This is a genomic window from Diplocloster agilis (assembly GCF_019042275.1).
In the GTDB taxonomy this organism is placed as follows: domain Bacteria; phylum Bacillota; class Clostridia; order Lachnospirales; family Lachnospiraceae; genus Diplocloster; species Diplocloster agilis.
In genome coordinates this window covers 115,343-173,013 of record NZ_JAHQCW010000006.1, presented here as the reverse complement: position 1 = coordinate 173,013, position 57,671 = coordinate 115,343, and the positions used below count along the sequence as shown (strand labels likewise).

General features: G+C 50.3%; 54 protein-coding genes (1 of these 54 cut by a window edge). 36 read left to right on the top strand and 18 right to left on the bottom strand.

Annotated elements, in window-relative coordinates:
- Nucleotides 1–314 carry the 3' end of a M56 family metallopeptidase gene (locus KTH89_RS05860; RefSeq protein WP_238721020.1) on the top strand. 1,402 nt of this gene lie to the left of the window's left edge, so the window shows 314 of its 1,716 coding nt (coding positions 1,403–1,716); the start codon falls outside the window, past its left edge; the stop codon is at nt 312–314.
- An 81-nt stretch (nt 315–395) separates the two neighbouring features.
- On the opposite strand, the gene KTH89_RS05855 is transcribed toward KTH89_RS05860, so the two are convergent.
- Nucleotides 396–1,262, bottom strand: a complete 867-nt coding sequence (locus KTH89_RS05855; protein WP_158348015.1) for a MerR family transcriptional regulator — start codon at nt 1,260–1,262, stop codon at nt 396–398.
- Nucleotides 1,263–1,440: 178 nt separating this feature from the next.
- Complete coding sequence (locus KTH89_RS05850) at nt 1,441–2,391, bottom strand: carbohydrate kinase family protein (protein WP_238721019.1); 951 nt, start codon at nt 2,389–2,391, stop codon at nt 1,441–1,443.
- A 179-nt stretch (nt 2,392–2,570) separates the two neighbouring features.
- Between KTH89_RS05850 and KTH89_RS05845 the strand changes: the two genes are divergently transcribed.
- The 3 genes from KTH89_RS05845 to KTH89_RS05835 all read left to right on the top strand — a co-directional run bounded on the left by KTH89_RS05845 (nt 2,571) and on the right by KTH89_RS05835 (nt 6,464).
- Nucleotides 2,571–3,602 carry a zinc-dependent alcohol dehydrogenase gene (locus KTH89_RS05845; protein WP_238721018.1) on the top strand — a complete coding sequence of 344 codons (1,032 nt, stop codon included), beginning with the start codon at nt 2,571–2,573 and terminating at the stop codon, nt 3,600–3,602.
- A gap of 25 nt (nt 3,603–3,627) precedes the next feature.
- Entirely contained in the window at nt 3,628–5,028 is a 1,401-nt protein-coding gene (locus tag KTH89_RS05840; protein ID WP_238721017.1) for an ArnT family glycosyltransferase, read from the top strand.
- A 65-nt stretch (nt 5,029–5,093) separates the two neighbouring features.
- Entirely contained in the window at nt 5,094–6,464 is a 1,371-nt protein-coding gene (locus KTH89_RS05835) for a sodium/glutamate symporter (RefSeq protein WP_238721016.1), read from the top strand.
- 65 nt (nt 6,465–6,529) lie between these two features.
- On the opposite strand, the gene KTH89_RS05830 is transcribed toward KTH89_RS05835, so the two are convergent.
- Genes KTH89_RS05830 through KTH89_RS05810 form a run of 5 tightly spaced genes read right to left on the bottom strand, consistent with a single transcriptional unit; the run spans nt 6,530 to nt 11,348 of the window.
- Nucleotides 6,530–7,864 (bottom strand): HAMP domain-containing sensor histidine kinase, encoded by a 1,335-nt coding sequence (locus KTH89_RS05830; protein WP_238721015.1) that lies wholly within the window; start codon nt 7,862–7,864, stop codon nt 6,530–6,532.
- Nucleotides 7,836–8,555 (bottom strand): response regulator transcription factor, encoded by a 720-nt coding sequence (locus KTH89_RS05825; protein ID WP_238721014.1) that lies wholly within the window; start codon nt 8,553–8,555, stop codon nt 7,836–7,838. The genes KTH89_RS05830 and KTH89_RS05825 overlap by 29 nt, the downstream gene beginning before the upstream one ends.
- The gene (locus KTH89_RS05820) at nt 8,548–9,603 is read right to left on the bottom strand and encodes a lysylphosphatidylglycerol synthase transmembrane domain-containing protein (RefSeq protein WP_238721013.1); all 1,056 of its coding nucleotides are present in this window, start codon (nt 9,601–9,603) and stop codon (nt 8,548–8,550) included. Before KTH89_RS05820 ends, KTH89_RS05825 begins: the two co-directional genes overlap by 8 nt.
- The gene (locus KTH89_RS05815; RefSeq protein ID WP_238721012.1) at nt 9,596–10,189 is read right to left on the bottom strand and encodes a polysaccharide deacetylase family protein; all 594 of its coding nucleotides are present in this window, start codon (nt 10,187–10,189) and stop codon (nt 9,596–9,598) included. Before KTH89_RS05815 ends, KTH89_RS05820 begins: the two co-directional genes overlap by 8 nt.
- Nucleotides 10,164–11,348 carry an MGDG synthase family glycosyltransferase gene (locus KTH89_RS05810; protein WP_238721011.1) on the bottom strand — a complete coding sequence of 395 codons (1,185 nt, stop codon included), beginning with the start codon at nt 11,346–11,348 and terminating at the stop codon, nt 10,164–10,166. Before KTH89_RS05810 ends, KTH89_RS05815 begins: the two co-directional genes overlap by 26 nt.
- Before the next feature lie 276 nt (nt 11,349–11,624).
- Between KTH89_RS05810 and KTH89_RS05805 the strand changes: the two genes are divergently transcribed.
- Nucleotides 11,625–12,707 (top strand): endonuclease/exonuclease/phosphatase family protein, encoded by a 1,083-nt coding sequence (locus KTH89_RS05805; protein ID WP_158348001.1) that lies wholly within the window; start codon nt 11,625–11,627, stop codon nt 12,705–12,707.
- A 62-nt stretch (nt 12,708–12,769) separates the two neighbouring features.
- Here KTH89_RS05805 and KTH89_RS05800 read toward each other — a convergent pair whose 3' ends face one another.
- The 5 genes from KTH89_RS05800 to KTH89_RS05780 all read right to left on the bottom strand — a co-directional run bounded on the left by KTH89_RS05800 (nt 12,770) and on the right by KTH89_RS05780 (nt 17,439).
- The gene (locus KTH89_RS05800; RefSeq protein WP_238721010.1) at nt 12,770–13,792 is read right to left on the bottom strand and encodes an ABC transporter substrate-binding protein; all 1,023 of its coding nucleotides are present in this window, start codon (nt 13,790–13,792) and stop codon (nt 12,770–12,772) included.
- Nucleotides 13,793–13,795: 3 nt separating this feature from the next.
- A complete protein-coding gene (locus tag KTH89_RS05795) occupies nt 13,796–15,382 on the bottom strand; it encodes a spermidine synthase (RefSeq protein WP_238721009.1) in 1,587 nt (528 codons plus the stop codon).
- Nucleotides 15,383–15,476: 94 nt separating this feature from the next.
- Nucleotides 15,477–16,139, bottom strand: a complete 663-nt coding sequence (locus tag KTH89_RS05790; RefSeq protein ID WP_238721008.1) for a hypothetical protein — start codon at nt 16,137–16,139, stop codon at nt 15,477–15,479.
- 190 nt (nt 16,140–16,329) lie between these two features.
- A complete protein-coding gene (locus KTH89_RS05785; RefSeq protein WP_158347993.1) occupies nt 16,330–16,893 on the bottom strand; it encodes a TetR/AcrR family transcriptional regulator in 564 nt (187 codons plus the stop codon).
- 126 nt (nt 16,894–17,019) lie between these two features.
- Nucleotides 17,020–17,439, bottom strand: coding sequence for a metal-dependent transcriptional regulator (locus KTH89_RS05780; protein WP_238721007.1), 420 nt, complete (start codon nt 17,437–17,439; stop codon nt 17,020–17,022).
- A 280-nt stretch (nt 17,440–17,719) separates the two neighbouring features.
- Between KTH89_RS05780 and KTH89_RS05775 the strand changes: the two genes are divergently transcribed.
- The 5 genes from KTH89_RS05775 to KTH89_RS05755 all read left to right on the top strand — a co-directional run bounded on the left by KTH89_RS05775 (nt 17,720) and on the right by KTH89_RS05755 (nt 22,219).
- Entirely contained in the window at nt 17,720–17,965 is a 246-nt protein-coding gene (locus tag KTH89_RS05775) for a FeoA family protein (protein WP_158347989.1), read from the top strand.
- Between the two features lie 3 nt (nt 17,966–17,968).
- Entirely contained in the window at nt 17,969–19,855 is a 1,887-nt protein-coding gene (feoB, locus tag KTH89_RS05770; RefSeq protein WP_238721006.1) for a ferrous iron transport protein B, read from the top strand.
- A 157-nt stretch (nt 19,856–20,012) separates the two neighbouring features.
- Nucleotides 20,013–20,786 carry an SDR family oxidoreductase gene (locus tag KTH89_RS05765; RefSeq protein WP_158347985.1) on the top strand — a complete coding sequence of 258 codons (774 nt, stop codon included), beginning with the start codon at nt 20,013–20,015 and terminating at the stop codon, nt 20,784–20,786.
- A gap of 15 nt (nt 20,787–20,801) precedes the next feature.
- A complete protein-coding gene (locus KTH89_RS05760) occupies nt 20,802–21,140 on the top strand; it encodes a hypothetical protein (RefSeq protein WP_158347983.1) in 339 nt (112 codons plus the stop codon).
- A 200-nt stretch (nt 21,141–21,340) separates the two neighbouring features.
- Nucleotides 21,341–22,219 carry an MBL fold metallo-hydrolase gene (locus KTH89_RS05755; protein WP_238721005.1) on the top strand — a complete coding sequence of 293 codons (879 nt, stop codon included), beginning with the start codon at nt 21,341–21,343 and terminating at the stop codon, nt 22,217–22,219.
- A 29-nt stretch (nt 22,220–22,248) separates the two neighbouring features.
- Here KTH89_RS05755 and KTH89_RS05750 read toward each other — a convergent pair whose 3' ends face one another.
- On the bottom strand, nt 22,249–22,785 hold the full coding sequence (locus KTH89_RS05750) for a CarD family transcriptional regulator (RefSeq protein ID WP_238721004.1): 537 nt from the start codon (nt 22,783–22,785) through the stop codon (nt 22,249–22,251).
- 387 nt (nt 22,786–23,172) lie between these two features.
- On the opposite strand from KTH89_RS05750, the gene KTH89_RS05745 reads away from it, so the two are divergent.
- The 3 genes from KTH89_RS05745 (at nt 23,173) to KTH89_RS05735 (ending at nt 26,196) form a co-directional block, all read left to right on the top strand.
- Entirely contained in the window at nt 23,173–23,625 is a 453-nt protein-coding gene (locus tag KTH89_RS05745; RefSeq protein ID WP_238721003.1) for a GNAT family N-acetyltransferase, read from the top strand.
- A gap of 160 nt (nt 23,626–23,785) precedes the next feature.
- Nucleotides 23,786–25,171 carry a glutamate synthase-related protein gene (locus KTH89_RS05740; protein ID WP_238721002.1) on the top strand — a complete coding sequence of 462 codons (1,386 nt, stop codon included), beginning with the start codon at nt 23,786–23,788 and terminating at the stop codon, nt 25,169–25,171.
- A gap of 23 nt (nt 25,172–25,194) precedes the next feature.
- Complete coding sequence (locus KTH89_RS05735) at nt 25,195–26,196, top strand: NYN domain-containing protein (protein WP_238721001.1); 1,002 nt, start codon at nt 25,195–25,197, stop codon at nt 26,194–26,196.
- 617 nt (nt 26,197–26,813) lie between these two features.
- Here the strand turns inward: KTH89_RS05735 and KTH89_RS05730 are convergent.
- Nucleotides 26,814–29,381, bottom strand: a complete 2,568-nt coding sequence (locus KTH89_RS05730) for a YfhO family protein (protein WP_238721000.1) — start codon at nt 29,379–29,381, stop codon at nt 26,814–26,816.
- A 279-nt stretch (nt 29,382–29,660) separates the two neighbouring features.
- Between KTH89_RS05730 and KTH89_RS05725 the strand changes: the two genes are divergently transcribed.
- Nucleotides 29,661–31,064: a uracil-xanthine permease family protein gene (locus tag KTH89_RS05725; protein ID WP_158342826.1), complete on the top strand. Its 1,404-nt coding sequence runs from the start codon at nt 29,661–29,663 to the stop codon at nt 31,062–31,064.
- A 141-nt stretch (nt 31,065–31,205) separates the two neighbouring features.
- On the opposite strand, the gene KTH89_RS05720 is transcribed toward KTH89_RS05725, so the two are convergent.
- Together KTH89_RS05720 and KTH89_RS05715 are read right to left on the bottom strand one after the other, a co-directional pair.
- Nucleotides 31,206–31,652 carry a hypothetical protein gene (locus KTH89_RS05720; RefSeq protein WP_158342825.1) on the bottom strand — a complete coding sequence of 149 codons (447 nt, stop codon included), beginning with the start codon at nt 31,650–31,652 and terminating at the stop codon, nt 31,206–31,208.
- 41 nt (nt 31,653–31,693) lie between these two features.
- Nucleotides 31,694–31,891 (bottom strand): helix-turn-helix transcriptional regulator, encoded by a 198-nt coding sequence (locus KTH89_RS05715; RefSeq protein WP_238720999.1) that lies wholly within the window; start codon nt 31,889–31,891, stop codon nt 31,694–31,696.
- A gap of 782 nt (nt 31,892–32,673) precedes the next feature.
- Between KTH89_RS05715 and KTH89_RS05710 the strand changes: the two genes are divergently transcribed.
- The 7 genes from KTH89_RS05710 (at nt 32,674) to KTH89_RS05680 (ending at nt 38,459) form a co-directional block, all read left to right on the top strand.
- Nucleotides 32,674–33,582 (top strand): helix-turn-helix transcriptional regulator, encoded by a 909-nt coding sequence (locus KTH89_RS05710; RefSeq protein WP_238720998.1) that lies wholly within the window; start codon nt 32,674–32,676, stop codon nt 33,580–33,582.
- 62 nt (nt 33,583–33,644) lie between these two features.
- Nucleotides 33,645–34,106, top strand: coding sequence for a GyrI-like domain-containing protein (locus KTH89_RS05705; RefSeq protein WP_158342822.1), 462 nt, complete (start codon nt 33,645–33,647; stop codon nt 34,104–34,106).
- Nucleotides 34,107–34,145: 39 nt separating this feature from the next.
- Nucleotides 34,146–35,051 carry an SPL family radical SAM protein gene (locus KTH89_RS05700; protein WP_238720997.1) on the top strand — a complete coding sequence of 302 codons (906 nt, stop codon included), beginning with the start codon at nt 34,146–34,148 and terminating at the stop codon, nt 35,049–35,051.
- Nucleotides 35,052–35,142: 91 nt separating this feature from the next.
- Entirely contained in the window at nt 35,143–35,541 is a 399-nt protein-coding gene (locus KTH89_RS05695) for a putative signal transducing protein (RefSeq protein WP_158342820.1), read from the top strand.
- A 42-nt stretch (nt 35,542–35,583) separates the two neighbouring features.
- Nucleotides 35,584–36,615, top strand: coding sequence for a LacI family DNA-binding transcriptional regulator (locus KTH89_RS05690; protein WP_158342819.1), 1,032 nt, complete (start codon nt 35,584–35,586; stop codon nt 36,613–36,615).
- Nucleotide 36,616: 1 nt separating this feature from the next.
- The gene (locus KTH89_RS05685; protein ID WP_238720996.1) at nt 36,617–37,657 is read left to right on the top strand and encodes an alcohol dehydrogenase; all 1,041 of its coding nucleotides are present in this window, start codon (nt 36,617–36,619) and stop codon (nt 37,655–37,657) included.
- Between the two features lie 46 nt (nt 37,658–37,703).
- Nucleotides 37,704–38,459 carry a DUF1266 domain-containing protein gene (locus KTH89_RS05680; RefSeq protein WP_238720995.1) on the top strand — a complete coding sequence of 252 codons (756 nt, stop codon included), beginning with the start codon at nt 37,704–37,706 and terminating at the stop codon, nt 38,457–38,459.
- Nucleotides 38,460–38,585: 126 nt separating this feature from the next.
- On the opposite strand, the gene KTH89_RS05675 is transcribed toward KTH89_RS05680, so the two are convergent.
- Nucleotides 38,586–39,005, bottom strand: a complete 420-nt coding sequence (locus KTH89_RS05675) for a DUF3788 domain-containing protein (protein WP_238720994.1) — start codon at nt 39,003–39,005, stop codon at nt 38,586–38,588.
- A gap of 622 nt (nt 39,006–39,627) precedes the next feature.
- On the opposite strand from KTH89_RS05675, the gene KTH89_RS05670 reads away from it, so the two are divergent.
- From KTH89_RS05670 to KTH89_RS05645, 6 genes are all read left to right on the top strand, one after another.
- Nucleotides 39,628–39,972 carry a PadR family transcriptional regulator gene (locus KTH89_RS05670; protein WP_158342815.1) on the top strand — a complete coding sequence of 115 codons (345 nt, stop codon included), beginning with the start codon at nt 39,628–39,630 and terminating at the stop codon, nt 39,970–39,972.
- The gene (locus tag KTH89_RS05665; protein WP_238720993.1) at nt 39,973–41,016 is read left to right on the top strand and encodes a hypothetical protein; all 1,044 of its coding nucleotides are present in this window, start codon (nt 39,973–39,975) and stop codon (nt 41,014–41,016) included. It abuts the gene before it with no gap.
- A 16-nt stretch (nt 41,017–41,032) separates the two neighbouring features.
- Nucleotides 41,033–42,757, top strand: a complete 1,725-nt coding sequence (locus KTH89_RS05660; protein ID WP_275061753.1) for an ABC-ATPase domain-containing protein — start codon at nt 41,033–41,035, stop codon at nt 42,755–42,757.
- 148 nt (nt 42,758–42,905) lie between these two features.
- The gene (locus KTH89_RS05655) at nt 42,906–43,865 is read left to right on the top strand and encodes an N-acetylmuramoyl-L-alanine amidase (RefSeq protein WP_238720992.1); all 960 of its coding nucleotides are present in this window, start codon (nt 42,906–42,908) and stop codon (nt 43,863–43,865) included.
- Nucleotides 43,866–43,896: 31 nt separating this feature from the next.
- Nucleotides 43,897–45,063: an MFS transporter gene (locus KTH89_RS05650; protein WP_238720991.1), complete on the top strand. Its 1,167-nt coding sequence runs from the start codon at nt 43,897–43,899 to the stop codon at nt 45,061–45,063.
- Nucleotides 45,064–45,094: 31 nt separating this feature from the next.
- Nucleotides 45,095–46,198, top strand: coding sequence for a YkvI family membrane protein (locus tag KTH89_RS05645; RefSeq protein ID WP_238720990.1), 1,104 nt, complete (start codon nt 45,095–45,097; stop codon nt 46,196–46,198).
- Here the strand turns inward: KTH89_RS05645 and lysA are convergent.
- Complete coding sequence (lysA, locus tag KTH89_RS05640; protein ID WP_238720989.1) at nt 46,166–47,431, bottom strand: diaminopimelate decarboxylase; 1,266 nt, start codon at nt 47,429–47,431, stop codon at nt 46,166–46,168. The genes KTH89_RS05645 and lysA overlap by 33 nt on opposite strands.
- Before the next feature lie 454 nt (nt 47,432–47,885).
- Here lysA and KTH89_RS05635 point away from each other — a divergent pair, with 454 nt between their 5' ends.
- The 9 genes from KTH89_RS05635 (at nt 47,886) to KTH89_RS05595 (ending at nt 57,655) form a co-directional block, all read left to right on the top strand.
- Nucleotides 47,886–48,626, top strand: coding sequence for an acyltransferase (locus KTH89_RS05635; RefSeq protein WP_238720988.1), 741 nt, complete (start codon nt 47,886–47,888; stop codon nt 48,624–48,626).
- A 208-nt stretch (nt 48,627–48,834) separates the two neighbouring features.
- A complete protein-coding gene (gene bilS / locus KTH89_RS05630; RefSeq protein ID WP_238720987.1) occupies nt 48,835–49,368 on the top strand; it encodes a flavodoxin family protein BilS in 534 nt (177 codons plus the stop codon).
- A 29-nt stretch (nt 49,369–49,397) separates the two neighbouring features.
- A complete protein-coding gene (locus KTH89_RS05625) occupies nt 49,398–49,814 on the top strand; it encodes a pyridoxamine 5'-phosphate oxidase family protein (RefSeq protein ID WP_158342843.1) in 417 nt (138 codons plus the stop codon).
- A 224-nt stretch (nt 49,815–50,038) separates the two neighbouring features.
- Nucleotides 50,039–50,527 carry a hypothetical protein gene (locus tag KTH89_RS05620; RefSeq protein WP_238720986.1) on the top strand — a complete coding sequence of 163 codons (489 nt, stop codon included), beginning with the start codon at nt 50,039–50,041 and terminating at the stop codon, nt 50,525–50,527.
- A 352-nt stretch (nt 50,528–50,879) separates the two neighbouring features.
- Nucleotides 50,880–51,881: a LacI family DNA-binding transcriptional regulator gene (locus KTH89_RS05615; protein ID WP_238720985.1), complete on the top strand. Its 1,002-nt coding sequence runs from the start codon at nt 50,880–50,882 to the stop codon at nt 51,879–51,881.
- Between the two features lie 142 nt (nt 51,882–52,023).
- Complete coding sequence (locus tag KTH89_RS05610) at nt 52,024–53,412, top strand: extracellular solute-binding protein (RefSeq protein WP_238720984.1); 1,389 nt, start codon at nt 52,024–52,026, stop codon at nt 53,410–53,412.
- Nucleotides 53,413–53,504: 92 nt separating this feature from the next.
- Complete coding sequence (locus tag KTH89_RS05605; RefSeq protein WP_238720983.1) at nt 53,505–54,389, top strand: carbohydrate ABC transporter permease; 885 nt, start codon at nt 53,505–53,507, stop codon at nt 54,387–54,389.
- Nucleotides 54,390–54,440: 51 nt separating this feature from the next.
- A complete protein-coding gene (locus KTH89_RS05600) occupies nt 54,441–55,283 on the top strand; it encodes a carbohydrate ABC transporter permease (RefSeq protein WP_158342804.1) in 843 nt (280 codons plus the stop codon).
- Between the two features lie 47 nt (nt 55,284–55,330).
- The gene (locus KTH89_RS05595) at nt 55,331–57,655 is read left to right on the top strand and encodes a DUF5703 domain-containing protein (RefSeq protein WP_238720982.1); all 2,325 of its coding nucleotides are present in this window, start codon (nt 55,331–55,333) and stop codon (nt 57,653–57,655) included.
- Nucleotides 57,656–57,671: the final 16 nt, after the last annotated feature.

The window sequence follows — 57,671 nt, the reverse complement described above, 5'->3', positions numbered from 1 at the left end:
TCGACGAAGCTTATTTCAGGCAGGGAGAATATGTTGTTCCGGATTATAAGGCAAAAGGGCTTACCGGGCCGTTACAGGAACAGTATGATACGGATACGAATGCCGAGTATTATAGCCCGCTGACAAAACCGGATTACGCAGCCCAGTGGCAGTTAAACCTGGCGGACGGGACCGCGGATATCGTAAGCCAGGGTGACAAAGAAGCGGTGGTGAGCTATCGCTGGACGGATGGAACCGTTATGATTCAGATGTATCAGCCCGAGAAGCAGGGGGAGGATGGAATCTGGATTGTACGGAGCGTGGATAAAGAGTAATCGCGGAAGCTTTGAAAACACAAGGCACCGGGATATTCCGTAACAGGGATTCCCGGTGTGTTTTTCCATTGAATACGATAGTTACTGATGAAAATAGTACCGGAAAGCCTTAACGATAAAATCAGCTGCGCCTTTCCCATATTTGGTGTCAGTGACTGCTTTGGAAATATCATTGCGGTAGCTTTGTATAATGATATTCCAGTACTCTTCCCCAACTTCGGACGTCAACAGCGATTCCTGGGTAAAAGTTACGATTTCACGGACGATATTCTGAATTTCTTCGGAAGCAGCGTCCTTATCCAGATCCATGGTCAGGGCAGCGTACAGGTCCTGATTCTTCTGCAACAGTTCTTCTTTCATTCCGGCCTGAGCCAGCTCCTGTTCCATGACTTGGGAGAAATGTTCCATGTTGTATTTCATGGCCTCCGTGTATTTTTCAACACTGCCGTACTGTTGAATGGCGAGTTGGGCTATATTGGATTCATCCTCCTTTGCTTTTTGAATAAACAGATTAAAATTATCGATGCTTCCCCAATGCTTGATGATTTCTTCCTCATTACTATTTTTAAAGCTTTCCAGCGCTTCGATATATCCTGACAGGTCGAATTCTTTGAAGCTCATACATTTTTCTCCTTTCTCCAACCGGCTGAGGAGCTCAACGAGACGGTCGATCCGATTGCGTTTTAATAAAAGCAGTTCCTTTTGCTTTTTAAAAGACTGAATTCTGTCATATTCGGGTTTTTGCAGTATTTCTTTTATTTCCTTCAGTTTGAACCCCAGTTCTTTGAAAAACAGAATCTGCTGCAGCTCCTGCAGGGTCTCGTCGTTATATAAGCGGTACCCCGATGGAGTCAACGCGCTGGGTTTCAGCAGATTGATTTCATCATAGTATTGTAGAGTACGTGTACTGATACCTGTTATATCTGCAACCTGACTTGTCGTTAACATACGTTCCTCCTTGTAGGTCTTTCCTGTAATCAGGAAAACGGATCAGAATTTGCCGGCGTATATTCTGGTCTGCCTTCCATAAGAAAAGAATACGTTATCACGTAACGTGTAAGTCAACAATTTTTATAAATTTTACCTTATAAATTATAAATTTTACCCTAAATTTAACCTTATAAATTTACCTTACTAATTTTTCATATCGTTCATACACCTGCGCCAAGTCCCGTACCCCAACAACCGCCCCAAATTCCTCAATGGCGGCGGAAGCAGCTGCATTACCAAAACGGGCGCATTCCACCGGCGGCATCCCCTCCGACAGTCCATAGAGAAAGCCTGCCGCAAACGCATCCCCGGCCCCGGTGGTATCCACGCAAACCGCATCGGAATAAGCCGGAACCAGCGCCCTTATATCTTTGCTTTTTATCAGGCAGCCTTTTTGTCCCAGTTTGATGACTACGGTTTTAACCCCGCATTCCAGGAATGCGTCCGCCGCTTCATCGGGATCGGTCTTCCCGGTTACCATCTGTGCTTCCTCCAGATTCGGAAAGAGGTAATCCAGATATAATAAAGCTTCTCTTAAGTCTTGTACCGTTTCCCTGTTTTTACATTTTGTCATATCCGCGCATAAGATCAGGCCGCCGGCCTTCGCATCTTTGAAGATGGAGGCCAATTCTTTTTTGCCGATCCACGGAAATACAAAGATGCTGGCAAAACAAAAGATGCGGGCGCCTTTTAGTACCTCACCTCTTAAATCCTCCCGATAGATCCGGCGGAGCGCGCCATTTCGATTCGTAAGAAAACTGCGCTCTCCGTCAGGGTGGACGAGCACCACATTGACCCCGGTATCCAGCCCTGGTTCTACGAGGATATGCTCCGTATCGATACCATATTGCCTGCAGTGATCCAGAATGACCCGGCCGGCCATATCATCCCCGACTTTGCTGACCAGCCGGACCGGTTTACCAAGCTTTGCCAATACAGTGGCCTCGTTCAGCGCGTCACCGCCCGTGTTCATGGTGATCCTGTCCGCAGGGACCGAACCTGCCCGCAGGAGCGAGATGTCAACCGGTCCCGCCGGGATGTCCAGGATAGCTGCGCCAAAGATGACTATATCAGATCCGTTTTCCATGATCGCACCTCCGATTTTTTCTAATAAAAACGTGATTTTATTATGGTTTGATTTCAGTATGAATTCTACTTAACAACAGTCTACTTTGGATAGGCTTTCCCGTCAATGTCAACCTCGGATCTGGTAAATGCGCACAACGAATGTTATAATAGCAATATAAAAAATAAAAGGAGATTCCTATGAAAACAGCATACGTAAAAGTACCTTTTCAGTTTAAATTTGAGGATGTTCCGGTACCCAAGTGCGGCAGCAATGAGGCATTGATCAAGGTGATGGCCTGCGGGGTCTGCGGTTCCGACATGAATGCGGCCAGAGTCGAGGCGCAAGACTGGCAGAGCTTTGGCCATGAGATCACGGGCGTGGTCATGGAAACAGGAGAGAATGTGAGTAATGTAAAAGTGGGGGACAGCGTGCTGGTGGAAAGCGGTTCCTACTGCGGGACCTGCGCCCAGTGCAGAAATGGCCGGCCGGATCTGTGCGCGTCCGGGACAGGTTTGTTTCAGTGGAAGATCTGTGGTTTTTCGGAATATATGACACTGGATAAACAGTGCCTGATTCCTTTTGATCCGGAAAAGATAGGCTACGCGCAGGGAACGGTGATCGAGCCTATGGGGGTGGCCCTGGATCTGTTCTATACGACGGATATCAAGTTCCAGGATGATGTGGCGGTGGTGGGCCTTGGACCGATCGGCCTGATGGCTTTACGTTTGGCAAAAGCCGCGGGAGCCAGAAACGTATACGGCGTTGTCCGCAATCGGAAAAACACGGCCAGAATAAAGCTTGCCAAAGAATTCGGGGCAACGGATATCATCTATACGGATGAAACTCCGCTGGAAGCATATCCCTTCCCGGCGGGAGGGGTGGATAAGATCATGGTGACCGCGCCTCCGAGCGTCATCGCATCCACGTTCCGGGCGGCCAATCTGGGAGCCGTGATCGCTTATATCGGGATCGATTACGGAGATAGGGGGACCATTAGCTTTGACGCCAATTATTTTCACTACAAAAAACTCCAGCTGCGGGCTTCCTACGCGGTTCCTGCCTTATATTTCCCGCGCTGCATGGAACTGATCGCGGATGGTGTGATCGATGTGGATAAACTGGTGACCAGCACGTTCCCGCTGGAAGATCTGGAGAAAGCGATGTGTACGCTGCGGGATGATAAGGAGAAAGAGATTAAAATGGTGATGGTTCGCCCGGAACTTCTGTAAAATTAGAACAAAAGGAAAAAGAGCGATGAAACTGGTGGATGAAAGTGTAAGGAAGGATCAGAAAAGACAAAAATATAAGCACAGGGCCGATCTGCTGTTTATCGCCGGCGCCGCGCTGTTTTTTATGATCTGGGCCTGGCAGTGGAACCGTTTCGATCTGGGCCTGGACGGCCCGGATGAGTGGATGCGCTTCGATATCATCCGCTACCTGACGGAACATTGGGATCTGCCCAGGGGAGACAATCCGGCAATTATCAATCCGATCTGGGGATTCAGCTATGCGTTCCATCCCTATATCCCGCACATGATCAGCGCCCTTTTCATCCGGATTGCCCGCTTCTTTACCGATGACATACATATCCTGGTTTTTACGGCCCGGCTGGCCAGCGTTATATTCGGCACCGGAACGGTTTGGATGTCCATAAAAATCGCCAGGAGGCTTTTAAAGGACAGGGCGGACCAATGGATCTTTCTGTTTTTAATCACCTTCCTGCCTCAGATGGTGTACTTGAACGCATATGTAAATTGTGAGTCCATGGCCATATTTTCCACGGCGGTTCTTATCTACGGGTGGCTGCGCGGCATGGACAGCCGGTGGAATTTAAAGTCCTGTATCCTTCTGGGGACTGGGCTGGCTCTGTGCGCCCTGTCCTATGTGACCGCCTATGGATTCCTGGTGTGCAGCTTTTTGTTCTTCTGCTTTTCCATTTTGCTGTGCCAGGAGAAAAAATGGGACTTTCCGGCGCTGTTTAAAAAGGGCGGCATCGTGCTGCTTGTATTCATGCTGCTGGCGGGCTGGTGGTTTATCCGCAACGGGATATTGTATCAGGGGGATGTCCTGGGTATCCGCTCCAGAGACCTGTGCGGGGAGATCCATGCCCAGGATCTCTATAAACCTTCCCTGCATCCTACCTATAAAAAGGACGGGCTGTCCTTTCTGAAGGGAGTGCGGGCGATGTGCGTGGGGCTTGGCTGGCACAGGGATACTTTTGAAAGCTTTGTGGGAGCGTTTTATGACACCTCCGTCCGGCTGCCTAAGCTTATATACAATCTGTATAAAATTCTGTTCGCGGCAGGAATCCTGGGCTGCCTGCTGTCCTTTCGAAAGCTTTTTTCCGTGAGAAAAGACGGCAGGTGGAGGGAAGAGGGCATCCTTCACTGGACGTTTGTTTTGGCAATTGTCATACCAAATTTTTTGAACCTGTACGCATCCTACGCGGTTGATTATCAGCCGCAGGGAAGGTACAGTATGCCTATGCTGCTTCCTTTTCAATATTTTATCACGTTGGGTATCACACAGATCATCGACAGGCTGGTCAAATTTAAAAAGGCCAGGGACGTGATAAAAGGAGCTTTGTGTTTCGGCCTCTTTTTGATTGCCGCCTATGCGCTGCGATATTACAGCCTTTGGATACAGGCGCAGTAGCAAAGAGAGGTAAAAGTAATTTTACATAGAGAAGGTTTTAATATTTCAAAGAAGGGAGAGGTTTTATGACAAGTGCAGTGTTAGAGGATTTTTTGGGCAGCCTCGCGGTATTGAGCGTGTTTTTGCTGATCGGGACGTTTCTGAGGGCCAAGCTTAAGATTTTCCAGAAGACCTTTATACCGGCCTCGGTGATCGGAGGGTTTCTGCTGCTGCTTCTGGGGCCCATCGTATCCGGCGTTCTGCCGATTCCGGATTCCTGGATCAGCACCTATTCCGCGCTGCCGGGGGTGCTGATCGTTCCCATAGTTGCCGCGGTTCCGCTTGGCATCCGGTTCGGCGGCGGGGGAAAAGGCGGAAAAAAGAACCGTATCGTACTCCCTTTGTTTTTCCTGATGTCTTTTGCGGCGGCATTCCAGATCCTGATCGGATTTTTGACCAATGCGGCGGCCGGGCTTAAGTACGAGATGTATCCGGCATTCGGCGTTGAGCTGCTGGCCGGCTTCTGCGGAGGGCACGGAACCGCCGGCCTGGTCGGAAATGCGCTGCAGAGCAGAGGGCTGCCATACTGGGAGCTGTCCCAGGGGGTATGTGTGACGACGGCCACCTTCGGGCTGGTGGGTGGAATCCTGCTGGGTATTCTGCTGATCAACTGGGCCGCCAGAAAAGGCTACACCTCGATTCTGAAGAAGCCCGGGGATATACCGGACACCTTTAAGGTGGGCTATATCAAAGATCCCGAGCAGCAAGGGCCGCTCTGTAAAGAGACCACGCTGCCGGCTTCCATCGATACGCTGGCATTTCACCTGGCTCTGATCCTGACGGTATGCGGCGTCTCCTATCTGATTCTGAACCTGCTGACGAAAAGCGGCATACCGGTCCTTAAGGATATCAGCGTATGGGCTTATGCCCTGCTGCTTATGTTCCTGGTATGGTGGCTGATGTGTAAACTGAAAATCGACTATCTGGTGGACAGCAAGGCGAAGAGCAGGATCACCGGAGCCATGACCGATTATGCGGTGATCGCTGCCATCGCCAGCCTGCCGATCCAGGCGGTGGCCTCTTATATCGTGCCGATCATTATCATGTGTGTGATCGGGCTGGCTGTTACGGCGGCGATTTTCCTGCTGGCAGGACGCCGTTACCTGCGCAGCAACTGGTTCGAGCACGCCATCGCGTCCTTTGGCATGGCCTCCGGCGTCTTCCTGACCGGAATCCTGCTTCTTCGGATCTGTGATCCGGAAGGGGAGAGCGAGGTGCTGGGAAATTACAGTATGGCCTATGTGTTTTTCAGTCTGCTGAATTTTGCGCTGCTTTCCTTCTACCTGAGTATTATCCTGACGAAGGGAGTGCCGGGCGTCCTTCTGGTCGGAGGGCTCGTGGCGTTAATCTCCTTTGCCGGACTGCTGTTCAGCGGCCGCAGAAGGGCGGGGGATTAAGCCCGCCGGCTTTTAATGGGAAGCCCGTGATATAAACGGAGAAGCTCATGATATGATGGAAAAAGTTAATATGGATCCAGATGGAAGGCGATGGGAAGAGTCAGGGTGATCTGATAGGAGTTGCCGTCCAGATGTTCGTTTAAGGAGCCGTGATGAAGCTCCAGAATTTCCTGGCAGGTGCGGATTCCCACGCCGTAGCTCTCTGGGTCGGGATGCTGGGAGACGGAGTTCTTCCCCTCGATTACCAGCTTCATATCGCACAGGCAGGCCTGATACCGGATCGGGACGGTGTTATCGGCGTATTTTAAAAGGTTGCTCTCCAGATTATTGAAGACACGTATCATCTGGACGGCATCTACCTTCAGGAAGAATTCATCCTGGATGTCGATGTGAATATCAACCTCGTACCCCTGATCGCACAGGACTTCTTTTAGGTTGTTGAGAAGGTAGAGGAGGAAGTCGTTCCCGGTGATCCATTCGTAGTGGAGCTCATATTCCGTACTTTTATTTACAAAATGTGTGAAAAGGTTGTCGGTCAGGTCACGGATAAGAGAGGATTTTTCTCTGATTTTTTCCAGGTACCGGGTCTGTTCTTCCGCAGGGATCGGATTTGGGGAGAGCATCAGATCCACGTAGCTGATGATGGAAGTCAGCGGGGTGCGGATGTCGTGGGAGATGGAGGTCACCAGGCGGTAATTCTTCTGCTGCATCAGTTCCTCGCTGCGGCGTTTGCTGTCCAGTTCCTGGCTCATGCGGTTGATGCTGTCGACCAGATCGGCCAGCTCGTCGTCCCGGTGGATGTCGATCTGATAGGTGAGATCGCCGCTCTCCAGGATGTGAATGCCCTTTTCGATGCGCAGCACGGCTTTCACCAACTTGCCGAATTCACGGAAAATGTAAGAGGAAAAGAGCAGAATACACAGGACGGCAATCGCGAATTCCAGGCGGTCTTCGATGCGCTTCCGGTACAGGATATTGACGGAAAGGTAGGCGGGGCCGTCTGTGAACCGGATAGTGACCGGTGTATATCCGATGTTGGATACGGATTTGGTAAACAGGTTTTTTGGAATATTTTGAGACAGGTAGCTCAAGGAATCGTATATGATCTGGTTATCTTTGATAAGCCAGATATGAACTAATTTTTGACGACGGTCCCACTCATAGATCTCGTCGGAATCCTTGCTGCTCAGCTCGTGCTCGGTTACGTAGCTTTGAAAATCTACCGTCGTCTCATCGATGACAGACTGATAGAGTTCCCGGTCGATATCCATGCGGTTCACATAGTAGTCGGCGGCCTCCACCATCAGTACGTAGAGAGAGATGCTCAATAAAGCCGCCGCCACCGCCTTCAGAAAGAAATGAAGGCCCAGCTTAGAGGGCCTGTATCCTTTGTTCCACATAATAGCCTTTCCCCCACATACTTTTAATGTATTCCGGCGTTTTCGGATCTGCTTCTATTTTTTTCCTAAGATTACTGATGTGAACGACGATCGTATTATTTTCCACATAACTGTAGGGTTCATTCCAGACCGATTCATATAGCTCCTGGGCGCTGAACACTTTGCCGGTGTATCGGATCATCAGTTCCAGGATTCCGTATTCGGTAGGCGTTAATAAAATGGGTTCCTGATTTAAGGATACGGTCTTTGTATTGGTATCCAGGGTCAGCCGGCCCAGTTCATAGACCCCGACCTGGGAACCGCGCCCGGGATGGCCGTAGATATAGCAGCGGCGCAGCAGGGCATTGACCCTCAAGAGTAATTCCGCATTGGAAAATGGCTTCGCCAGATAGTCGTCCGCGCCGGCCGAAAAACCGGCGGTTTTATCCGTCTCCTGAGTCCTGGCTGTGAGAAATAATATGGGGGCCATGGATTTGCCGCGGATCTCCCGGCAGGCAAAAAAACCGTCCTTAACCGGCATCGCGATATCCAAAATAAATAAATCTATGTCAGGGGAAGCGAAGCGGACCGCTTCCTCTCCGTTCTTGGCAAGTACGACTTGATAGCCTTCCCGTTTCAGGACGATATCCAGGATTTCCAGAATATCAGGATCATCGTCGGCCGCTAATATTTTAATCTGCTCCTTATGCATAGGTCAAATCCTTCTTTCTCCTTCGTCCGAATATTCTCAGATGTATCATAAAACAGACGATAAAGCTGATGAATAAAAAGAGATAAAAACTAATCCCCCGGCTGACGATCATAGCGGCAGCCAGCGCAGACTGGGGAAACAATAATCCAAAAGCCCACAAAAAGCCTCCTTCCGCCGCTCCGACGGCGCCCGGCAGCGGAACCGCGGATACGGATATGGTCAGTATGGACTGACAGGCCAGAAAATCCAGAAAGCCATGACCGGAAAAGCCCAGGCCGCAGTAGACAAACCAGGGAACCAGATTGAGGGCAGTCATTTGTACCATCGTAACAAATAGTACTTTAAAAAACAAGGATGGATTTTTTTTCACATAACCTGTTTTCTCGTGATAGGTCCGGACAGATTCCTGAAGGCGGCTGCGCGTCGCCTCCGGTTCCCGGATCAGATGGAGCCTGTTTCCGAATCGGACCGCCGCATTCACCAGGAAGGGGACGGCTCTTTTGGAATACATGATCAGTAGTATTCCGGCTACCGCCGCCGCGTTCATAATCACTCCATAGACCAGCAGCAGTCCCAGTTTCCCGGCCATCTGCCCGGCCAGTCCCGGCCGGATCAGCCACATTAGACCTCCAAGCAAAAGCATGGCGATCTGATAGAGCAGTACGATGAAAAAGATGGCGACAGAGGAATAAGTAACGGGAATGCGGTCCTTGTTCATATAATACATCTGCATCGGCTGCCCTCCGCTGGATGACGGGGTGATCGAACTGAAATAAAAACCGATAAACGCGTATCCGATACAGCGCCGGAATGGTACCGTCAGGGCAAGGTCATGAAAGATCAGCTTCATATTTACCGCCTCACAGCCGACGAACACAAACATCATGCCAAGGCCTGCCAGCAAATAGAGAGGGTTTGCTTTTCCAAGGGCCTCTATGAGCTGCTGCGGCGAGTAGTCCTTTAAGAAAATCCAGACGGTAAGAGCGGTTAAGGCAAGAAGCAGCAGAATCCCACCGGCCTGTTTTTTCGGTTTTGCAGTATCATTCATTTGGCTTTAGCTCCTCTATCGTTTTAAAAACATAATCCCTTTCTAAAAGGGGCAGGGCCATGCGTAGCGCTTCGATGGTGCGAAGGGGCGCCCCTTTGGAGCCCCCGGTCTTTTCGCCTGCGTCGTGCAGGCACAGAACGGCGCCGTCAAAGACCCGCGCCAGAATCCGGTCTTTGGTGCGCTGAACCGTGGCTTTTGCCTGCCAGTCCTGCACCATGACATCCCAGAGCACCAGCCGCAGACCGTACTGTTTTAAGAAATACCCGGTAAAAGGATTGCGGGCCCCCCAGGGAGGCCGGTAGCAGCATGGCCGGCAGCCAAGTTCCTTCATAATTTCAAAGCTGTACTGAAAATCTTTTTTCAAATAGGGATAAGAACTAAGCCACGCATGACGGTGGCTGTAGGAATGCATTGCCACCTGATGATGTTCCGCCAGCATCCTGTGGATCAGATCGGGATTGTTTTTTGCGTTGGTAGCCACCACGAAAAAAGTGGCCGGTATTTGATGTTCCTTCAACAGATCCAGCAGAAGTCCGGTGTAACGCGGGTCCGGTCCGTCGTCAAAGGTTATAGCCAACTGCTTCATATAGATAATTGTCCTTTCTTAATTGATAGAGAGCCTGCAAGGATGCGTGATCCAGAGCCTTCTTTGCCACGTCCAGTATAGAATTCTGGGCGTAATAGGCTTTTAAGACGCGCATATTTTTGCGCAGGATCTGCATTTTCCGGTCATCAGACAGAAAACTGCAGACGTTTCGTATCCCTTCCACTGTGTTTTCCCGGATCACAGTGCCGATACGCATCACCTCCAAGAAATCCCCATTATAGATCTCCTGGCGCAGAGCCGGATTCCAGGCAAAAATAGGGGTTTCGCTGTGAATGGCCTCGAATGTTGTGATTCCGCCCGGTTTTGTGACGATGGCGTCGGCTTCCTTCATATAAGCCGGAATATCATTTACATAACCAAGAACCCGCAGGGAAGGATAAGCGGCGCTCAGTTGCCGCCGGAGGCGCTTGTTTCTGCCGGTGATAATCGTGGTCTCCAGCCGGTTGGACTGTGACTCCAAATATTGATAGAAACCGGGAGTCGTGGGAAGCATGCCTAACCCGCCGCCCATAATCAGCAGCTTCTTTTTAGCAGTTTCCGCGAGGGGAGATCCTGCCTTAAGTTGGTAATCGGAAGAGGGCATACCAGGATCGTCGAACCTGGGGCGGACCGGAATGCCGGTGACTGTGATCCTGCCGAAGGGAACGCCCTTTTTGATCAGTCCCTGCCTCACGAGCTCGGAACCGACCATATAGGCGTCGGTTTCCTGGTGAATCCATTCGGAATGGGCGGTGATATCAGTCACACAGGTAATGAGGGGGACCGGATTGCCTGTTTTCTCCCGATAATAACAGACAGTCTGAGAGCAGAGCGGGAGGGTGGCTACGATCAGATCCGGCTGTTTTTCCCGGAGGAGATGACGGAAACGCCAGAACATCAGAGATGGTACCTGGGGTTTGAAGTCCGTGTTTTGGTTTTCCAGGCGGCAGTATCTGTCATTATAATATTTTTGCGCATGCCGGACGATCCAGCTAAACAGCCGGTATCCGGGCCGGGAAAGACGCGGGAATACATATTGGAACCAGTCGATGACCTCAATATCTGCATTTGGCTGTATAAGCTTCCAGTGTTCAGCGATGGCGCTGGCCGCCATATAGTGTCCCATCCCGAATTTCCCGGTCAGTATTATGATATTCATATCAAAGCCCCCTTCTTTTTTGCATGGGTACCTATGCCCGGAAGATATATAGGAAATTTTATCCAACAAATCTTCAGATTTGCAGAAGATATTTATAAAGAAAAAAGAAGGAAAATCTAAAAGATTCTTTACGAATGAGACGGAAAAGTCTAAACTGGTGATAAGGGAAAAGGTAAGAAGAATTTAATGAGCGGAATAAGAAACAGAAATAAGAGCGACAAAGATTACAGAATAAAGATTACAGAAAAATAAGATTATGACACGGGAGGATGTTCTATGAAAAAGAAGAGGGTAATATTAAAAAGTATCCTGGCGGTTTTGGGGGTATTTATCCTGGTTGTACTGGGATATGTGATCTATGTATTTGCCAGTTACCACAGGATTGAAGACCATTTAGCCGTGGAGCCTGAGAATAATGTGGATGCCGTGGCACAGACGCAGACACCCTATAAGATAACCACGTTTAACATTGGATTCGGAGCGTATTCCACAGATTACAGCTTTTTTATGGATGGAGGGAGCGAATCCCGGGCGTTCAGTAAAGACGCGGTGATCGAGAATACGGACGGGGCGGCCGGTTGGATCAAAGAGCTGGACCCGGACTTCGCATTTTTTCAGGAAGTGGATCTTGACGCCACCAGAAGTTATCATGTGAATCAGTATGAGATGCTCAAAGAATGGTTCCCGGATATGGCCGTGGATTTCGCCCTGAATTTCGATTCCGCTTATCTGTTTTATCCGATTCTGGAACCCCATGGGAAATCCGTGGCCGGCCTGGCCACATTTTCCAGATACCGGATCGAGAGCGCCATGAGAAGAAGCCTGCCGATCGATACCAGCCCGATGAAATTTGTGGATCTGGACCGGTGTTACGTGGTGAGCAGAATTCCGGTGGAGAACGGCCGGGAATTATGCCTGTATAACATCCATCTGTCCGCCTATACGAAGGACGGAACGATCCGGGAAGACCAGATCCGGATGCTGTCGGGAGATATGCAGCAGGAATATGAGAAGGGAAATTACGTCGTCTGTGCGGGAGATTTTAATCAGGATCTGTATGGGAACTCCGCCGAGATCTTCCAATCCAAGCAGGAGACCCCCGGCTGGGCGGAGGCCTTTCCAAAAGAAATGCTGGGAGAGGGGCTGCGTCTGGAGCTTCCGGAGATTACGGAGGATCTGGTTCCCACATGCCGGAATGCCGACCGCCCCTATGTAAAAGGGGAAAACTTTGTCACGGTTCTGGATGGATTCATATTATCCGATAATGTGACGTGCACGGCGGTGGAGAATATAGACGCCGGGTTCCGCTATTCGGATCACAATCCGGTGCTGCTTACGTTCCAACTGGAAGAAAAGTAAGCTCCTATTTAAGATTTATTTTATTCCATAGCAAAGGCGCCTATGGAAGAAAAGCACAAGTGCTAGTTATCATGATAATCCTGCGGATACACAGCCGCAGCCATTTCATGCAAAGTACCGATGATATGCTGGTTCGGGATAAGACAGCCGGACCGGTCGATTGCGTGGACCTCCAGGTTCTGAACCGCGGTAATATTTTCCCAGCCGGGCCGGTTCAGAATCTCTTCCACGGCATCGGCATCCTGGCCTGCGCAAGCGGTTAGAATCACATCGGGATTTGCTTCCAGGGCCTGCTCTTCTTCCAGGGATACCCAGCCGATCTCTTGGGCCAGAACATTTTTGGCGCCGATGATCTCCAGCATTTCATTGAGATAAACGCCGGTTCCAAAGCTTTGGATCGAGGGAAGTCCGGAGAACTCAAACAGCACGGTTTTCGGGTCTGAGATGGTCCGGCCGATGGACGCTGTCTTCTGAATATCGATTTCCATATCCGCAACTATGGTTTCACCTTCCATCGTTTTTCCAACACAGTCGGCGACAAACTGGATATCATCCTCGATATTCCCCAGCGTGTGGGAAGGAGGGATTTCCGCTACGCAGATACCGGCTTCCACAGCGGCCTGATACAGATTCTGTCCGGAGGGCGCCATCGGGGTGTCGGTAAAAACGATATCCGGCGCAAGAGAGAGCAGCTTTGGTATATCCGGCGACAGCGGATCGCAGACGGCGATATCCGCATCCAGATCCTTAATGGTTTCCCGAGAATCCGGGTCCACGCAGACGATGCGGCCGGAAAGCCCCAGATCACAGAGCAGTCCGGTGACGGCTGGAGTGAGGGATACGATTTTATTGGTTTCTTTGGGAATGGCGATCTCATTTCCGGCCCGGTCAATACCGGGGAGCGTACTGGCCAGGGTTTCCGCTTCCGATTCCAGCGAAGTTCTGCCTTCTGTCCCGTCCGATTCGGCGGAAGATCGGGCAGGCGCCGGCGAATCAGCCGGTTTTGTGGAGGCCGGCGTACTGCCGCAGGCGGTCAGCGAGAACAGCAACCATACCGCGAGAAGGACAGCAGAGGATTTTTTCATGATTTAAAGCGCCTCCCAGTCTCCGGATTTTATAATTTCTTTATAATACTGAAGCTCATCGGCGATCAGTTCGTCGATCACCTTCATGCCCAGAAGCTCTACGGGAGCCTTGTCATCGGTCAGAATCCGGTTCCCGCCCTTTTCCGGCGTAAGTCTGCCGCTGACCTGCTCCATCATAGCCGCGAGAGACGGATCGGCGATCGATGCCCGGTCCTGGTCGAAGACCGCCAGCATATCCGGATTTCCGGATGCAAAAAGTTCTATATTGGTGCCCCGTTCCAGAACGGCCGTGTAAACCTGCGGAAAAACCGAGGCGATGGTATCGCAGAGATATTCATTGATAGAGCCCTCCTTAGAGGAGTGCATATTCATATTGACCACCATCACACCATCTTCGTTCAGATGTTCCTTCACCATGGTAAAAAATTCCACGGAAGACATCTGGAACGGAATCGTAATATCCTGATAGGCATCCACCATAATGACATCATATTTTTTCTCTGTGGACAGATAAGCCCGTCCATCATAAACGCTGACGTCCACGCTTTCCGGCAGATCAAAATAAGTGTCCGCCAGCTTTACAATCTTCTCATCGATCTCCACACCTTCAATATTGGCATCAGGCAGATATTTGGTACATAAGGACGCGTATGTGCCGGTTCCAAGACCCAGAATCAGAATGTCGGCGCCCGGCTGGTTCCCGATTCCGGCCATATAGGGGGCGGCCATGGCATAATCATAATACATGCCGGTCAGATCCGCATTTTTCATCTTGATCGACTGCACACCGGCCAGAACATTGGTGGAAAGGATGATGCTGGAGTCGTCCTCCTTCACCTGCAGATAATTATAGATCGATTCCCCCTCGTAGCTTAAGTCCTTTTCCCAAAAAGCGAAGCTGTATTGGACGGAGGAGAGGCTGAAAATTCCGATCAGCAGGACGCTGACCACGCATTTGACCAGCTTTTTTTTCACGGTGAGGAAATAAAGGATGCCCAGCAGCGCCAGAACGGATGAAAATATAATGAATGTGGCCGCGGTTCCCACGGCGGGAATGGTGACAAAGGTAGGCAAAAAGGTGCCGATGATACTTCCTATCGTATTTAACGCGCCTAATCTTCCGACGATTTCCCCGTTATTCTCCAGATCTTCCATCGTGTATTTTACCAGAGACGGGGTGACGGTTCCCAGCAGCATCAGCGGAAATACAAAGATCACCAGGCAGCAGATCAGGGAAGCCCAGACCAGGAAGTTCTTTTCCACCACCATGGCTACCGCCAGGGAAATTCCGGCTATGACATATTTGCCGGCAAAGGGTATCGCGGCGATCCAGATCGCGGCGATCAGGAGACGGCCGAACAGCCGTCCCGGGTCCGGATTCTTATCCGCCATCCGGCCTCCCCATATATTGCCAAGGGCCATGGCGATCATGATCGTACCGATGATCACGGTCCAGACGATCTGGGAGGAACTGAAATAGGGTGCCAGCAGACGGCTGGCACCCAACTCAATCGCCATAACCGACATACCGGCGAAAAATTCGGTTGCATACAGAAAATACTTGCTTCTCAATAAATTTTTCTTGTCCATATAATACTCCTTTATCCTGTCGTTGAATTAACATCTTAAAGAGTATTATAAAAAATCTCGTGGACTTTTACAACTAAAAGGTGAACGGTTTTAATTATTTTGGTGACCGGGAAGCCTTAAATCCCATCCAGACCACCCACACGTAGGCGATCGTCTTGGGAATCATGAGGGCTCCAACGGGCGGGATGGTGTCGGCGAACAGCACCACCGGGATATACATCAAAAAGCTGATGGTGATGGCCAGCCACATGAAACGGAAGTCTTTGTCCCGGTGACGGCGGGCTTCCTGATAAAACAGGACGATGATGACAAGGCCGATCAGAGCGAAGGGGATGTTGCGCCAGATTCCCCAGGAGAGCGGAGGAGCAGCCTCAAGCCAGCCGTTCTGGGGGAACAGACACAGCAGGATACGCAGGGCGGCCAGGATATAGATGGCTGCAGTCAAAGAGGTGCGTCCGGTGATCTCATAGCGTTTCCTCCAGACATGATACAGCAGAACATAGAAGACGGTCATAGTAATGGAGGTGATGAGCTTTCCGATCCCCAGTGAGGCAGCGTGGGCGGCCAGCCCATCGGTGCAGAGCGCGTAGGCCCTGGGGATCAGATGAAAAGCGTCGCCGCATCCTAATACAACGGCCATGATCCCGAATAGTCTGGTCTGCATGTTGGAACCGGCGCGCCGGATCATCAGGATTCCCAGCGTGATGACGGTGGATAAATATACGATATCGAATAAAGTTTCCATAATTGCCTGCATAGTTAACATCCTTTCTTTTAAACAGTAATAAGCGTTTAGAAAATCAGGGGTTTCTTTTCTTAATTAGTTACGAGAATCTTTTGTAAATGTATGAACGATGTTCAATTTGAAAAACAAAAACAGGTCTGTCAATTTCCGGTACGAAACGCACGCACGGAACCGCTGCCGTTACGGCTTGTGGGAGAGAGACTCAGGTATAAAGCAGCCGGTTCAGCAGTTCGATCAAAAAGGTACAATCGGTCTGGTCGTTACGCAGCATGCACATCATATTGGCGAACAGGAAAAGGGAGAAGTCTTCCTTCGTGAACTTTTCATCCCAGATATCTTCCCGGATCTGGGTATCCCGCTCCAGCAGGGCTAGAAAGCCTTTTTGGATGTGTTGGAACGTTTCGGCTTCGGCTTTCCGGCCGGCTTCTTTCTCTGCGACCGTGAGAGAGGCGATCTGCTGTAAAAAGTTATGGCGGAACTCCTGAAGATATGTATAAAATTTGTGATAAATATCCTCGAAACTTTCCGTAAAGCGTATTTTTTCGGACCAGGTACAGATATCCCGGTGAAACAGACCGCACCAGAAGTTTTCGATGACAGCTATGATCAGGGCCGATTTGGTGGGATAGTAGTTGTAAATGGAACCAATGGCGATATTACACCGCTCGGCCACTTTTCGGATACTGATGTTTGCCAGCCCCTCATTCTTGGCTATTTCCTGTGTAACGGACAGGATATGTTCTTTGGAAGTTACATTTTTGTTCATACGTAATTCATCTCCTCAACTTCAACTTGAACAATGTTCATGATACTACCCTAAAAGGAAACTGTCAAGAGGGATCTAAGGTTTTGGATCGTATATTTTAAAGCGGGAGATGAAAAAGAGGCCCCGCTATCCGGGAAGAGAATCTAAAAACGCGCGGATATTATAAATCGTATCCTCATTAATGTAATGCTCGATCAATTCGACGGTTTCCAGTTCATTTTCGGAATGGTTGATCAGGCAGAACAGCCGGTGAAGTATATCATGGCGTTCAAGGAGAAACCGGCCTTTTTGTCCGCCTTTTTCTGTTAACTGGATATAGCCGTAAGGCTGAAAGGACACGTAGCCCATGTCTTTGAGCTTGTTGACCATCTTGGAGGCGGAAGGGGGCGTGACGTGCAGCAGAGAAGCCAGCACATTGATGCGCATGATATTTCCTTCCCGGATATGGCGGCAGATCATTTCCAGATAGTCCTCCATAGCCGGGGACAGTTCACCCGGGTTTCTGGCCTCGTAGCCTTTGCTTGTATAAAATTGGTCATCCTGCATGAGGTCACTTCCTGTTCTGTATAGGTTATTTTGTATAGGTTATTTCGTACGGAATGCTTCGCAGCGGGCGGCAATGGCCGGCGCAGGCATTTCCTCTTTTTCAGTTTATGTACCGGCATGTCAGGATATGCCCCGGAAAAAGGGCGGAGATTTTTATCTGTGCGGTAAGAATGCTGTAACACTTGCGGGGCAGATGAATATCATATAGCAAGAAACAAAGTTTCCCTGAACTAAATTTTAGTAAGAGCGGGAAATAGGAGTGTATACAGGAGTTGGTCATATGGCAAAAGGAAAATCATTGTGTGATCTGAATGAAGGACAGTCGGCCGTCGTTGCGGGAATTATCAATAAGGGGGCGATGCGCCGCAGGCTTTTTGATCTGGGCGTGGTCGCAGGGACTAAAATATCCTGCAGGCAGAAAAGCCCCAGCGGCGACCCGGCGGCCTATGAGATCCGGGGAGCCGTGATAGCGCTTCGGACGGAGGATTCCTCCGGTATCCTGGTCTGGGAATGCGCAAAGGAGTAACCTATGGAAAATAAAAAAGAAGAATGGAATATCGCTTTGGCCGGAAACCCTAACGTAGGAAAAAGCACAGTATTCAATGCACTGACCGGAATGAACCAGCACACGGGTAATTGGCCGGGGAAGACGGTGGCGGTGGCTTATGGCCACTGTACATATGAAGGAAAAACATACAGAATTGTGGATCTGCCGGGTACGTACTCCTTGTCCCCTCATTCGGCGGAGGAGGAGCTGGCCGGGGAATACATCTGCTCCGGAGAGGCGGAGGCGGTGATCGTAGTCTGCGACGCCACCTGCCTGGAACGGAATCTGATTCTGGTATTACAAACTCTGTCATTTACGGAGAAGGTCATCGTCTGCGTGAATCTGCTGGATGAGGCCAGAAAGAAAAAGATCAGGTTAAACTTACGGCTGCTGGAACAAAGACTGGGCATACCGGTGGTCGGAACCAGCGCCAGGAGCAAAGAGGGACTGACAGAACTGCTTAAGAGCGTACAGACATTGCCGGAGTATCTTATGGAGCACGATCCGCTGCGGCCGGAAATCAATCGGGAAGATCTGCTCAATAATGACGCGGAGGAGGAAATGACGCGTTTGGTGCAGACTGCGGAACAACTGTGCCGGGATGTGGTTTTGATCGAAAATGTAAAATACAGGGAACGGGAACGAAAGCTTGATAAGATTCTCACCAGCCGGCTCACGGGAATACCGATCATGCTGCTGCTTTTATGCGCTGTGTTCTGGATCACGATCGTGGGGGCCAATGTCCCTTCCGGCCTGCTGGCGGATCTGTTGTTCCGGATACAGGATCAGCTGCTTGCGTTTTGCGTATGGATTCAGGTACCGGCGTGGCTGTATGAACCGCTGATCTTCGGCGTTTACCGGGTTTTGGCCTGGGTGGTCTCGGTTATGCTGCCTCCCATGGCGATCTTTTTCCCGCTGTTTACGTTATTGGAGGATTTCGGATACCTGCCCAGAGTGGCTTTTAATCTGGATCATTGCTTTCACAGGGCCTGCGCCTGCGGAAAACAGGCGCTTACCATGTGTATGGGATTCGGCTGCAACGCGGCCGGGATTACGGGATGCCGCATTATCGATTCTCCCAGGGAACGGCTGATCGCGATCCTGACGAATAACTTTGTTCCGTGTAACGGCAGATTTCCCACGCTGATCGCCATCATCAGCATGTTTTTGATCGGAACCTGGTCCGGCGCGGCGACATCGGCGGCCTCCGCCATCCTGTTGACACTGGTGATCCTGTTTGGAATCCTGATGACATTTCTGGTATCCTCCTTATTGTCCAGGACGATTTTAAAAGGGGTGCCTTCCTCCTTCGCGCTGGAGCTGCCGCCTTACCGGAAGCCGCAGATCGGGAAGGTGATCGTCAGATCGATCTTTGACCGGACCCTGTTCGTGCTTGGAAGGGCGGTGCTGGTAGCCGCGCCTGCCGGACTGGTCATCTGGATTATGGCAAATGTCCAGGTGGATGGGAGGAGCCTGCTGGCCTGTACATCCGGGTTTTTGAACCCCTTTGCCAGGCTTCTGGGTCTGGACGGGGTGATCCTTCTCGCTTTTATCCTGGGATTTCCGGCCAATGAAATCGTGGTTCCGATTATTATCATGTCTTATATGGCAACCGGCAGCCTTCTGGAATTAAATGATCTGGGGGAACTGCGAAGATTACTGGTGCAAAACGGCTGGACCTGGGTTACCGCCGTGTGCACGATGCTGTTCTGCCTGATGCACTGGCCCTGTTCGACGGCATGTCTGACGATTCATAAGGAGACCGGGAGCCTCAAATGGACCGCAGCCGCCTTCCTGATCCCCACGGCTTTTGGAATGCTGTTTTGTTTTCTGTTCGCCGCTGTTGCCAGAATAACCGGAGCTGCGTAACCGGTGTGTGAAATTTTTAATCATAATGTTAAGATTTTAATTAAATTGACAACATTTACCATCCGTGATAGCATAAAAGAGTAAAACAGTAATAATTCCTATTATTAAATTTTTAACAATCTTTTAAGCGATGGGGAGAAGAAAGGAAGGGGAATGCATGGGTATTTATGTAATTACAGGAGGCACCACCGGGATCGGCGCTGCAACCAGGAAGAAATTGCAGGATCAGGGGCATGAAGTGTACAACATTGACTTAAAAGGAGGCGACTATCTGGCTGATTTGTCCACAAAGGAGGGCAGACAGGACGCCATTGAAGCTGTTATACTGAAATATCCGGATGGAATTGACGGATTGATCTGCAATGCAGGGGTAGGTCCTACGGCGAAACCGAAGGTGATTTTTGCCTTGAATTTTTATGCCAGCGTACAGATCGCGGAAGGGTTGCGGCCGCTTCTCAAAAAGAAGAACGGCTGCTGTGTGGTGACATCCTCCAACTCGATTACGAATATGACCGTGAGGGAAGATTGGGTCGATATGCTGGCAGATGTTATGGATGAAGAGCGGACGATGGAGTACATAGGGGAAATCCCGGACACGTTGACTCCTTCCTGCTACAGTTCCTCAAAACGTGCGCTGGCCCGATGGGTGCGCAGGGTTTCTCCCTCCTGGGCGGTAGACGGACTGCGGATTAACGCGGTAGCGCCCGGAAATACGACTACGCCGATGACCCAGAACATGACGGAATCCCAGATGGATGCGGCGCTTTTGATTCCGATCCCCACAAGGTACGGCAGAAGGGAATTCCTGGATGCGGAAGAGATCGCCAACGGCATCGTATTCCTGGCTTCACAGGAGGCCAGCGGGATCAATGGAGTGATTCTCTTTGTAGACGGTGGAATAGACGCGCTTCTGCGTTCCGAACAGATATAAAAGGAGGGGTTCCGAATGAAAATATTAGAGCAGTATATTGAATGTATGAAAAAGGGAGACTGCGTGGCGCTGGCCGATCTGTTCAACGAATACGGCGTGCTCCACGACTCATCCGTGAACAAGGCGGGAATGGATACCCTCCATCTGGAAGGGAAAATGGCTATCGAGATGATGTTCCATCACAAATTCGGGTTTAATGGGGGACCTTTTACTATCCGCAGCGTGCGCTACAAGGGAAACGATATCGTCTGGTACTTTATCATTTACCAGGAGCACGTCGTGCCGGTTATGGCATATATATCGGAAGTCGACCGGGAAGGGAAGATTAAGAGGCTGAATATTTATCCGCTGTAGTTTGGTGTGGTTTAAGGAAGAAGGGCGAAGCTGGAACGGTGTCTTATCCCGGTTCTTCCGTCGCTTTCGCTTAACGATGTTACGCGGTGCAATCAAAAAGGAATCCATCCGGCCGGACGGGTTCCTTTTTGAATATTGTAGCTTGTTCTAAATAGGCGTAAAATAATAGTGAAAGAAAGACGAACGGAGGTAGCCACATTATGTACGAATTGATACAGGTTTCAGAAATGAGCTATTATATTCAAAGTCCTGCCAAAATAGGGCTTGTGAAACTGAACGACACAGACGTTTGCCTGATTGACAGCGGCAATGACAAGGATGCAGGACGCAAAATCCGTCAGATATTGGATGCAAACGGCTGGCATTTAACAGCAATTTATAATACCCATTCTAACGCAGACCATATCGGCGGCAATAAGTATCTGCAAGGGCAGACCGGATGTAAAATTTACGCTCCGGGTATTGAGTGCAATTTTACAAGACACCCTATTTTGGAACCGTCATTTTTATATGGCGGTTATCCGTGCAAAGACCTAAAACATAAATTTCTTATGGCGCAGGAAAGTGACGCGGAATATTTGACAAAAGATGTTGTGCCGGACAAATTTGAAATGATCAATCTGCCGGGGCATTTTTTTGATATGGTGGGCTTTCGGACTCCTGATAACGTAATCTATCTTGCCGATTGCCTGTCAAGCCGGGAAACGCTGGATAAATACCAGATTGGATTTATTTATGATGTTGCGGCTTACATACAAACGCTTGAAATGGTAAAGTCGCTCACCGCGAAAATGTTTATTCCTGCTCATGCGGCAGCCACTGCAAACATTTCCGAATTAGCGCAGTACAATATCGATAAAGTATATCAAATCGCTGAAAAGATGATTGATATTTGTTCAGAACCGCTTTGCTTTGAAATTATCCTGCAAAGATTGTTTGCAGATTATGCGTTAACAATGAATTTTGAACAGTATGTCCTTGTGGGCAGCACCGTTCGCTCCTATCTCGCGTGGTTAAAAGATACGGGCAGACTTGATGTGGAATTTGAAAATAATATGCTGTTGTGGAAGCGGATATAAGGAGAAAACGTCGTTTAGACATATATGCTTTACGTGTTTACTTCGTGTTGGCTATTGTCAGTGTCAGCGGCCTGAATCTGTTCCTGAATAAAGGGCAGTACCTGGCTCGGCTTTATGTGTAGTACCAGGGCGATTTCATCAAAAAGCAGTTTTTCGGCTTCCCGGAAAAAACGTTCATCGGTATTGTGAAGCTTTTTGCCTTTGGAAAGCTGTTCCTCCCGGTGCAGGTATAAGGTTCGCAGCATTTTCAGGAGCTCTGTGCGGTCTCCGGCGTCGAGAAGCTCCTTGTATCTGGCCTTGCGCAGATTTTCATTCTCGATCCAATCCTCCTGCTGGAAGGGCATCTGCCGGATCATCTCCGTGATTTCCCGGACAGACAGGATTCTGCGCATTTTGCCGGTTAAATTTTCGTTGTGAACCGGGATGTATAGAGTAGAGTTTTCGTTATATACCGGCTTCAGAATATAATATTCCATGGGTTTCCCGGTCAGATTCTTTTCCCCGATTTCCGTGATTTGACATACGCCGTGTGTTCCGTAAGAAACTGTGTCGTTTACCTGAAACATGTGATCAACGCCTTTCTTGACTATAAAAAACGTGCAGGGCGCCGCAACCGGATTTACGTTGTGCTGAGCAAACTACACGTTGGTATATTTGGATTATAACATGATTATTGGAGAAAAACCAGGGAAGGACCTGGAGGATTTTTAAGTTTGTGAAAAATATACGATATAGGGAGCCGGCGTTTTTGGGCACTTTTTATGGATTACCGTGCGGGAGTTCAGGTGCCGAAAGCTTCCGGTGCGGCCGGCGGATTAGAGTAGAAAATTAGAGATGTATATGTTAGAATAAACTACAGGCGCTATGACTATTTCCCATTATTTTGTCCGGCGGAAGGAAGAAGCGGGCCAAGTGTAATATAGAAAACAAGCAGGCGGCAGGGAGGGACAAAGATGACAATAATGGAAATAAAAGAGAGAAATCCATTGCTGATAGAACAGCTGTTGGAGGTGTGGCAGAGCTCTGTAAAGGCTACCCATTTATTTTTGACCGATGACGAAATCGAAGAGATTAAGGGATATGTCCCGCAGGCATTAAAAGGGATAGCTCATTTAATCGTTGCGGAGAACGAAAGCAGACTGCCCGCTGCATTTATGGGAATAGAAGGACATAGACTTGAAATGTTGTTTCTTCTGCCCGATGAAAGAGGAAAAGGTTTGGGGAAAAAGCTGATTCGGTATGGAATTGACAATTATGGAATCAATGAGGTGGCTGTTAATGAGCAGAATCCCCTAGCCCGCGGTTTTTATGAACACATAGGGTTCCGGGTTTATAAAAGAACAGAGCAAGACGAGCAGGGCAACCCCTATCCACTTTTATATATGAGACTGAACAGTCGGTCTTAAATCCTGGTTTCTGCGATTCTTCTCCGGCTAATCGCCGGATGGAATGCGATGTGCGGGAGGACTCCGAAATATTTCTTTACACTAATTTTTATTTGCTATATAATAAGAATAATTACTATTATTATACAAGGAAAATACAAAAAAGAAAAGGAGAAGGCAAATGGCAAAGTATAAGTGCAGGGTATGTGGGTATATTTACGATGAGGAGGCAATGGGAATTCCATTTTCTGATTTTAAGATGTGTCCGGTCTGTCACCGGCCGGCGTCCACGTTTACACAAGTGGAAGAAGCACAGGATGCGCAGCCGCAGGAGCCGGAAAATCCCCTGTCTTATCCATCGGAATACGCCAGAATGGATGAAACAGCGCGCCACATGGACGATATCCATGAGATGGCCGTCACCGGCCGGTCCATCATAGAAGCGATGGGAACGAGGATGCCGATGCCTTCCTGGGATGAGATCCTGATCATGGGAGCCCAGTTAAATCCTTTCCCTTTGGATGAACATGCGCCGGTGACCACGACCACTGTCATCGGAAAACATGCGAAAAAACCGATGGTTTTAGAAAGCCCTATCTACATATCCCACATGTCCTTCGGGGCCCTTTCGGCGGAAACCAAAGTCGCGCTGGCCCGTGGTTCCGCTATGGCAAAGACCGCCATGTGCAGCGGCGAGGGCGGTGTGCTTCCTGCGGAGAAAGCCTCGGCTTATAAATACATATTCGAATACGTGCCCAATATGTACAGTGTGACCACAGAGAACTTAAGAACCTCCGACGCCATAGAGATTAAGATCGGACAGGGGACGAAGCCAGGCATGGGCGGCCATCTGCCCGGAGACAAGGTGACGCAGGAGATCGCCGACATCCGCAATAAACCTTTGGGTCAGGACGTAATCAGCCCCTCTAAGTTCGAGATGATCCAATCCAAAGAGGATCTGAAAAAACTGGTAGACCAGTTAAGAGAGACTTCAGACGGCCGTCCCATCGGCATCAAGATCGCCGCCGGGCGGATTGAGAAGGACCTGGAATACATCGCATATGCGCAGCCGGATTTCATCACGATCGACGGGAGGGGAGGCGCCACGGGAGCCAGTCCGAAGCTGGTACGGGACGCCACCAGCGTGCCTACGGTCTACGCGCTGCACCGGGCCAAAAAATATCTGATGGAGCACGACCTGGAGATCGATCTGGTGATCACCGGCGGCCTTCGGGTATCCTCCGACGTAGCCAAAGCTCTGGCCATGGGCGCGGACGCGGTAGCGATGGCTTCAGCCGGACTTATTGCAGCAGCCTGCCAGCAATACCGGATCTGCGGTACCGGAAAATGTCCGGTTGGCGTCGCCACCCAGGACCCGGAACTGCGCTCCAGGTTAAAAATCGATGCGGCCGCCCAGAGAGTGGCGAATTTCCTGAATGTCTCCACTGCGGAGCTTAAGACCTTCGCGCGTATTACCGGCCATGAAAATGTGCATGATCTCAATATCGAAGATCTGTGTACCATAAGCGACGAGATCGCCAAATATACGAATATTTCCCATGCCTAAACCAAGGAAAGGAAGAAAGAACAGTGACTGAGGAAAAAAGATTTGCCGTTTTGATCGATTCGGACAATGTATCGTCCAAATATATCAAATATATCATGGATGAGATATCAAACTACGGAATAGTAACCTATAAGCGAATATACGGAGACTGGACGAGCACATCCTCGTCCAGCTGGAAAAATGTATTGCTGGAAAATTCCATCACCCCCATACAGCAATACAGCTACACCGTTGGAAAAAACGCGACCGATTCCGCGATGATCATCGACGCGATGGACATTCTCTATTCCTCAAAAGTAGAGGGATTCTGCATTGTATCCAGTGACAGTGACTTTACCCGTCTGGCGGTCCGCCTGCGGGAATCCGGTATGATGGTGATCGGAATGGGGGAAAAGAAAACTCCCCTGCCCTTCCGGGTCGCCTGCAACATCTTCAAATACCTGGACATCCTGACAGAAGACGCAGAAACCGAAGAGGAAGAAATCACCCTGAATCCGGCAAAAACGAAATCCGCCGAAGCAGCCCCGCCGGACAGCCGGAGCCAGAAAGATGTAGCCGACATGACCGACTTGGAAACCATCAAACAGGCCATGATCAACATCATCAACGAAAACGGCGACGAGGCCCGCGGCATCGACATGGGAGAGCTGGGCAACCGTATCCTGAAGCGGCATCCTGATTTCGACGTCCGCAACTACGGCTATACCAAATTATCTAAATTCCTTACCACGTTCGACTGCTTCGAGCAGACGGAGATCAAGAAATCCATCTATGTATACTTAAAAGACAACAAAGCCAATATTGACCATGTACGCAAGGAACTCCTCCAATATATGCAGGAGAAAGGGGAGCCCGAAGTAAACATGAGCCAGCTGAACCAATGGCTGGTCAGCCGTTTCCCCCAGTTCAACGTCAAAAACTACGGCTACAAAAATTTCTCCAAATTCATCGGTGATATAGACGGCCTCAAAATCAAGAGCAGCGGGGCCAACGGATGCGTCAAGAAGGTATCGCTGCTTAGGTAGCTGCTGGGGCCTTGTTAGAGGGGAGAAAAAGCACCGTTTTCTGTCACGGCTCTTCCGCGGGTCCGAATGCGGCCGCTGTTCAGCGCCGGGGTTAGAGGCGGTATCCGGGGAGGCTTTTGGCGGCCGGGGTCTTTTGTGTCTCCCCGGATACCGCCCCTAACCCCGGCGCTGAACAGCGGCCGCCTCCGGACCCGCGGAAGAGCCGTGACAGAAAACGGTGCTTTTTCTTTTTATTAATAAGGTATTCTAAGACGACAGGCCAAAGCCTCCGGGGATACCGGTATAACCAGCAGGCGGTAGCCTAAAAGAATAGGATCTGTGAGCTATGGGTTCCTCGCTTATTGGTATCCCACACAAATTAGACCCGATCAACAGCAATATTTTATTGCAAGTGTAGGGGGGAAGGAAGCGGGCGGACGCAGAGGGGGGAAACTCGGGGGCGGAAGCCGCGGATACGGGCTGGGTGGGGACTTCTTGTCCGCGGGAAGGCATTGGCCAATCGTATTAGTTGCGCTTACGAAGAAAGAGAAAAAGCCCCGTTTTCTGTCACACTGTTTGAGCCGTTTTTTGGCGAGTTTGTGACAGAAAATGTAATGGGGGCTTTTTCTCTTTCGGAGTTAGCGCAACTTATACGATTGGACACAGCCTTCCCGCGGACAAGAAGTCCCCGCCCAGTCCGTATCCGCGGCTTCCGCCCCCGAGTTTCCCCCCTCTGCGTCCGCCCGCTTCCTTCCTCCCGGGGCAATCCCCCGCCAAGGCCAAAGCAGGTAGAGAAAGAGGAGTCCCCCCAGAAGAGAGCAGATCAGGCCGGGAAGTTTGAAGGGGGCCTGGTAGGTGATGGTGATGGTGTGGAGGCCTTCGGACAGGGGGAAGCCCAGGAAGGCTTTGTTTACTTTTTCGTAGGGCTGCGGCTGTCCGTCTACGGTGACGGTATAGCCCCGGTCGTAGGGAAGGGTGGTGGCCAGGTAGCCGCTGGCGGGCAGATTGATGGTTCCCTGGAGGATGGGAGGAGAGCCGGCGGCGACGGATGAGGATAGGGGAACGAAGGTGCGGGGAGCGGAGGTGGTGCGGGGAGCGGAGCCGGATTGGATGGCGGTATCCGGGACAAGGGGGATGACGGAGGTTACGGCGTCCTGGAAGGCGGCTGTGCTTACGGTGTAGGCCTGGATGGAGGAGAGCGTGTAAACGCCGGGACTGAAGGAGAGATCCAGGCGGGTTATGGGGGCGTCGGAGGAGATGACGTAGCGGAACTGATAGTTATGGTTTGGGTAGGAGGCGGTTTTTTTGGAGAGTTTGTTCTGGATGCCGTTGATGGTGACGGTGGTATCGTTGGTGGGGGGATTGAGGGTGTCGTCGACCTGGAATTCCAGGATGAGTATCTGGCCGGCGAGGGGAGTGTCCAGTGGTATGACGGCGGTGGCGTCAGCGGCGGCTTCGATATGAAGGCTGCCGGCGTCTTGGGTGATACGGAGGTTTTTGGGCGCGGTGACGGAGGGGAGGGCGAGGGGAGTGAGCCAGGATTCGGTGACGGAGGGAACGTCCTGGGCGGCCCGGCGGGTGATGATTCCTTCGAACAGGGGCTGGAGCGTGTAGGGAAAACGCAGGCCGTCGTAGCTGGTTTCTGAGAAAAGGCGGCAGGATGCGTAAGCCAGGGGGCGGGCGTTTACGTTTTCGTACAGCGTGGTGGAGCCTTCGGTCTGAAGGGGAAGGAAACCGGCAGGAACCGAATCCGCGCTTAGCAGATAGCGCACTCCAAGCAGGGACTGGAGGAATATGTTGGGCGTGGCGGCGTTTATGAGGCTGGTTCTGGAGGGCTTTGCATTTCCCAGATATTCCGACAGAAAGTGGGAGTAGTCTTTGTTGGAGGTGGACGAGTAGATGGAGGTCCTCCGGGCCTTAAGACCGAAGGTCTGGTTCATGGTCAGAACGTTTCCGTCCAGGTCGTCAGTGCGGTAGGGTCCTGAGTCGGGGAGGGCGCGGAGGAGTTTTTCCTTTTCCGTTAGGTGCAGGGAATCTGTGAGAGATTGGCCGGCCCAGGTCTCCGTATGATTGACGATGAGAGCGGTGGCACAGGAAGTCAGGATCAGGAGATAACACAGGGCGGACTGCCGGCGCAGTTTGCTTTTTAGGTACAGCAGGAAATGAAGAGCGGGCAAAAGGTAGAGAGGGACAAAAGGTATCAGGGCTTTGGCACGCAGGTATAGAGTTCCGTTTAACAGGTATACGAAGACGGGAATAATCTGTAAAGTGACCAGCAGCACGGCGAGAAGGCGCAGAGGCCGGTTTTTACTGAGGCAGGCGGCAAGCAGCGCTGCCAGGGAAAAACAGGTAAGCCCTGTGCCGTATGCGCTGTACACGAGCCAGTCTATGGATAGTTTCGGACAAAGCAGGCTTAGAATGGAGAGAGAACCGGAGCCGCTCCGGCCGTTCAGAATTACATAGGCCACCGGCAGGAGAAGCACGCCTGCCATCAGAACGGCGGTCAGGATAGCAGACAGGATATGTAACAGGGGAGAAAAGGTCTCTCTGCTGAAGAGGCGGGGATGCCGCCCATAGCTTAAATAAAGGGCATAGAACAGAACAGCGCCGATACAGCCAACGCTGAAAAAGTAGCTGATCATGATGCACAAGAAGACGCTTAAGCAGACCAGGGCCCGTTTCCCGGTCCGGAAGTATCGGTCGGTTCCAATCAAAGCCAGGAGAAGAAAAGGCATATAATCCATGAACATAATGTGGCGGTGGGAATGGAAAAGCAGCGGGGAAGCGCACAAAAACAGTACGGATATAGTCAGGCGGGGAAGCGCGGCACATGCATGACTTCTAAGCCAATAATAAAAAAGGCAGACGCTGGCGGTTACACACAGAACTGCCATACCGGCGACGTAGTCCGTCATGGGTACGGAGGGCATGAGATAGGACGGCAGGAATAAAGGGTTCAAAAGACCGTAATAGGCAAAGTAATAGATATTCTGGCCGCCGCCGAGTTCCGGCGCGAAATCAGGTAAGAGATTGCCGGTCCGGTAAAATAGTTGCCTGAAATATTCGGGAAAAACGCTGTGCTGGCTTAACCAATCCATTTTAGAACCATAGTTACTGTTGGCGGGCCAGATCAGCAGAACCAGCGCAAGCGCCAGAAGTGTCAGCAGAAGATAAGGAATCATTTGTTTGGATCTTGATTTTATCATCGAATCAGCCTCATTTTTTGTTGGTCGGTTTCGGAAACCCTGGTAAATCTAGGTAAATTATAGTATTGATTTCTAAAGATATTTCTTAGAAATTCAGACAGATATTCTAAAGATATTTCTTAGAAATTCAAGCAGATATTCTAAAGAGAAAAGAAAGAAACATTTCGTGCAAGAGCAGACCGGAGCCTACATATAGATTGACATCGCGGGAACGAACAGATATAGTTCTAATATAAGGATATGGCGGGAACCATATCGAATGAGAAGGAGGGATATGTGATGAAACAAGAGAAAAACTATTCAACCCCTTATGACCTGGACGGAAAGCTGCCGCTTAAAACGGCGATTCCGCTGGGGCTTCAGCATGTGCTGGCGATGTTCGCGGGGAATCTGACGCCGATTCTGCTGATCACGGGAGCCTGCGGTATAGCGGCGGGGTCGCCGGATCAGGTGGCTATCCTGCAGAACGCCATGCTGGTGGCGGGGCTGGTTACCCTGGTGCAGTTATTTGCCATCGGGCCGGTAGGCGGGAAGCTGCCGATCGTCATGGGTACCAGCTCAGGGTTCATCGGTGTGTGTCAGAGCGTGGCGCAGGTCATGGGCGGCGGCGTTATCGCTTACGGGGCGATCCTGGGAGCATCGCTCTTGGGCGGTCTGTTTGAGACGGTACTGGGATTCTTTTTAAAACCGCTGCGGAAATTCTTCCCGTCGGTGGTAACCGGTACGGTGGTGCTGGCCATCGGGCTTTCCCTGATCGGTGTGGGGATCGGGTCGTTCGGCGGCGGCAGCAGCGCGAAGGATTACGGTTCCCTGGAAAATCTGTTCCTGGGTGCGGTGGTTCTGATCAGCATCGTGATCCTGAAGCATTATGTAAAAGGATTCGCCAGCGTATCGTCGATCCTGATCGGAATTATTATCGGATATGTTGTGGCTGCCATTATGGGATTTCTTCTTCCTAATACCTTTACCTATCTGGATGCCGCTACGGGAGAAAGCGCAACGCTTGTGAAATCCTGGGTGCTGAACTGGGACAAGGTAAGAGACGCGGCATGGATCGCCGTGCCGAAACTGCTGCCGGTGAAGCTGGTATTTGACATAAGAGCCATCATTCCGATCGGCATTATGTTTATCGTAACGGCTGTAGAGACGGTGGGCGATATCTCCGGGATTACCGTCGGCGGCATGGGCCGGGAAGCGTCGGACCGGGAACTTTCCGGCGGAGTCATGTGCGATGGCCTGGGATCTTCTTTCGCCGCGGTATTCGGGGTGCTGCCGAATACTTCCTTCAGCCAGAATGTAGGCTTGGTGGGAATGACGAAGATCGTAAACCGCTTTGCGATCGCTACCGGCGGTATCTTCCTGGTAGCCTGCGGACTGTTTCCCAAACTTGCGGCAGTGGTCTCCATTATGCCCCAGAGCGTGCTGGGAGGCGCGGCGGTTATGATGTTTGCGTCCATCGTGGTCAGCGGTATACAGCTGATTACCAAGGAAGAAGTCACAGCCAGGAGCATAACCATAGTTTCCGTAGCGCTGGGCCTGGGATATGGTCTGGGCGCTAACGCGGCCGTATTGACCTATCTGCCGGAACCGATCCGGCTTATATTCGGCGGTTCAGGAATTGTCCCGGCTGCCCTGGTCGCTATTCTGCTAAACGTGCTGCTGCCCAAAGAGCAGAAAGCCTAAATAAAACAGCATACAAAATAAAAAAAGGTTAAACTACATAAAAAAACGGCGGCCCCGCCGATGTCCGTCAGGACACGACCCGGGACTGCCGTTTCTCTATAATATCTTATAAACCAAAACCACAGTCAGCCAGACAACACGTCACTCTCCCTGCTGATGCCGTTCATAAAAATATCTTGCAACAAACACAGAAGATATAATCAGGCAGCAAAAACTCACCATCATTCTCTGTCCATCAGAAGTAAAGGCTCCATTCACCACAAATCCATCCTTACCGGACAGAATCGAGAAAAGTGGGGGAAAGAATCCAACAATGCCGCACAAGCCCAATAACAAAATCATTGCCCCATAAGAGCGCCGGACCCCGATATAGGCGTCCTTACAAATCAGCTCTACGGAACCAACCGTAACCGGCACCATGATCAGAAGCAAAGCCTGATAAAGCTCATCAGCCCATACCACGCCATTCATTCGCAAAAATGCATTTACCAAAATAAGAAGAACCATCACAATCAGGGTATGAAGATACACCGCTCCACGTATTTTCAACTGTCGTTCATCAAAATCCTTATTCAATATTCTCTTCATTTTTCCTCCAGTGGCGCATGAACTCCGCCATAAAAACGTCCTTACTCCTCCCAAAACAATTCATCCAACGTTTTGCCAAGAGTTTTACAGATGCGGATACAAAGATTGATCGTCGGATTATAGTCACCTTTTTCAATAGCGTTAATCGTTTGCCTAGTGACACCCACGGCCTCGGCCAGATCCTTCTGAGACAGATCAAGAGCGGCTCTCGCCGACTTAATACGCAGGTTTTTGGGCATGGCATCACATCCTTTCCCATAACTTTTCCAAAACATAACCGAAAGACCAAACAACACAAATCCTACTCCTTCGGCTTAAGCAAAAAATAATTCTGGTACTCAATTATAAATCGCAATACAACCTTTTAATTTACAATAAAGTAAATGTAAAAGTAAAAGTTTAAAAGTCAAATACTTCGATAATTATCTATACACAAAGAATTTGTCTTACATGCTAGTCTTACGTGCTTACATGTGAGTTGTGTACACAAAGATAGTAACATATAAATGATTAAAAGTCAAATATACTATACATAAAAACACCATAAAATACTAGAAAACCGAAGCCAAAACCAAAACAAAAACCAAAACAAAAACCGAAATCATAGCCAAACCTACATAAAAAATCACTCAAACCAAACCTGACCGACCATGAAACTCAGCCTGCAACAACAAAGGGAAGAGAGGAAAGCGGCAGCGGACGGACGGCGGGGGCACCGCTCATGGGGGATAATCGCTTGAGGCCGGGCCTTAGAACGGGTTACACAGATGGAGGGAGAACCTCGCAGGGCCTGGAACACTGTCCGAGCCGTTTTGTGGCGAGTTTGTACCAGGTCCTGCCAATAAGAGGTTCTCCCTCCATCGGAGTTATCCGTTCTTAGGCCCGGCCGATGCGATTATCCCCCATGAGCGGTGCCCCCGCCGTCCGTCCGCTGCCGCTTTCCTCTCTTCCCGGCCCCCCTTTGCAGTAAAGCCTCATTATATGATATACTAAAGCCAGAAAGTCAAAGGGGGAAAACACCATGCAGATCAGCCGGCTATTTGAAATGGTATATCTGCTTCTGGAAAGGAAGAATATGACAGCCTCAGAGCTGGCCCAGCGGTTCGAGGTCTCCACCAGGACGATATACCGGGATGTGGACACGCTGGCCCAGGCAGGCATCCCGATCTATACCAGCAAGGGAAAAAATGGCGGAATCCGCCTGATGGAAGACTTTGTCCTGAATAAATCGGTGTTGTCTGAAGAGGAACAAAAGCAGATCCTCACATCCCTTCAAAGCATGAACGCAATCAAGATCGACGGGGTACAGCCGGTCTTGTCAAGATTGGCGGCTTTGTTCGGAAAGGAGCGCACAGACTGGGTTCAGATCGATTTCTCCTGGTGGAATCCGGAAAATTCCGTCAGCGGCCGGTTTGAGCAGATAAAGCAGGCGATCTTTTCCGAACAGATCGTGGAGTTTGATTATTCCGGTATGAATGGGGAGTGCGACCGAAGGATCGTGGAACCGGTAAAGCTGGTATTTAAGGGAGCGGACTGGTATCTACTGGCCTTTTGCCGCCTGAGACAGGATTTCCGCTTTTTTAAACTTTCCCGTATGGAACACGTAGACGTCCAAACGGAAACTTTTATCCCAAAGACACCGCCGGATTTTGAGGATTCCGGGAAGAGGGAAGCTTATGGAAAGCGTGTTCAGGTTGAGGTAAGAATCGCTCCGGAGATGGCCTACCGGGTTTATGACGAATTCAGCAGTACGCAGCGGAAACGGTTGGAGGACGGAAGCTTCCTGGTTTCTTTTGAGATGGTTGAAAATGATTGGATGTATGGTTACTTTCTGGCATACGGACCGTATCTGGAGGTATTAAACCCCGCAGGTGTCCGCAGGGAGTTCTGCCGAAGGCTAAAAAAAATAATGCAGATTTATAATATATGACAGACTGATGTCATATTTACCTTGTTATACTGTCTGTATCAAAGAAAGAGAGGACAACAAACATGGAATATGATATCGTTACACTGGAAGAGAAAAAAGTGATCGGATTAGAGGGAAGGACTTCGAATCAGGACCCGCGGATGCAGGAAGTGATCGGAGGACTTTGGCAGCAGCTCTACGGACAGGGCTGTTACGGACAGATTCAGGATAAGAGCAATGACCGGGCGATCGGGCTGTATTCGGATTATGAAAACCAGGATGCGGGCTTGTATTCGATTACGGTCGGCTGTGAGGTAAAGGCCGTTCCGGATGTGATCGCAGAACCATTTGTACTAAAGGTCATCCCGGCCGGCCGGTACGCCAGATTCGAGATTTACGGGGACGAAGTGGAAGCGGTGGGGCAGCTCTGGGGCGAGATATGGAAGCTGCCGCTTAAGCGCACCTTTACCGGTGATTTTGAGGAATACTACCCGGTCGAAGAAGGCAGGGAGCCGAAAATCTGCGTGTATATCGCGGTCCGGTAACGGACTTCGGAGGCTGACCGAAAAGACAGGAGTGAGCGGATGGGTTTACCTTTACCGGACGAGATACCGGCCAAGTCCATTTTACAGAGGGCGGCCCCTAAGAACTATGGATGGTTTGGTATCGATTATAATATGAATCTCTACAAAGGCTGCTGCCACGGCTGTATCTACTGTGACAGCCGCAGCAGCTGTTACCGGATAGAAGACTTTGACCGGGTCAGAAGGAAGGCAAAGGCTCTGGAAATTCTTGAGACAGAGTTGAAAAGCAAGAGGAAGAAAGGGGTAATCGGGATCGGAGCCATGTCGGACACCTATAACCCCTTCGAGAAGGAGTGCTCTCTTACAAGGGGAGCGCTGAAACTGATCCGGGATTATGGATTCGGAGTGTCCCTGGATACCAAGAGCAGTCTGGCCGTCAGGGACCAGGACTTGTTTGAGCAGATCGGCTGGGAACAGCCGGTTATCGTGAAATTTACCATAACGGCGGCGGATGATGCGCTGGCGGCTGAAATCGAACCGGGCGTCTGCGTCAGCTCTAGGCGGTTCGAAGCGATGGAGCAGTTGAGCCGGGCGGGAATCTTTACGGGTGTCTTGATGACACCCTTATTGCCGTTTTTGACCGATACGCCGGAGAATGTCAAAAATATTGTGAGGCTGGCCGCCAAACATCGGGCCCGGTTTGTGTACGGCCTGTTCGGCGTTACCTTAAGGGAAAATCAAAGAGAGTATTACTTTGGGCAGCTGGACCGTCTGTACCCGGGGCTGAGCCGCAGATACAGGCAGGTATATGCGGACCAATACTTGTGTGAAAGCCAAAACAGCAAGGCCCTGGCGGGAATATTCAGACAGGAATGTGAAAAATACGGCTTGCTGTACCGCATGAAGGATATCGTGGAAGCATACGGGAAGACACCTTCGTACGAACAGTTGAAATTGATGTTTTGAGTTCTGCCATATTATGTTATAATGGACAAAAATAGGAAAAGGGACCGAAGGGAGAAGGTTCACGGATCTGAAGACAGAAGGGATAACGAAGATGGCCGAAAAAGAAAATCAAACAATCGGGAATTTTTCAAAATTATTAACGGTTTCCAATCAGGTAGAGGCGGGGATGGTGGAAGAGCTGCTGAAAAACGAACAGATTGCCTGTTACCGCAGAGATCGGGAATTGGGAAGCTTTTTAAGGGTCTCCATGGGCTATTCCGTATATGGGGAAGATATTTTTGTATCAAACGATCAGTTGGAGAACGCAAAAGAAGTGCTGAAGGATTCTTTCCTGGCTGCTCAGGATAAACAGGATGAGGAAGACTTGGACGGGGAAGATTCCGCTGTGATGGAAAGTTATGGGAGAAGGCGCCGTCTGGCCGCCAGAATTGTGATAATTGTATTGGCTGTGATTATGATGTTTGTCCTGCTGTTGAATCTGATTCATTGATGCGGGGAAGAGAAAAACACAGGGAAGGGAACAGACGGGAAAATGGCGACAATTTTTGATGTGGCGAAGGAAGCCGGGGTGTCAAAATCCACGGTTTCCAGGGTAATCAATAAGGATCCCAAGGTAAAAGAGCAGACGAGAACTGCAGTGGAGCGGGCGATCCGAAAGCTAAATTATTCGCCCAGCTATTTTGCAAAGGGAATCCGAACCGGACGGACGAAGACGATCGCCATGCTGGTTCCGGAATATACGAACGTTTTTTATGGGGAAATGTTCCGGGGCGTGGAGGATGTGGCGTTAAAATACGGATATGTGGTACTGGTGTGTAATACGGAGCGCCATACCACAACAGAATCCGAATATATAGAAGAACTGCTGAAACGGAATGTGGACGGAATCATTTACAATACGTATGACATGAACCCGAAGATGGTGGACTATTTGAAAAGTGTATCCGAAGAACGCCCGGTAGTATTCATGGACGAAACCGCCCGTGATATTCCGGGTATTTCCTATGTCTTCACGGATGGATTCGCCAGTACGAGAAACGCGGTACACTATCTGTATGAGTTGGGAAAGAAAAAGATCGGCTATGTGCGAAACGCGGTGAGCATCAGTGTTACGGAGGCCAGATACCAGGGGTATCTGCAGGGATTAAGAGACTGCGGCCTTCCATTCTATGAGGAATATGCGTTCCGCACCCAGACGGAGGCGGAACAGGATTACATAAAAGCAGGGGCGAAGGCGGCCCACTATTATGCCGGTTTGGAGGTGCGGCCGGACAGCATCATGACGGCTATCGACCTGCTGGGGATCGGCTGCCTGAAAGAATTCAAAAGGCTGGGGATTCAGGTGCCCCGGGATATCAATATCATCGGGTATGACAATATTTCCCTGAGTGAACTGATGGAGCCGTCCATGACCACGATCGCGCAGCCGACAAGGCTGCTGGGACAGCGGGCGGCTGAAATCCTGATCCGGAAGCTGGATCAGGATCCGGTCGATGACCGTGTCGTCTTTGAAGGGACGTTGATTGTAAGAGAGACGACGGATCAGCAAGGAGGAGGACAGTAAGATGCTAGCGGTTGTCTATAAAGGAAACGGACGAGTGGCTTTGGAAGAGCGGCCCATGCCGGTGATTCAAAATGATAAGGATGCGATTATCCGGGTTACCCTGACGACCATCTGCTCCAGTGACATCCATATTAAGCACGGAGCGGTTCCAAGGGCGGTAGAGAATACAATCCTCGGTCATGAGTTTGTCGGCGAGGTAATACAGACAGGGAACCTGGTCAGAAGGTTTAAAGCGGGAGACCGGGTGGCGGTAAATGTGGAAACCTTCTGCGGGGAGTGTTTCTACTGTAAACGCGGGTATGTGAACAACTGCACGGACCCGGACGGGGGCTGGGCGCTGGGCTGTCGGATCGACGGAGGCCAGGCGGAATATGTGCGTATCCCTCATGCGGATCAAGGGCTGACCCTGATACCGGAGGGCGTAAGTGACGAGCAGGCTTTATTTACCGGCGATATCCTCTCTACCGGTTACTGGGGCGCGGAGTTGGCAGAGATCAAACCGGCCGATACGGTGGCGGTGATCGGAGCCGGGCCTACAGGACTGTGTACGTTAATGTGTGCCGGATTATACGGCCCGTCCGCGGTCATATCTATCGATGTGGATGACAGCCGGCTTGAGCTGGTGCGGCGGGAAGGCCTGGCGGACGTAACCCTGAATCCCGGGGATACGGACGTAAGGCAGAGAATCCTGGAGCTGACTGGGGGAAGAGGGGCGGATGCCGTGCTGGAGGCGGCGGGTTCCCAGGAAAGCTTCCGGATGGCCTGGCAGATCGCACGTCCAAACGCAGTTGTCTGCGTGATCGCCATGTACGAGCAGGCCCAGACCTTACCGCTCCCGGACATGTACGGGAAAAATCTGGTCTTTAAAACAGGGGGAGTGGACGCTTCCCACTGTGAAGAAATCATGCGTCTGATCGCCTGCGGGAAACTGGATACCCGCTGCCTGATTACCCACCGCACCTCTCTTGACAACGCGATGGAAGCTTACCGGATATTTGAACAGAAAGAGGATTCTGTAATAAAATGGGCAATCAAGCCCTGAGTTATGCTATAATATACGGGACCAAAACAAAAAAGGAGTTTAAACAATGAAAAAGAAGATTCAAATCATGACCGCGGTTCTGCTGATCTTAACGATAATAACCGGCTGCGGGGCAAAAAAGCAGGAAGAACCGCTTCCGGATACGGTCCGGTGGATCAACGCGACCTACGCCGTATTGACGAAGGCGAATAACGGGAATCTAAACGCGATCGGCGGCATGAATAAAGTGGAGGGCAGTAAGAAACTGCTGCTGGCTTCCCTGGAGGAATGGTGGGATATCACGGACCGTGCATCCGCGGATGAGCAGCTGGACTGGCTGATCGGAGAAGGACACCGGGCCCAGTTCGCATCAGACATTGCTTATCTTCAGGAAAACGGCGTGATGGACCTGAGTGCGGAGGACCAGAAGGCGCTGATCGAAGAAAGCTTCGAGGAAGCGGATCAGGCTTATGTGTATTCCATTTTGGAGGCATACGATACATATGGGGAGCACGCAATCGACGCCTGGGATTATTGCCGGGCGAATCAACTGCTGGGACAGTTTTACATCGTAGATTTTTATACGAAAGAGGAGGCTCTGGATAAGTCCCTGGAAATATCCCAGATCCTTCAGGATACCTATGATTCCTGGGAGGACATGGCGCAAAGCTACCTGTACGGCTACCAATACTGGCAGGAAGACGATATGGACGAAGAAGGCTCCGCCAGCTACGAGAGGCGTGCCATATACGAAAAGCTATTGGAACAAAAAGATAACCCCTACCAGATTGACTGGAACCTAAAACTGGAAAAATCCTGGTAACCGGTATATATATCTAAAAATCAGAGCGTGCAAAAACAAAACAATCTCCGGGCAGCTTCGGGGATGGCCCTGCTTTTGCACGCTCCTTCTCATATAAAAAAAGTCGTACTGTCTCACTAATTTAAATTATTTCCCATTGGAACATTTGACCGTTAACAGCTTACGGATATCTTCCCAATGTTCTTTCTCTGTGACACGATAATGAATCCAGCCCCCGTCGCTGCAGGGATACCTATGATCGATCTGTTCCCGGGTATAATTCTGCACCGAACCATATACAGATGCAAATTGTTTATTTGACAAGCGCATCATCACGGTGAAAGCATCCTTCTCTGCAAATATATTACAGATCAGCTTCTGTTTTATTCTATGCGCGATTCCCCAACCATAACGATTCCCGTAGGGAAAAGTAACCTTCTGCACAGTTCCGTATGTTTCAGATAACCATTCATTCAGCAAAACAAACAATTCCGCATTTCCGGCGCAATATGCGGCCATCTCATCCACGCTTGGCTCTACTTGCTTATCCAGCATTCTTTCATACATACAATTAAGTCCCCTCCTAACTACAATCTCCCTTTATTCTAAGATCGAACTTTAAAATTGTCAAACAACATAAAAAGCGATACCCCAAAATTCTAATCAATAGATAAAACGAGACGACGTTTCCAGACGACATACTTATAAATAATAATTTCCTCAGTAACAAACCTCAATAGCAGTACAAATCCGACTGTAAAACCATACCGTTTGCACATAGCAAGCCGACATTTGATAAAGCAGGGAGTAGAACAAAACGGCGGCGGGAGGGGCGGCCTATTCGCGGGGCGATACGGCTTGAGGCCGGTCCTTAGAACGGGTTACGCAGAAGGCAGGAGAACCTCGCAGGGCCTGGAACACTGTCCGAGCCGCCTTTTGGCGAGTTTGTTCCAGGCCCTGCTAATAAGAGGTTCTCCTGCCTTCGTAGTTATCCGTTCTTAGGTCCGGCCGAAGCGGTATCGCCCCGCGAATAGGCCGCCCCTCCCGCCGCCGTTTTGTTCTACTCCCGGACCCTTCAAAAAATATTCTTCTATTGACAATAGTGTATGACACACAGTATAATGGATTTAACAATATTTTGCATTTGAAAGATTTGATACCAGGATGAAAATCTGATAGGAGAGAGCATATGAATGAACGCCAGGAAATTCTGAACGGATTTGCGGTCGAGATGCGCAGAGGCACCGTTGTTCTGAGCGTCCTGAGCAGGCTGCAGTCGCCGAAATACGGGTACTCCCTGATTCAGGAATTGAAACAGAACGAATTCGGCGTGGAAGCGAATACGCTGTATCCGCTGCTGCGCAGGCTGGAAAAACAGCAAATTTTAAAAAGCGAATGGGAGACCCAGGGGGCTAAGCCAAGAAAGTATTATGTGTTAACGGATTTTGGAAAAGAGATATTTGAGGAATTGAAGAATTACTGGAAAAACATGCAGAGCTATTTGAACGTGCTGGTGAGTGGGGAGGATTGCTAAATGGATATCAAAAAGTATACAGAGGACATGATAGAACGATATATTTACCAGGTGAACCGGTTTCTGCCCGGCAGAAATAAAAAGGATATTTTAAAGGAGCTGCGTACTTTGATCTGGGATATGATCGAGGAGCGGACAAAGGGCAGGACTTTGGAAAAGAAAGACGTCGAGATTGTGCTGATGGAACTGGGCACCCCTGCGGAACTGGCGGCCAAATACGGGGAAAAGAAGCGATACCTGATCGGGCCTGAGTTATATCCAAGATATATCTGGATTCTCAAGATTGTGCTGCTCATTGCGGTGATCGCCGGACCGGCAGCGGTATTGATCAGCCGGATGACCTCCGGTTTGGACGTCGGATTCGCAGGAACCGGACAATTGTGGTTTATGGCGGTATGGGAGATGCTGGAGGCAATCTTTGGAAGCGCGGTTACCGCCTTTGCCATGGTTACCCTGATCTTTGCCATTATGGAGCGGGCAGGCGTTCCGGGGAATATTTTCAGCTTTCAGGAGGGGATGGATTTTCTGCCGCCGGTGCCGGATAAAAATGCCAGAATTTCCAAGGGGGAGCCGATTGCCAGTCTGATCTTTTTGATGATACTTTTAGTAATTATGGTGTTTATACCGCAGTTTATAGGGGCAGTTGTGTACCGGGACGGCGTGATGACCAGGATCCCGATTTTTCAGCTCAGTGTCCTGAAGAGGGCTATGCCGCTGTTTTACATTTGGTTTGCCTGTTCGGCTGTAGCTGAGATCGTCAAGCTGGTCGAAGGCAGATATACCATGCGATTAACGGTGGTGGTTCTCATCGGAAATGGAATTTCCCTGCTGTTAAGTATCTTTATTTTCACACAGTTCAAGATCTGGAATCCCCAGTTTATTCCCCAGCTGCAGGAAGCTTTTCCGGAGATGAATCCGGACCTTGGGGTTATGATCTGGAATTTGATGACGAATTTCTTTTTGCTGATTGTGATCTTTGCAATTTTGCTGGAGTGTGGTACTGTATTGTACAAAGGCATCAAGTACAGAGATTATGACAGATAAGGAGCTATGAACGGAAATGGCAATGATAAAATCATCAGATGAATTGAGACAGATACTAAAACGGATCGATCATAAGAGCTATGGATTTTATAAGGATTTGGCGGGCGGCTATAATTTTGGCGAATATCAGCTTTTTATAGACCACGTACAGGGGGACCCCTTTGCCACTCCTTCCAGGGTTCGGTTTGTGGTGGAGCGTAAGTTCCATCAGTTCCCGTCCCGTCTGTATGATGAAAAATGCAAAAAAGTCGCGCTGGAGGACTATCTGCTGCGGCTGCTGAACCGCAACATCCGTGCCGCGGAACAAAGGGGAATGGGGTCCGGTAAGAGCGGGACTATCACTACCTGCCGCCCGGGACAGGAGATGTTAGAGCGCACGGCAGTGGCCATAGGGGATAAGCTGGAGGCGCGGATCGAAGTTGGATTTCCGGCCAGGGGACGGACGATTTTATCGGATGAAATGGAGAAAATACTGTTCGGGCTGCTGCCCCAGATAGCCGAAAGAACTTTTTATTATGCCCGTCTGCGACAGGAAGAGTTAGAGCGCAGGATGGAACTGGCGGTAGATCAGCAGGCCATTGCCAAAGAGCTGCAGCTAAAGAAGCTGGTGGCATTTGTGGCGGACGGCTCCATTCTGCCCCGGTTAAGCGGGGTTTCCGATCTTCCCATGAAGGACGGGATTCCATTTACCTCGCCGGAAAGCCTGCGGGTGGAGATGAATCTCCCATACCATGGCAGGATTCAGGGAATGGGGATTCCGCGGGGAATTACGGTGATTACCGGCGGAGGGTATCACGGGAAATCCACGCTGTTACGGGCGCTGGAGGCCGGCGTCTACCCGCATATTCCGGGGGACGGCCGGGAATATGTTGTCACGGATGCCACAGCGCTTAAGATACGGGCGGAGGATGGAAGATGTATTCATCACTGCAATATTTCTCCGTTCATCAGTCATCTGCCGGGAGGACAGAATACCGATGATTTTATAACGGAAAATGCCAGCGGAAGCACTTCCCAGGCAGCCAATGTCATAGAAGGTATCGAGGCGGGCGCCAAAACCTTGCTGATCGATGAAGATACGTCCGCCACCAATTTTATGATCCGGGATGCGCTGATGGCGAAATTGGTTACGGACGACAAGGAACCGATCACCCCGTTTATCCGGCGGATTCGGAGCCTGTATGAGGATGCGGGGATATCTACGGTGATCGTGATCGGCAGTTCCGGGGACTATCTGTCTGTGGCGGACACAGTTCTCCAGCTGGATCACTATCGGGTAAAGGACGTGACGGCCAGGGCAAGAGAGCTGTGCCGCATGGAAAACGCCCAGGTACGGCAGCAGGAGGAACCTTTCCCGCAGCTGCTATTTGAACGCCGCCTAAGAGCCGGCGGCAGCGGACAGCATGAGAGAGATGCCAGGGGGCGAAGAGACGATATAAAGATCAAGACAGGCGGCCGGGACTATGTGATGATCAATCACGAGACCATAGACCTGCGTTATCTGGAACAGCTCACCGACAATGGCCAGACCGCCGCTTTGGGTTATATGATGCGGATCGCGATACAGCAGCTTCTGGGCGGAAACCGTACGGTGCGGCAGGTTGTGGAGCATCTCTACAGCCTGATTGATAAAAATGGCATTCAATCCATTGTCCCGCCCAATTATCCCGCCGGTCACGCGGTCCTTCCCCGGCCCCAGGAATTCTACCAGTGCCTCAACCGGTACCGCCTGCTAAAATAAGCCCGGCTTGCCGGTTTGCCGGTTTTGGGACATGTCCATTCTGGTTTGGGACATGTCCAAATTGAAATGGACATGTCCCGGACCGAAATGGACATGTCCCAAACCAGAATGGACATGTCCCCATTTGAAGAAAGGATGAATTTCGCATATGAAAAAGATACGGAGAAGGAGAATCGGAAGCGTTTTGCTTATCATGCTCACGGCGGCTGCGCTCGCAGGCTGCTCCCAAAAAGAAACGGCCGCTGATGCACAGCCAACTCCAACAAATGCCACAGAAGAAGCGGCAGAGACACAACAGCCGCCGGAAACGCCTGAACCGTCTGCAGCACCGATCGAGTCAACCGAACCTACAGAGTCATCCGAACCTGCAACCAGCGGGGACGATGCCCAAGCGGATGATATACCGGATGCAGATGCGGACGCAGACGCCAACCTGCCGGAAGAAGCCGGCGGGCTGGAAGAGCCGGAAGACACGTCAGACGGCCATATCATAGCCATTGATGCAGGACATCAGGCTAAGGGGAATAGCGAGCAGGAACCGATCGGTCCCGGGGCGTCCCAGACGAAGCCCAAGGTAGCGTCCGGCACATCCGGTGCGGCCACGGGACTGAAAGAATATGAGCTGACCCTCCAGGTATCCAGAAAGCTCAGGGATGAACTGGAGAGCAGGGGATACCAGATCGTGATGATCCGGGATACCAACGACGTGAACCTGAGCAATAAGGAGCGGGCGGATCTGGCCAACGAATCGGGAGCGGAGATCTTTATCCGGATTCATGCCAACGGGTCGGAGGATTCGGGGGTCCACGGCGCTCTCACTATGTGTCCCACCAGCGATAATCCTTACGTCGGTTCTCTGTATGAGGACAGCCTGAGATTGTCCAAAAATGTGCTGGATCAGATGTGTGCGGCTACCGGAGCGAAAAACAGAGGGGTATCCAAGACAGATACCATGAGCGGGATCAACTGGTGCCAGATACCGGTCACCATCGTGGAAATGGGATTTATGACGAATCCGGAGGAGGACCGTAAGATGGCCCAGGAGGAGTATCAACAGGACATCGCAGCGGGTATCGCGGATGGAATTGACACTTATTTTGAACGCTAGGTATGAGATTAACACATAATAAGGAGTATCTATGGCGACAATTTTACTGATTATCATTTATCTGGCGTTTATCAGCCTGGGGCTGCCGGATTCGCTGCTGGGATCGGCCTGGCCGGTGATGAACCAGGAGCTGCAGGTCCCGCTTTCCGGAGCGGGAATGCTCTCCATGATCGTTACCGGAGGGACGATCCTGTCCAGTTTTTTAAGCGGGGTCTGTATCCGCAGATTTGGAACCGGCATGGTTACGTTCGTCAGTGTTTTGATGACGGCAGTGGCACTTCTGGGCTTTTCGCTGGCGCCTTCCTTTCTGTGGTTGTGTATACCGGCTGTCCCTCTGGGACTGGGCGCGGGAGCGGTGGACGCGGCGCTCAATAATTTTGTTGCGCTGCACTATAAAGTAAGCCATATGAACTGGCTCCACTGTTTTTGGGGGCTGGGAGCGATGTCAGGACCTATGATCATTTCCGTATTTTTACAGGAAGAGAACGGGTGGAGAAAAGGATACCGGACGATCTTTGGGATACAGTTCGCGCTGGTCCTTATTTTGTTCTGGACGATGTTCCTGTGGAAAAAGTTTGAGAACAAGGATATGGTGGGCGGGGATGAGAAGCCCACGGGAGAAAAGATCCGGGTTTTGAAGCTGCCCGGAGCGGTTCTGGCCTGGCTGGCTTTTTTCTGTTATTGTGGGGCGGAATTGACTGCGGGACTGTGGGGCAGCAGCTATCTGGTGAAAGTGAAAGGAATCTCCGCCGGTACGGCAGCCCGCTGGATCTCCCTGTTTTATTTGGGCATCACGCTGGGCAGGTTCCTGTGCGGCTTTCTGGCGGTCAGGTTTCAGAATAGAAGCCTGGTGCGCCTGGGACTGGGTGTCTGTCTGGCAGGCTGTTTACTCCTTTTGCTGCCTCTGCCTGCAGCAGTATCGATGCCCGGCTTTGTTTTATTCGGACTGGGTTGTGCGCCTGTATTCCCGGGACTGCTTCATGAGACACCGGCGCGCTTTGGCAAAGAGACATCCCAGGCCATGATGGGAACGCAGATGGCATTTGGCTATATCGGAAGCACACTGCTGCCGCCGCTGTTCGGACTGGCTGCCCAAGCAGGCTTTATCCGTCTCTTCCCATGGTTTCTGCTTCTGCTGACGGGCGGCATAATTCTAAGCTCTGAGGGAGTGGATGTAAGGACTGCGCGAAGGCAGTAATATCTTATATACTCCGGGAATAGTATGGAGTATGAGGAAAAGAAACGGTTATTTTAAAATCATAATCAAATATAGCGGAGCCCTGATCGCGTTTTTGATCGGCTCCGGATTTGCCAGCGGCCAGGAGGTGCTGCAATTTTTCAGCGCCTACGGACCGGTTGGAAGCCTGGGCGCCGGCGCGCTGGCCTGTCTTCTGTTATTCTGGGCATTTCGGACCGTATTGCGGGATGTTCAGATATGGAATCTGGAAAATACAAACCAGATCTACCGCCGGTACTGCGGCAGAATTCTGGGCGGTATTTTTGAATGGCTTACCCCTATTTTTCTGTTCCTGCTATATGTGGTGATGCTCTCCGGAGCAGGGGCGCTGCTGGAAGAAAATTACGGACTGCCGGTGTGGACCGGCCGCTTTTTGATGCTGGGACTAACCTTGTTTACGGTATTACTGGGACTGGACCGTCTGGTGGATATCATCGGGAAAATAGGGCCGGTGATCATCATCTGCGTCGTATGCATGGGGATCGCCTGCCTGATTCAAAAGCCGGTGTCCATCCCGCAGATGTATGAAAAAATGTCGGGATTACCGTTGACCAGAGCCGCCGGGACCTGGTGGCTCTCAGGCCTTAGTTATGCCAGCTTCAATATCATGACGATTCTTCCGTTTCTGACCGGGATCGGTCAAAAACTCCCGGACCGCAAAACCAGCAGATACTGCGCGGCGGGAAGCAGCCTGTCTTTTATGATGGCGGCCATGATTCTGAACTTCGGAATGCTGGGCTCCATCAATCTGGTCTGCGGCAGAAACATACCGGCCCTGGTGATCGCCGGACAGTGGTTTCGGGGCGCATCCGCCGTGTTTACGCTGATGATGTTCGCGGGGATCTATACCACGGCGGTACCGATGCTCTGGTCTTCCGGCAGCCGGGTCTACCCGGATGATAAAAGCAATGGGTTCCGGTGGACCGTCCTGATTCTGGCTGTGGCCGCCTTTTTTGGGGGAAGCCTGCCCTTTGCCAGGCTGGTGAACCTGATCTATCCCTGTATGGGATATCTGGGATTCCTGGTTTTGGCCGGGATGCTTGCGAGCGATATCCGGCTGCTTTTAAAGGTCAAGCAAAAGCACGTGCCTCGATAGATCCTCAAGGGTATCACGCTCACGGATCAGCTGAACCTGGCCGGATTCCCGGATCAGGATCTCCGCGGGGCGCAGCCGGTTGTTATAATTTGAGGACATTGTGTAGCCATAGGCCCCGGCATCCTGGATGCCCAGAATGTCATGCCGGAAGATTTCCGGAAGTGTCCGGCCGGCGGCCAGGATATCCCCGCTCTCGCAAATATTGCCGACGATCGTGACTTCTTCCTGCCTGGTGGAAGGGACATTACTTTCCCGATAGATTTCCACCTCGTGGTAGGAATCATAGAGGACCGGGCGGGCCAGCACGTTAAAACCGATGTCACAGCCAACATATTTGTGGGAATGGTTATATTTTACCGCATGTACCTGGCCTAATAAAACGGAACACTCCGCGCTGATATAGCGGCCCGGCTCGATGCGGAAAGTGACCTGGCTGCCGTATTCTTTGGCAAAATCATATAAGGCCTGGTCAAGACGGAGGCCCAGAGAAGACAGATCCAAAGGCTGTTCTCCCTGGCCTTTTTTATAGGGGATGCCGAAGCCGCCTCCCAGGTCGATGAAGGAAAGACCCGGAAACTGCCTCGCGATGGAGAAAAGGGAGGGCAGGCTGTCCAAAAAGGCCTGATCGGTCATAAATAGCGAACCGATGTGCTGGTTGATACCTGTAAGCGTCAGATGATATTGATCCAGCAGCTGTTTTACCTGGGGCACACAGGAGGGGTCCACGCCGAATTTGGTCTTTTTGCCTGCGGTGACCACTTTGCTGTGATGACCGGCGCCGACACCCGGATTAAACCGGACTGCCACCCGGCCTCCCGGGCAGAGCCGGCCGAACTGCTCCAGCTGGCTTAAGGAATCCACGCTGACAGTAACGCCCTCGTCGATGGCATAGCGCATTTCTTCCTCGGACACGTTATTGCATATATAGAAAATCTCATCGGACGTAAATCCGGCCAGTTTTTCCATATAGATTTCTCCCGGGGACATGGCATCCGCTTCAAGCCCCTCGGATCGGATAATCTGCAGCAGCGCAGGATTACTGTTGGCTTTGGCGGAATAATCCACCACAAAACGGGGATACGTAACCAGATTTTTAAGACTGCGGCAGCGGCTGCGCAGGATTCTTTCATTATAGATATAAAGCGGCGTACCGTAATTCCTGGCCAGCTCCACAGGGTCCAGCCCCTCGAAAAAGCCGGTCTGATCGGTCACCTTCGTATAAATTTTGTGCATAGATAAATGCCTCCTCTTACGTCGTTCCGGATGGAAACGTTAGTTATTGCTTTATTATAATCCTGAAAGCCAAATTTGTATAATAAATTTGCGGAAAAAGGAGAACAGGAGGACCGGAAGGGTCTGAACAGAGAGTGGACAAGAGACGCCGGCCGGAGAATTATGTATGTTCAAAGGCCTGTCAGGTTATAATATAGAATGGATTCACATACATAATTTTCCCCCAGTCTGAAAGGAGAACAAATATGAAAAGAATAGCAGCAAGTCTGATGGCAGCAGTCACAATGATATGCCCGGCATGCTCTTCCCCAATTAACAGACACAAATTGTAAAAATTGGCTAAATTATCTATTCGAACTCCGTTCAATTTGACAAAAGTTGACATATTGTTTAAGAAAAAGATATATGTTATGATAGATATGGTAAATACATCAATAACCGGGGGGTGTATCCCATGGATGCAAAGGAATTATTACTACGGAACACCGGAAAACTCAAACCAATTCTGCACATGTATAATACGGTCGCGGGGAGAAATCGTTTGAGGGCAGGCACCAATAACACGCTGGATATAGGGGCATCCTATCTGAAAGGCGTGAAGCTGGACATACGTGGACGCAATAATACGATCATCATCGGGGACCTTTGTATATTAAAGAACTGTACGATCCGCATCATCGGCGATCATAATGTGCTCTATATTTCCGATCGGGTGTCAGCTAATCAGACGGAGTTTTATATGGAAGATGACAGGAATGAGATACGGATCGGTTATCATACCAGCATAGAAGGCAGAACGCATCTGGCGGCGCTGGAGGCGACGAAGATCCAGATCGGCGAGGAATGCATGTTTGCCAGCGAGATTCATTTTCGGACCGGGGACAGTCATTCCATTGTGGATCTGCAGGGCAGGAGATTTAACTTTTCCAAAGACATTATCATTGGACGGCATGTCTGGATCGGCTATCGGGTAATCTGCCTGAAAGGGACAAAAGTTCCGGACAACTGCGTGGTAGGGGCGGCCTCTCTTTTGAACAAAGAGTACACCACCTCCAACAGTATCATAGCCGGGAACCCGGCCAAAGTGCTGCGCAACGATATCAACTGGCTGAGAGAGCGGATCGCTGAGAACTGCATATCGGTAGCCGAACAGGGTTTCTGGATGCCCGAGGAGCAGATCGCAAAACAGATGTAGATGACAAACCGGGCAGGCGCGGCCGGATACAGGAACTGAATATTTAAAAAATGAATGCAGGTGAAGAGCGGAGAACCGTTTTTCACCTGTTTGGTTTTACCGGGTGCCGTGCTTGCAGCTATTGACATAAGTGATACGATAAACATATAGAAGCTTGTAAGGAGGAAGAAGATCAAATCAGTTAACCGGATAGAAAGGATGGATACATATGAAAGTAAAAGTGATTTATTGCAGCCATACCGGTAATACGGCACAGTTAGCACAGGCGATAGCCGACGGTCTTCCGGCAGCGGCCGTTCCCCGGGAATTAGCGGCGGGTTTTACGGATGAGGAGAATGAAATCGATGAGGACGAGCTTATCTTCGCCGGATTCTGGGTTGACAAGGGCGGCTGCCCGGAAGAAATGACGGAGCTGCTCAGAGGAATCCATCACAGAAAGGTGGCTTTGTTCGCAACGGCGGGCTTTGGACAGGACGCCGCCTATTTCGCCCGGATCGAACAAAAGGTCAGAGCTTTGCTTCCAGTGGACAACCGGTATATGGGCGCGTTTTTTTGCCAGGGAAAGATGCAGATATCCGTCAGGCAGCGCTACGAAGAAATTCAGAAACGGAATCCGGAGGATTTAAAAATAAAACAGAGTATTGAAAATTTCGACCTGGCTTCGACCCATCCGGATGACCAGGATTTGGATCATGCGAAAAAATTTGCAGCGGAAGTATATCTGGCGGCGCTTAATAAATAACAAATTCTGAAAGGAGAAGAAAAGAGATGATGAGAAATCCGGAGCAGACAATTGGTAATCTGATGGATAAACAAAAGGTAGTATATGTTGGTTCCGTGGATGAAGAAGGCTTCCCGAATGTCAAGGCCATGTACACGCCGAGAAAGAGAGAGGGGATCAAAACGTTTTATTTGACAACCAACACCTCATCCAGACGTGTCGGTGAGTTTCTAAAAAAACCGCAGGCCTGTATCTATACCTGTGACAGAAGATTTTTCCGTGGAGTCATGCTGACCGGCACGATGGAGATATTGACGGACCGGGAAAGCAAGGAAATGATCTGGCAGGAAGGGGATACGATGTATTATCCCGGCGGGGTGGAGGATCCCGATTACTGTGTGTTAAAATTCACAGCGGTGAAAGGCAGATATTACAGTAATTTTAAATCGGAAGATTTCAATATATAAGATGGCTGCGCACCAAATCAGGATTTTCACATATTATACACTATATAATGAATAAGGAGTGTATGGATATGTGTGGAAATCAAGGAACAACCCTTCCCGGATGCGGCTGTGAACCTGTGCGGCCGGACTGTGGCTGTAAGGAAGCGCGTCGTGACTGCGGATGCAAACAAGTGAGAAACGATTGTACATGTAATAACACACGTCCGGACAGAGGATGTGCCGGAGTGCGTGTTGAGAATAGATGCAGCGGGGTCCGTCCTGACTGCGGATGCGGCGAATCAACGGCCTGTAAAAAGGTGCAGGTATGTAAAGAGGTAAAAGTGTGCAAGGAGGTGCCGGTCTGCCGGGAAGCCCGTCCCATGGCGGAGTGCCGGCCCCAGGATCGGCCGTCCTGCGGCTGCCGTCCCGAGAACCGCCCGATGCCGCCGTGCCGTCCCGAGAACCGCCCGATGCCGCCGTGCCGTCCCGAGAACCGCCCGATGCCGCCGTGCCGTCCCGAGAACCGCCCGATGCCGCCGTGCCATCCGGAGTGCCGGCCCTGCGGTCCGGTTCGTGATGATAGTTATGCGCAGGGGTATAGGGATGGATACCAGGCCGGATATGCAAGTGGATATGCGGCGGGTATGGAGTCCTGCAGAAATACTGCCCGCTGTTTCGACCCGTTTGCCAAACCGGAATCCGTCTGTCTGAATACGGGGAACTGCGATTGCTAAGAAATATTCGTTAATTCGTGTTTGGCGTAGTTGATATAGGAATAGAGAGATCACCGGTCAGTAACATCCTGGATGTTGATGCCGGGGATCTCTTTTTTTATTCCATAGGTAAGTGTGCCTATGGAATAAAAGCCCTCCGGGGGATCGCCCTGCGGCGAAAAGGAAGATGCCGTTTACCCGGACCGCTGCAGGCGAAGAGGTTCACAAGCGAAACTCTTTTTCTATAAGATTATGCGGACTAGATTCATATAGTTCACGGCAACAATCATCAAATATTTTCCTTGCAAAACAATTCACTTTGTGATAATATAAAAGAACGAAACGATTAGCGATAAGCAAAGGAGGTGAAAATTTGGCGGCAACAATCAAAATGGTGGCGGAGAGAGCGGGCGTATCCGTAGCTACTGTATCAAAGTACATAAACGGCGGCAATGTCTACGAAGAGAACCGGGAGCGGATTCAGAAAGCGATCGAAGAGCTTGACTATAAAATCAATGAAGTAGCCAGGAGTCTGAAGACCAATAAGACCTATACCATTGGTGTTCTCGCCGCGACGATACAGAGCAGCTTTATCACGAGTATTATTTCAAAGATCCAGTATACCCTGCTTCAGCACGGGTACAGCACCATTATCGCAGACTATCAGGAGAATAAAAAGCTTGAGAAAAAACAGCTGGACGTCCTTTTGATGCGCCACGTTGACGGCATCATCCTGTTCCCGGAGGAGAATGAAGAAGAAATTGTCCGGTTTATCAAAGAACAGAACGTCCCGATTGTGATGGTGGATAATATGGTAGAGGGGATTCCTTGCGATGCGATCCTGACCGATAACATGGGTGGTGTATACACGGCGGTGGAGGAACTGATCAAGCGCAGCCACAGGAGGATCGGCATGATCACGGGACCCGAACAGATGTATACATCCAGAGAGAGGATGAAAGGCTACTGCCGGGCTTGCGAGGATTATTTCGTGGAAGTGGTACCGGAGCTGATCCGTTATGGAAATTATGATATTGAAAGCGGATACCGTTGTTTTATGGAACTGATGGAACTCGCCAATCCGCCGACGGCCGTAGTGGCCGGAAACTATTATATGGCGATCGGCGCCTTGCAGGCCATCAATGAAAAGGGGATAAGGATTCCGGAGCAGTTATCCTTCATCGCCTATGACCACATGGAGTTTGCCGGGATTATGACCCCGAAGATCAGTACGGTAAGCCAGCCCCTGGGGAATATCGGTCAGGTGGCGGCAGAGAGAATAGTACAGAGAATAAAAGGAAATATGGAAAATTACCCACAGGTAGACCGGTTGAAAACCAGTCTGAACCTTACCGGCTCTGTAAATAGTCTGTAAAATACCTGTGAGAGGCAGTGCGCTGCGGCGGAAAGGCTGATACCGTGTCAGATCCGCTGCAGATGGAGAGTTTCGCTTGCGAAACTCTTTTAAAAAAAACAAGCGCGAAACGATTAGCTCTAAAAGAGAAAGGGGAAGAAAAATGAAAAAACATTTCCAAAAAGCAGCAGCGATTTTATTGAGTATATCCATAGTTTTAAGTATGATCGGATGCCAGTCGAAACAGGATGCAAGTACGAAAGAGGGGGCACAAAGTACTGCAGCCGGTGCTAACGGCCAGGATGCTGATGAAAATGGCTCGGAGAACCTAAGCTCAGAAGAGCCCGTCAATATCCGGGTGGCAAGCGTATACGTAGAAGGGCATTCCATGAATAAAGTGTTTGAAGAAGTGCTGACTGAGTTTAAAAACGATCATCCCAATGTGACGATCACCGAAGAGTTTATGCCCAGCGAGCAGCTGAATCCAAAATTGAAGACAGATGCGGCGTCCAATAACATGCCGGATATTTTCCCGGTTTGGGCCGGAATGACGAATCTGGAAGGCATCCAGGCCGGCCTGTGGATGAATCTGGAAGAAGAGCTGAACAAGGATTCCGCCTGGAAAGACAGTTTCGGTTCCGGAACCCTGGAACAGTTCCAATACGAAGCAGCACCCGGATACTGGGCTGTTCCGCTGTGCAGTTTTGGTCTTGGATTCTATTACAATACGGAACTTTTTGAAAAAGCTAATGCAGAACCGCCCAAAACCTGGGACGAACTGCTTCAGGTTATTGATAAATTAAAGGCGATCGGTGTGACTCCCTGGGAGATTGGCGGTAAAGATACCTGGCGGTGTGAGCATCTGTTTTCGAACCTGTATTATAAAATGTATGGAATCGACCAGGCGTCGAAGGTTACAGACGGTTCATTAAAATACGATGATGAATCCTTCCTCCGCGTATTTGAAAAAATGTTGGAACTGGTAGACGCAGGCGCATTTGATCCGAATATGATCGGTATTGATTACGCGCAGGAAGTGGCGAATTTTGCCAGCGGCAATTCCGGTATGCAGTTCAACGGCGCGTGGGCTATCGGTGAGACAGACGGTCCGGACACTCCGGATACGATCAAAGGAAAAGTCGGTTTCTTCCCGTTCCCGAATATGGAAGGAGCAGAAGAGTTTGACGGACAGTGGTTTGGCGGGGTCAGCGATGCATTCGCAGTCCGGGCAGATCTGGAAGGACAGAAAAAAGAACTTGTGATCGAACTGCTGAAGAAGATCACAGCTCCTGAGACAGCGAAAAAGATCGGTGAAGAATCCGGAAATATCCCTTCCGTTAAGACCGAGTTAGATCCGGAGAAGACAGGCGCTCTTATGCCTATCGTTCAAGAGGCGATCTCCGGGGCGGATCAGTTTGCAGGAGATTTTACCGGATTTGAGACGAACAGCGCCGTGATACGTAAGATCGAGAACTTTAGCCAGGCAATATTAGGAAAACTCATCACGCCGGAAGATGCGTGTAAACAACTGGCGGAAGAAGCAGCGCGCTAATAAGCAGCCGTCACCGGGTGTCTGAACGGACGGCGGATCAGTCCGCATATCCGTATACCAGATGCCCGGTGAAAGAAGGGGGTAATTATAATATGAAGAAAGCCAAGTCGCTGAAGACAGCCCTTTGTTTTCTGGCTCCAGGGTGTTTGATCTATGCTGTATTTATGTTGTATCCGATTCTTCAATCCCTCTATCTGTCTTTTTTTGAATGGTCGGGATATGCGACGGTACCGCCGGAATTTGTCGGACTTCAAAACTATCATTATATGTTTACAGACAGTATTTTCTACAAAGCTCTGCTGAATAATCTTTTATACATGGGAATCAACATCGTGATTCAGATTCCGGTCGGACTGCTGTTAGCGATCTTTCTCTCCAAAGGCCGCCGGGGCACCAGATTTTATAAAGCGGCGTTTTTCATGCCGGTCGTGCTTTCTGCTACGGCGATTGCCCTATTGTGGAAATTTATTTTATCTCCGGGAAACGGCCTGTTAAATACACTTCTTGATTCTGTAGGACTTTCCCAATTTACTCATATATGGCTTGGGGAACCCGGCACCGTCATGTCGGCCATCGCTGTGGTAGGCGCATGGCAGGGAGTCGGCTATGTCATGATTCTGATGCTGGCGGCTCTTGTAAATATCCCCGGTTCCGTGCTGGAACAAAGCGTCATCGACGGCGCTGGGTCTGTGCAGCGGCTCCGATACGTGATTATCCCTCTTATGTGGAGCGCCATCAAAACGAATCTGGTACTGTTGATCATCGGCTCCATAAAAGTATGTGATATTGTCTATGTCATGACCGGCGGCGGACCGATGTACTCAAGCGAGGTGCTTACCACCTATATGTATACCACGTCCTTTAAGAACGGATCATTTGGACTTGGCAGCGCCATTGCGACGTTTATCTTTCTATTTGCCGTGGCCCTGACCTTGATCACGAATAAACTATTGAAGAAAGAAAGTATTGAATACTAGAACGTGTTTGATAACCTCCAGTTCAAACACGCTCTGGGGGGAGGAGTAAATATGGAAAGAAAAAAGAAAATATCCCAAAAAACCGGCCGGTGTATATTTATCATCTGTATGGCGGCGGTCAGCCTGATTTTTATATATCCCTTGATCTATACGATATTGGCGTCCTTAAAGGACAACCAGGAAATTTTTTCAAATCCTTTCGGTTTTCCGAAGGCCCTCCAGTTCGGAAATTATATCAAAGCCTGGGGACAGGCCAGGATGCAGACCTATTTTCTGAACAGTGTCTTCATCACGGGAGTTACAATGTTCTTTCATTTACTGCTGGGTTCCATGGCAGCCTTTGTAATTGCCCGGTTTCAGTTGAAAATCAGCCGCTTTATGGCCGGCTTTTTCGCTCTGGGAATGATGATTCCGATCCAGTCCATCCTGATCCCGATTACCAAGATGGCGGTGAGCTTTCACATGTCGGATAACTACCTGTTTTTGCTGGGCGTATATATAGCGGGTGGACTTCCCTCCACCACCTTCATAATGTCTAATTACCTTGGAAGCTTTTCCTCTGAGATTGAGGAGGCGGCCATAATGGATGGATGCGGGATGGGACGGTTTTATCTGAAAATGCTGGTGCCGATCTCGAAACCGATCTTTGTGACGATGGGGATCATGAGTTTTATCAGTACTTGGAATGAACTGATGGTGGCAATGGTACTGATCAAAGAAAACAGCATGAAGACGCTGCCTTTGGGACTCTTGAATTTTACGGGAGCCTACAGTACGGATTATGCAGGGCTGTGCGCGGCCATCGTTATCACGGCGGTTCCTATTATTATCATGTATCTGCTTATGCAGGAACATGTGGAACAGGGACTGACGGAGGGAGCGGTAAAGGGGTAATGGACATCGCACTTTGTGTATAAAATAACGGGCAAATGGAGAGCAGTATGGATATACTAAGACAAATGGATCTGTGTAACGTAACCTATCATGAGTTAGGGGAGACGGACCGGAGCGCGATGCCGCTTGGCAACGGCAATCTGGGCGCCAGTGTCTGGGTAAACCAGGATGGGCAGATCTGCCTCTACCTGGCGAGAAACGACGCACTGACGGAATATGATAGAAATGTAAAACTGGGAATGGTGCAGATTACCTGTACGCCGAATCCCTTTACCTCCGGGCGCTTTGAACAGGAATTAAAGCTGACGGACGGCCTGATCGAGATTCGCGGAGAAAACGCCGCAATACAGATATTCGCGGGCAGGCAAAGAGACACCTTGTACATATTGGGAAAATTCGAACAGCCGGCAGAAGTTCGGGCAATATACCGCACCTGGAGAACCCGGCCGGCTGTGCCAACGGGTGAATACATTGGCCCGTGCGGTGTATGGGAAGAGCCGGATACCGTAGAATACCGGGACGGACGGATCTACTTTTGCCATAAAAACGGAAAGACCGTCGTGAGGGAGACCGCAAAACAGCAGGGATTTACAGATGCTTCCATGGAACTGATTCCGGATTCGATCAGCGGCCGGGTATTCGGCGGTCTGATGGGTTTGGCAGGGGCCAAGCGCAGGGATGCCTGTACCCTGGTAAATGGGCAGGTCCGCTCTCTGGATCTGAGAATCGCCACAGGAAGCACGCTTTCGGGTGAGAACTTTGCAGATGAACTGTGTGGGGAATGGCAAAACATCCGGGATCCATACCTGGCGTTGGAAGAAGTGAAAGCCTGGTGGAGGGAGTACTGGCAGAAAAGTTATATCTTTGTGGAGCATGACGATCCGGTTTCCTGCCCGGTGGTGGAGGAACTGGAAGCGGTTAAAAAGGAGACGGCGGAATACAACTGTGGTCTTACATCCAATGTAACGAAAGCCTATGTGTTTACAAAATATATGACCGCCTGCTGCAGCGGCGGAGAATTTCCGATTTATTATAATGGGATGCTCTTTCAGCTTTGCCCTGGCGAGAGAAATCATTACTGCCGGGAAAATTTTGGGCGTGTGTTTACCGCCCAGCCGCATGAGATCGATGAGGAATATAATCCGGATGAGAGAAGCTGGTGTCAGGAGCAGCTTTGGCAGAATGTCCGGCACCCGTATCACTCCATGCTGGCCAGAGGGGAGACAGAGCCGGTCCGCAGATTATTCTCTTACTACCGCAGATTCTGGAGACTGAACCGTTATCGGGCGGATCGCTACTATCAGGCGGAAGGCCAGCACAATACGGAGATGACGATGAGCTTTGGCCTGCAATCCATGGGTATTTATGGGAAGGACCGGGAAGGGATTCCGCAGGGATATGCGGTCAACCGATGGGGCGGAGCGGTCGATATTTCCCCCGGTCTGGAATTAAGTATGCTGATGCTGGACTATTATCAGTTTACAAAGGACGAGGTTTTCCTAAGAGAAGAGGCCGTGACGTATATAAAGGATCTGCTCCGCTATATAGAAACCAGATTTCCGAAAAAATCCGATGGTGTAATGCAGATCGGTCCTCTCAATTCCGTGGAGACCTACCGGGATACCATCAATCCGCTGCCGGTGGCCGCAGGGCTTCACGCAGTGCTGGACCGCCTGTTGGAACTGGGGCCGGAGAAAACAGGAGACGGTTCTTATTTTAAGGATTACCGGGAGAAAATACCTCCGCTTCCGGTCGGCGGAAAGGACAAGGAGCGTCTGCTAATGCCTGCTCAAGGGTACCAGGATAAGCGGTATAACGTGGAAATTCCGGAGCTGTACGCCTGTTTTCCTTTCCGTTTGTTTGGAATTGGAAAAGCAGACCGGGAACTGGCGGTTCGTACATACAGAACGCGGACAGAGGAATTCGGGCTGCGCAAATGTTTCCGTATCGGCGAGACGCCGGATGAACCCAGTTATTCCGGCTGGCAATATTTGGGAGTAGTGGCCGCCATACTTGGACTGACCCGGGAAGCGGAAGACATCCTGACGCACAACTGTGCATTACAGAATCCTGGCTGCCGGTTTCCGGGAATGTGGGGGCCGGTCTATGACGCGGTGCCGGATGTGGATCACGGGGCAAATATACTGAATCAGCTGCAGAAGATGGTGCTGCAGACAGAAGGGGATCAGATCTATCTGCTGCCCGCTTTTCCAAAGAAATGGGATGTGAGCTTTCGGCTCTATGCAGATGCGGCTACGACGGTGGAAGCAGAGTACCGCGGGGGAAAAATTACAAAGCTGTCAGTCAGTCCCGAAGACAGGCGGAAAGATATCGTGTTTCAAGAGTCGTTTCCAGCAGTACAACAGATATAACTTTGGAGGAGCGGAT

Bases quoted from the DNA above. Each gene is read 5' to 3' on its own strand.
- KTH89_RS05795 (WP_238721009.1), bottom strand. From the start codon at position 15,382: ATGGACAAGAAAAATTTATTGAGAAGCAAGTATTTTCTGTATGCAACC.
- KTH89_RS05775 (WP_158347989.1), top strand. From the start codon at position 17,720: ATGGCAAAAGGAAAATCATTGTGTGATCTGAATGAAGGACAGTCGGCC.
- KTH89_RS05800 (WP_238721010.1), bottom strand. From the start codon at position 13,792: ATGAAAAAATCCTCTGCTGTCCTTCTCGCGGTATGGTTGCTGTTCTCG.
- KTH89_RS05635 (WP_238720988.1), top strand. From the start codon at position 47,886: ATGGATGCAAAGGAATTATTACTACGGAACACCGGAAAACTCAAACCA.
- KTH89_RS05765 (WP_158347985.1), top strand. From the start codon at position 20,013: ATGGGTATTTATGTAATTACAGGAGGCACCACCGGGATCGGCGCTGCA.
- KTH89_RS05625 (WP_158342843.1), top strand. From the start codon at position 49,398: ATGAGAAATCCGGAGCAGACAATTGGTAATCTGATGGATAAACAAAAG.
- KTH89_RS05790 (WP_238721008.1), bottom strand. From the start codon at position 16,139: ATGCAGGCAATTATGGAAACTTTATTCGATATCGTATATTTATCCACC.
- bilS (WP_238720987.1), top strand. From the start codon at position 48,835: ATGAAAGTAAAAGTGATTTATTGCAGCCATACCGGTAATACGGCACAG.
- KTH89_RS05605 (WP_238720983.1), top strand. From the start codon at position 53,505: ATGAAGAAAGCCAAGTCGCTGAAGACAGCCCTTTGTTTTCTGGCTCCA.
- KTH89_RS05655 (WP_238720992.1), top strand. From the start codon at position 42,906: ATGAAAAAGATACGGAGAAGGAGAATCGGAAGCGTTTTGCTTATCATG.
- feoB (WP_238721006.1), top strand. From the start codon at position 17,969: ATGGAAAATAAAAAAGAAGAATGGAATATCGCTTTGGCCGGAAACCCT.
- KTH89_RS05750 (WP_238721004.1), bottom strand. From the start codon at position 22,785: ATGTTTCAGGTAAACGACACAGTTTCTTACGGAACACACGGCGTATGT.
- KTH89_RS05645 (WP_238720990.1), top strand. From the start codon at position 45,095: ATGAGGAAAAGAAACGGTTATTTTAAAATCATAATCAAATATAGCGGA.
- KTH89_RS05855 (WP_158348015.1), bottom strand. From the start codon at position 1,262: ATGTTAACGACAAGTCAGGTTGCAGATATAACAGGTATCAGTACACGT.
- KTH89_RS05810 (WP_238721011.1), bottom strand. From the start codon at position 11,348: ATGAATATCATAATACTGACCGGGAAATTCGGGATGGGACACTATATG.
- KTH89_RS05740 (WP_238721002.1), top strand. From the start codon at position 23,786: ATGGCAAAGTATAAGTGCAGGGTATGTGGGTATATTTACGATGAGGAG.
- KTH89_RS05785 (WP_158347993.1), bottom strand. From the start codon at position 16,893: ATGAACAAAAATGTAACTTCCAAAGAACATATCCTGTCCGTTACACAG.
- KTH89_RS05820 (WP_238721013.1), bottom strand. From the start codon at position 9,603: ATGAATGATACTGCAAAACCGAAAAAACAGGCCGGTGGGATTCTGCTG.
- KTH89_RS05680 (WP_238720995.1), top strand. From the start codon at position 37,704: ATGAAAAAGAAGATTCAAATCATGACCGCGGTTCTGCTGATCTTAACG.
- KTH89_RS05690 (WP_158342819.1), top strand. From the start codon at position 35,584: ATGGCGACAATTTTTGATGTGGCGAAGGAAGCCGGGGTGTCAAAATCC.
- KTH89_RS05715 (WP_238720999.1), bottom strand. From the start codon at position 31,891: ATGCCCAAAAACCTGCGTATTAAGTCGGCGAGAGCCGCTCTTGATCTG.
- lysA (WP_238720989.1), bottom strand. From the start codon at position 47,431: ATGCACAAAATTTATACGAAGGTGACCGATCAGACCGGCTTTTTCGAG.
- KTH89_RS05695 (WP_158342820.1), top strand. From the start codon at position 35,143: ATGGCCGAAAAAGAAAATCAAACAATCGGGAATTTTTCAAAATTATTA.
- KTH89_RS05700 (WP_238720997.1), top strand. From the start codon at position 34,146: ATGGGTTTACCTTTACCGGACGAGATACCGGCCAAGTCCATTTTACAG.
- KTH89_RS05760 (WP_158347983.1), top strand. From the start codon at position 20,802: ATGAAAATATTAGAGCAGTATATTGAATGTATGAAAAAGGGAGACTGC.
- KTH89_RS05805 (WP_158348001.1), top strand. From the start codon at position 11,625: ATGAAAAAGAAGAGGGTAATATTAAAAAGTATCCTGGCGGTTTTGGGG.
- KTH89_RS05730 (WP_238721000.1), bottom strand. From the start codon at position 29,381: ATGATAAAATCAAGATCCAAACAAATGATTCCTTATCTTCTGCTGACA.
- KTH89_RS05710 (WP_238720998.1), top strand. From the start codon at position 32,674: ATGCAGATCAGCCGGCTATTTGAAATGGTATATCTGCTTCTGGAAAGG.
- KTH89_RS05595 (WP_238720982.1), top strand. From the start codon at position 55,331: ATGGATATACTAAGACAAATGGATCTGTGTAACGTAACCTATCATGAG.
- KTH89_RS05815 (WP_238721012.1), bottom strand. From the start codon at position 10,189: ATGAAGCAGTTGGCTATAACCTTTGACGACGGACCGGACCCGCGTTAC.
- KTH89_RS05720 (WP_158342825.1), bottom strand. From the start codon at position 31,652: ATGAAGAGAATATTGAATAAGGATTTTGATGAACGACAGTTGAAAATA.
- KTH89_RS05830 (WP_238721015.1), bottom strand. From the start codon at position 7,864: ATGTGGAACAAAGGATACAGGCCCTCTAAGCTGGGCCTTCATTTCTTT.
- KTH89_RS05825 (WP_238721014.1), bottom strand. From the start codon at position 8,555: ATGCATAAGGAGCAGATTAAAATATTAGCGGCCGACGATGATCCTGAT.
- KTH89_RS05670 (WP_158342815.1), top strand. From the start codon at position 39,628: ATGAATGAACGCCAGGAAATTCTGAACGGATTTGCGGTCGAGATGCGC.
- KTH89_RS05600 (WP_158342804.1), top strand. From the start codon at position 54,441: ATGGAAAGAAAAAAGAAAATATCCCAAAAAACCGGCCGGTGTATATTT.
- KTH89_RS05650 (WP_238720991.1), top strand. From the start codon at position 43,897: ATGGCGACAATTTTACTGATTATCATTTATCTGGCGTTTATCAGCCTG.
- KTH89_RS05675 (WP_238720994.1), bottom strand. From the start codon at position 39,005: ATGTATGAAAGAATGCTGGATAAGCAAGTAGAGCCAAGCGTGGATGAG.
- KTH89_RS05755 (WP_238721005.1), top strand. From the start codon at position 21,341: ATGTACGAATTGATACAGGTTTCAGAAATGAGCTATTATATTCAAAGT.
- KTH89_RS05780 (WP_238721007.1), bottom strand. From the start codon at position 17,439: ATGCAGGATGACCAATTTTATACAAGCAAAGGCTACGAGGCCAGAAAC.
- KTH89_RS05685 (WP_238720996.1), top strand. From the start codon at position 36,617: ATGCTAGCGGTTGTCTATAAAGGAAACGGACGAGTGGCTTTGGAAGAG.
- KTH89_RS05665 (WP_238720993.1), top strand. From the start codon at position 39,973: ATGGATATCAAAAAGTATACAGAGGACATGATAGAACGATATATTTAC.
- KTH89_RS05705 (WP_158342822.1), top strand. From the start codon at position 33,645: ATGGAATATGATATCGTTACACTGGAAGAGAAAAAAGTGATCGGATTA.
- KTH89_RS05840 (WP_238721017.1), top strand. From the start codon at position 3,628: ATGAAACTGGTGGATGAAAGTGTAAGGAAGGATCAGAAAAGACAAAAA.
- KTH89_RS05725 (WP_158342826.1), top strand. From the start codon at position 29,661: ATGAAACAAGAGAAAAACTATTCAACCCCTTATGACCTGGACGGAAAG.
- KTH89_RS05745 (WP_238721003.1), top strand. From the start codon at position 23,173: ATGACAATAATGGAAATAAAAGAGAGAAATCCATTGCTGATAGAACAG.
- KTH89_RS05845 (WP_238721018.1), top strand. From the start codon at position 2,571: ATGAAAACAGCATACGTAAAAGTACCTTTTCAGTTTAAATTTGAGGAT.
- KTH89_RS05850 (WP_238721019.1), bottom strand. From the start codon at position 2,391: ATGGAAAACGGATCTGATATAGTCATCTTTGGCGCAGCTATCCTGGAC.
- KTH89_RS05835 (WP_238721016.1), top strand. From the start codon at position 5,094: ATGACAAGTGCAGTGTTAGAGGATTTTTTGGGCAGCCTCGCGGTATTG.
- KTH89_RS05610 (WP_238720984.1), top strand. From the start codon at position 52,024: ATGAAAAAACATTTCCAAAAAGCAGCAGCGATTTTATTGAGTATATCC.
- KTH89_RS05660 (WP_275061753.1), top strand. From the start codon at position 41,033: ATGGCAATGATAAAATCATCAGATGAATTGAGACAGATACTAAAACGG.